General features: G+C 72.4%; 45 protein-coding genes (1 of these 45 only partly in view). 24 read left to right on the forward strand and 21 right to left on the reverse strand.

The features are described from left to right. Together ABZS69_RS27960 and ABZS69_RS27965 are read right to left on the reverse strand one after the other, a co-directional pair. Window positions 1-367 carry the 5' portion of an NUDIX hydrolase gene (locus tag ABZS69_RS27960; protein ID WP_355377723.1) on the reverse strand. The gene continues 86 nt to the left of window position 1, outside the view, so only the first 367 of its 453 coding nucleotides appear in the window; its start codon is at window positions 365-367; its stop codon lies beyond the left edge, outside the window. Beyond that, window positions 364-1,374: a substrate-binding domain-containing protein gene (locus tag ABZS69_RS27965; protein ID WP_355377725.1), complete on the reverse strand. Its 1,011-nt coding sequence runs from the start codon at window positions 1,372-1,374 to the stop codon at window positions 364-366. Before ABZS69_RS27965 ends, ABZS69_RS27960 begins: the two co-directional genes overlap by 4 nt. A 184-nt stretch (window positions 1,375-1,558) precedes the next feature. Here ABZS69_RS27965 and ABZS69_RS27970 point away from each other — a divergent pair, with 184 nt between their 5' ends. From ABZS69_RS27970 to ABZS69_RS27990, 5 genes are all read left to right on the forward strand, one after another. After that, the gene (locus tag ABZS69_RS27970; RefSeq protein ID WP_355377727.1) at window positions 1,559-1,705 is read left to right on the forward strand and encodes a hypothetical protein; all 147 of its coding nucleotides are present in this window, start codon (window positions 1,559-1,561) and stop codon (window positions 1,703-1,705) included. Beyond that, entirely contained in the window at window positions 1,702-2,640 is a 939-nt protein-coding gene (locus tag ABZS69_RS27975) for a PmoA family protein (RefSeq protein WP_355377728.1), read from the forward strand. The genes ABZS69_RS27970 and ABZS69_RS27975 overlap by 4 nt, the downstream gene beginning before the upstream one ends. A gap of 10 nt (window positions 2,641-2,650) precedes the next feature. Further along, window positions 2,651-4,657: a beta-galactosidase gene (locus ABZS69_RS27980; protein ID WP_355377729.1), complete on the forward strand. Its 2,007-nt coding sequence runs from the start codon at window positions 2,651-2,653 to the stop codon at window positions 4,655-4,657. A gap of 321 nt (window positions 4,658-4,978) precedes the next feature. Next, on the forward strand, window positions 4,979-5,530 hold the full coding sequence (locus ABZS69_RS27985) for a hypothetical protein (protein ID WP_355377731.1): 552 nt from the start codon (window positions 4,979-4,981) through the stop codon (window positions 5,528-5,530). A gap of 97 nt (window positions 5,531-5,627) precedes the next feature. Next, complete coding sequence (locus ABZS69_RS27990) at window positions 5,628-6,533, forward strand: hypothetical protein (RefSeq protein WP_355377732.1); 906 nt, start codon at window positions 5,628-5,630, stop codon at window positions 6,531-6,533. Between the two features lie 8 nt (window positions 6,534-6,541). Here the strand turns inward: ABZS69_RS27990 and ABZS69_RS27995 are convergent, their stop codons facing one another. The 5 genes from ABZS69_RS27995 to ABZS69_RS28015 form a co-directional block, all read right to left on the reverse strand. Then, window positions 6,542-6,847: a hypothetical protein gene (locus tag ABZS69_RS27995; RefSeq protein WP_355377734.1), complete on the reverse strand. Its 306-nt coding sequence runs from the start codon at window positions 6,845-6,847 to the stop codon at window positions 6,542-6,544. 61 nt (window positions 6,848-6,908) lie between these two features. Then, window positions 6,909-7,379 carry a ribonuclease E activity regulator RraA gene (gene rraA, locus ABZS69_RS28000; protein ID WP_355377735.1) on the reverse strand — a complete coding sequence of 157 codons (471 nt, stop codon included), beginning with the start codon at window positions 7,377-7,379 and terminating at the stop codon, window positions 6,909-6,911. Between the two features lie 12 nt (window positions 7,380-7,391). Beyond that, the gene (locus ABZS69_RS28005) at window positions 7,392-8,549 is read right to left on the reverse strand and encodes an MFS transporter (protein WP_355377736.1); all 1,158 of its coding nucleotides are present in this window, start codon (window positions 8,547-8,549) and stop codon (window positions 7,392-7,394) included. Then, window positions 8,542-9,246: a GntR family transcriptional regulator gene (locus ABZS69_RS28010; RefSeq protein ID WP_355377737.1), complete on the reverse strand. Its 705-nt coding sequence runs from the start codon at window positions 9,244-9,246 to the stop codon at window positions 8,542-8,544. The genes ABZS69_RS28005 and ABZS69_RS28010 overlap by 8 nt, the downstream gene beginning before the upstream one ends. 268 nt (window positions 9,247-9,514) lie before the next feature. Next, window positions 9,515-9,892: a peptidase inhibitor family I36 protein gene (locus ABZS69_RS28015; RefSeq protein WP_355377739.1), complete on the reverse strand. Its 378-nt coding sequence runs from the start codon at window positions 9,890-9,892 to the stop codon at window positions 9,515-9,517. Between the two features lie 325 nt (window positions 9,893-10,217). Here ABZS69_RS28015 and ABZS69_RS28020 point away from each other — a divergent pair, with 325 nt between their 5' ends. From ABZS69_RS28020 to ABZS69_RS28045, 6 genes are all read left to right on the forward strand, one after another. Continuing rightward, complete coding sequence (locus ABZS69_RS28020; protein ID WP_355377740.1) at window positions 10,218-11,135, forward strand: DUF6282 family protein; 918 nt, start codon at window positions 10,218-10,220, stop codon at window positions 11,133-11,135. Then, window positions 11,132-11,899: an ABC transporter ATP-binding protein gene (locus tag ABZS69_RS28025; protein WP_355377742.1), complete on the forward strand. Its 768-nt coding sequence runs from the start codon at window positions 11,132-11,134 to the stop codon at window positions 11,897-11,899. The genes ABZS69_RS28020 and ABZS69_RS28025 overlap by 4 nt, the downstream gene beginning before the upstream one ends. Beyond that, window positions 11,896-12,711, forward strand: coding sequence for an ABC transporter permease (locus ABZS69_RS28030; protein ID WP_355377744.1), 816 nt, complete (start codon window positions 11,896-11,898; stop codon window positions 12,709-12,711). The genes ABZS69_RS28025 and ABZS69_RS28030 overlap by 4 nt, the downstream gene beginning before the upstream one ends. Then, window positions 12,708-13,721 (forward strand): ABC transporter substrate-binding protein, encoded by a 1,014-nt coding sequence (locus tag ABZS69_RS28035; RefSeq protein ID WP_355377746.1) that lies wholly within the window; start codon window positions 12,708-12,710, stop codon window positions 13,719-13,721. The genes ABZS69_RS28030 and ABZS69_RS28035 overlap by 4 nt, the downstream gene beginning before the upstream one ends. 144 nt (window positions 13,722-13,865) lie before the next feature. Continuing rightward, window positions 13,866-15,335 carry a hypothetical protein gene (locus tag ABZS69_RS28040; RefSeq protein ID WP_355377748.1) on the forward strand — a complete coding sequence of 490 codons (1,470 nt, stop codon included), beginning with the start codon at window positions 13,866-13,868 and terminating at the stop codon, window positions 15,333-15,335. Window positions 15,336-15,357: 22 nt separating this feature from the next. Then, window positions 15,358-15,642 (forward strand): protealysin inhibitor emfourin, encoded by a 285-nt coding sequence (locus ABZS69_RS28045; RefSeq protein ID WP_355377749.1) that lies wholly within the window; start codon window positions 15,358-15,360, stop codon window positions 15,640-15,642. Here ABZS69_RS28045 and ABZS69_RS28050 read toward each other — a convergent pair. Then, complete coding sequence (locus ABZS69_RS28050) at window positions 15,570-17,942, reverse strand: LuxR C-terminal-related transcriptional regulator (RefSeq protein WP_355377750.1); 2,373 nt, start codon at window positions 17,940-17,942, stop codon at window positions 15,570-15,572. The genes ABZS69_RS28045 and ABZS69_RS28050 overlap by 73 nt on opposite strands. Before the next feature lie 135 nt (window positions 17,943-18,077). Here ABZS69_RS28050 and ABZS69_RS28055 point away from each other — a divergent pair, with 135 nt between their 5' ends. The 3 genes from ABZS69_RS28055 to ABZS69_RS28065 all read left to right on the forward strand — a co-directional run bounded on the left by ABZS69_RS28055 (window position 18,078) and on the right by ABZS69_RS28065 (window position 21,492). Continuing rightward, a complete protein-coding gene (locus ABZS69_RS28055) occupies window positions 18,078-19,067 on the forward strand; it encodes an NAD(P)-dependent alcohol dehydrogenase (RefSeq protein ID WP_355377751.1) in 990 nt (329 codons plus the stop codon). An 83-nt stretch (window positions 19,068-19,150) separates the two neighbouring features. Continuing rightward, complete coding sequence (locus ABZS69_RS28060) at window positions 19,151-19,687, forward strand: TetR/AcrR family transcriptional regulator (RefSeq protein WP_355377752.1); 537 nt, start codon at window positions 19,151-19,153, stop codon at window positions 19,685-19,687. Then, window positions 19,687-21,492, forward strand: coding sequence for an alpha/beta fold hydrolase (locus tag ABZS69_RS28065; protein ID WP_355377754.1), 1,806 nt, complete (start codon window positions 19,687-19,689; stop codon window positions 21,490-21,492). The genes ABZS69_RS28060 and ABZS69_RS28065 overlap by 1 nt, the downstream gene beginning before the upstream one ends. An 83-nt stretch (window positions 21,493-21,575) precedes the next feature. Here ABZS69_RS28065 and ABZS69_RS28070 read toward each other — a convergent pair whose 3' ends face one another. The 5 genes from ABZS69_RS28070 to ABZS69_RS28090 all read right to left on the reverse strand — a co-directional run bounded on the left by ABZS69_RS28070 (window position 21,576) and on the right by ABZS69_RS28090 (window position 34,140). Then, window positions 21,576-23,603: a hypothetical protein gene (locus tag ABZS69_RS28070; protein ID WP_355377756.1), complete on the reverse strand. Its 2,028-nt coding sequence runs from the start codon at window positions 23,601-23,603 to the stop codon at window positions 21,576-21,578. Further along, window positions 23,600-27,262, reverse strand: coding sequence for a DUF5682 family protein (locus ABZS69_RS28075; RefSeq protein ID WP_355377757.1), 3,663 nt, complete (start codon window positions 27,260-27,262; stop codon window positions 23,600-23,602). The genes ABZS69_RS28070 and ABZS69_RS28075 overlap by 4 nt, the downstream gene beginning before the upstream one ends. After that, a complete protein-coding gene (locus ABZS69_RS28080) occupies window positions 27,259-28,389 on the reverse strand; it encodes an AAA family ATPase (protein WP_355377759.1) in 1,131 nt (376 codons plus the stop codon). Before ABZS69_RS28080 ends, ABZS69_RS28075 begins: the two co-directional genes overlap by 4 nt. A 73-nt stretch (window positions 28,390-28,462) precedes the next feature. Next, the gene (locus ABZS69_RS28085) at window positions 28,463-33,277 is read right to left on the reverse strand and encodes a DNA-binding protein (protein ID WP_355377761.1); all 4,815 of its coding nucleotides are present in this window, start codon (window positions 33,275-33,277) and stop codon (window positions 28,463-28,465) included. Continuing rightward, window positions 33,274-34,140 carry a DUF4132 domain-containing protein gene (locus ABZS69_RS28090; protein WP_355377763.1) on the reverse strand — a complete coding sequence of 289 codons (867 nt, stop codon included), beginning with the start codon at window positions 34,138-34,140 and terminating at the stop codon, window positions 33,274-33,276. The genes ABZS69_RS28085 and ABZS69_RS28090 overlap by 4 nt, the downstream gene beginning before the upstream one ends. Window positions 34,141-34,721: 581 nt before the next feature. Between ABZS69_RS28090 and ABZS69_RS28095 the strand changes: the two genes are divergently transcribed. From ABZS69_RS28095 to ABZS69_RS28110, 4 genes are all read left to right on the forward strand, one after another. Beyond that, complete coding sequence (locus ABZS69_RS28095; RefSeq protein ID WP_355377765.1) at window positions 34,722-35,381, forward strand: recombinase family protein; 660 nt, start codon at window positions 34,722-34,724, stop codon at window positions 35,379-35,381. Between the two features lie 113 nt (window positions 35,382-35,494). Next, window positions 35,495-36,382 carry a phosphotransferase gene (locus tag ABZS69_RS28100; RefSeq protein ID WP_355377767.1) on the forward strand — a complete coding sequence of 296 codons (888 nt, stop codon included), beginning with the start codon at window positions 35,495-35,497 and terminating at the stop codon, window positions 36,380-36,382. 230 nt (window positions 36,383-36,612) lie between these two features. Then, window positions 36,613-37,104 carry a hypothetical protein gene (locus tag ABZS69_RS28105; RefSeq protein ID WP_355377769.1) on the forward strand — a complete coding sequence of 164 codons (492 nt, stop codon included), beginning with the start codon at window positions 36,613-36,615 and terminating at the stop codon, window positions 37,102-37,104. Between the two features lie 255 nt (window positions 37,105-37,359). Then, the gene (locus ABZS69_RS28110; RefSeq protein ID WP_355377771.1) at window positions 37,360-37,641 is read left to right on the forward strand and encodes a hypothetical protein; all 282 of its coding nucleotides are present in this window, start codon (window positions 37,360-37,362) and stop codon (window positions 37,639-37,641) included. A 14-nt stretch (window positions 37,642-37,655) separates the two neighbouring features. Here the strand turns inward: ABZS69_RS28110 and ABZS69_RS28115 are convergent, their stop codons facing one another. Continuing rightward, the gene (locus ABZS69_RS28115) at window positions 37,656-37,895 is read right to left on the reverse strand and encodes a hypothetical protein (RefSeq protein WP_355377773.1); all 240 of its coding nucleotides are present in this window, start codon (window positions 37,893-37,895) and stop codon (window positions 37,656-37,658) included. A gap of 104 nt (window positions 37,896-37,999) precedes the next feature. Between ABZS69_RS28115 and ABZS69_RS28120 the strand changes: the two genes are divergently transcribed. Further along, window positions 38,000-38,602 carry a hypothetical protein gene (locus ABZS69_RS28120; RefSeq protein WP_355377775.1) on the forward strand — a complete coding sequence of 201 codons (603 nt, stop codon included), beginning with the start codon at window positions 38,000-38,002 and terminating at the stop codon, window positions 38,600-38,602. After that, a complete protein-coding gene (locus ABZS69_RS28125; protein WP_355377777.1) occupies window positions 38,599-39,180 on the forward strand; it encodes a DUF6262 family protein in 582 nt (193 codons plus the stop codon). The genes ABZS69_RS28120 and ABZS69_RS28125 overlap by 4 nt, the downstream gene beginning before the upstream one ends. Window positions 39,181-39,294: 114 nt before the next feature. Here ABZS69_RS28125 and ABZS69_RS28130 read toward each other — a convergent pair whose 3' ends face one another. The 4 genes from ABZS69_RS28130 to ABZS69_RS28145 all read right to left on the reverse strand — a co-directional run bounded on the left by ABZS69_RS28130 (window position 39,295) and on the right by ABZS69_RS28145 (window position 45,126). Beyond that, a complete protein-coding gene (locus tag ABZS69_RS28130) occupies window positions 39,295-42,489 on the reverse strand; it encodes a BTAD domain-containing putative transcriptional regulator (protein ID WP_355377779.1) in 3,195 nt (1,064 codons plus the stop codon). A gap of 216 nt (window positions 42,490-42,705) precedes the next feature. Continuing rightward, window positions 42,706-42,897, reverse strand: coding sequence for a hypothetical protein (locus ABZS69_RS28135; RefSeq protein WP_355377780.1), 192 nt, complete (start codon window positions 42,895-42,897; stop codon window positions 42,706-42,708). 201 nt (window positions 42,898-43,098) lie between these two features. Continuing rightward, window positions 43,099-43,764 carry a DUF4097 family beta strand repeat-containing protein gene (locus ABZS69_RS28140; RefSeq protein ID WP_355377802.1) on the reverse strand — a complete coding sequence of 222 codons (666 nt, stop codon included), beginning with the start codon at window positions 43,762-43,764 and terminating at the stop codon, window positions 43,099-43,101. Between the two features lie 513 nt (window positions 43,765-44,277). Further along, window positions 44,278-45,126 (reverse strand): enoyl-CoA hydratase/isomerase family protein, encoded by an 849-nt coding sequence (locus ABZS69_RS28145; protein WP_355377782.1) that lies wholly within the window; start codon window positions 45,124-45,126, stop codon window positions 44,278-44,280. 213 nt (window positions 45,127-45,339) lie between these two features. Here ABZS69_RS28145 and ABZS69_RS28150 point away from each other — a divergent pair, with 213 nt between their 5' ends. Together ABZS69_RS28150 and ABZS69_RS28155 are read left to right on the forward strand one after the other, a co-directional pair. Continuing rightward, window positions 45,340-45,630 carry an ATP-binding protein gene (locus ABZS69_RS28150; protein WP_355377784.1) on the forward strand — a complete coding sequence of 97 codons (291 nt, stop codon included), beginning with the start codon at window positions 45,340-45,342 and terminating at the stop codon, window positions 45,628-45,630. 98 nt (window positions 45,631-45,728) lie between these two features. Then, window positions 45,729-47,183 carry a PucR family transcriptional regulator ligand-binding domain-containing protein gene (locus tag ABZS69_RS28155; protein ID WP_355377786.1) on the forward strand — a complete coding sequence of 485 codons (1,455 nt, stop codon included), beginning with the start codon at window positions 45,729-45,731 and terminating at the stop codon, window positions 47,181-47,183. 22 nt (window positions 47,184-47,205) lie between these two features. Here ABZS69_RS28155 and ABZS69_RS28160 read toward each other — a convergent pair whose 3' ends face one another. The 3 genes from ABZS69_RS28160 to ABZS69_RS28170 all read right to left on the reverse strand — a co-directional run bounded on the left by ABZS69_RS28160 (window position 47,206) and on the right by ABZS69_RS28170 (window position 50,266). After that, on the reverse strand, window positions 47,206-48,684 hold the full coding sequence (locus ABZS69_RS28160) for an SDR family oxidoreductase (RefSeq protein WP_355377788.1): 1,479 nt from the start codon (window positions 48,682-48,684) through the stop codon (window positions 47,206-47,208). A gap of 151 nt (window positions 48,685-48,835) precedes the next feature. Then, window positions 48,836-49,036: a ferredoxin gene (locus tag ABZS69_RS28165; protein WP_355377789.1), complete on the reverse strand. Its 201-nt coding sequence runs from the start codon at window positions 49,034-49,036 to the stop codon at window positions 48,836-48,838. Between the two features lie 15 nt (window positions 49,037-49,051). Then, window positions 49,052-50,266, reverse strand: a complete 1,215-nt coding sequence (locus ABZS69_RS28170; RefSeq protein WP_355377791.1) for a cytochrome P450 — start codon at window positions 50,264-50,266, stop codon at window positions 49,052-49,054. A 175-nt stretch (window positions 50,267-50,441) separates the two neighbouring features. Between ABZS69_RS28170 and ABZS69_RS28175 the strand changes: the two genes are divergently transcribed. Both ABZS69_RS28175 and ABZS69_RS28180 read left to right on the forward strand, forming a co-directional pair. Continuing rightward, a complete protein-coding gene (locus ABZS69_RS28175) occupies window positions 50,442-51,008 on the forward strand; it encodes a helix-turn-helix domain-containing protein (protein WP_355377794.1) in 567 nt (188 codons plus the stop codon). A 62-nt stretch (window positions 51,009-51,070) separates the two neighbouring features. Beyond that, entirely contained in the window at window positions 51,071-51,937 is an 867-nt protein-coding gene (locus ABZS69_RS28180) for an alpha/beta hydrolase (protein WP_355377796.1), read from the forward strand. The last annotated feature ends 156 nt before the right edge of the window (window positions 51,938-52,093 follow it).

The raw sequence follows: 52,093 nt of genomic DNA on the forward strand, positions 1-52,093 counted from the left end.
CGTCGAGGGGCACCCACGCGGCCCGGTCCGTGCTGCCGCCGACCTCGTGGCGCAGGGTGCCGCCGGTGACGCGGCCCTCGTAGACGATGCGCAGGCCGTGGAAGTCCGCCTCGCGGCCCTCGCCCCGGGGGTAACGGCGGCGCAGGGTGCTCATGCCCAGCAGGGTCTCGATCGCCACCGTGTGGCCGGTCTCCTCCTCGACCTCGCGGATCGCGGCGTCGACGGGGTCCTCGGCGTGGTCGAGGCCGCCGCCGGGGAGAGTCCAGAGGCGCTCGCCGGAGGGGCCGACCCAGCGCGCGAGGAGGATCTTGCCGTCCTCGACGCAGATCGCGTACGCGGACACGCGCAGCTCCGCTGTGACGATCATGACGCGGGACGCGTGGTGCTGCTGCGGACGATGAGGCTGGTGGCGAGCTCTATGCGCGTCCCGACCGGGCCCCGCGGATGGGTCAGCTCCTCCGAGATGAGGCGGACCGCCTCGTTGGCCATGTCGTCGAGCGGCTGGCGGACCGTGGTGAGCGGCGGCGACATCATCTCGCACCACGTGGAGTCGTCGAAGCCGACCACGGACAGCTCGTCCGGCACCCGGATCCCGCGCTCGGTGGCCGCCTGGTAGACGCCCGCCGCCTGCATGTCGGAGCCGGCGAAGATGGCCGTGGGCCGGTCGGGGCGGTCGAGGAGCTCGGCCCCGAACTCCTTGCCGCCGGAGATCAGGAAGTCGCCGTAACGGGTCAGCCCGGAGTCGGGGTCGATCCCGAACGTGCGGTGCGCCGCCAGGTAGCCCTCGTACCGGTCGAGCGTGCACTGCGTGTCGAGCGGCCCGCCGATGAAGCCGATCCTGGTGTGCCCCAGCTCCAGCAGGTGGGTGGTGGCCATGACGCCGCCCGACCAGTTCGTGGCGCCGACGGTGGAGATGCGCGGATCGCGTTTGCCCACCGGGTCGAGCAGCACCAGGGGCACGTGCAGGAGCTCCTCGATGGCCGCGATCTCCTCCTGGTTGGCCCGCGACAGCACCAGCACGATGCCGTCGGTGCTGCGCTTGCGCACGATCCCGATCCAGCGCCGCAGGTCGAAGTCGGCCCGCGCGGACGAGGTCACCACGAGCGAGAACCCCCACCGCGCGGCCGCCTGCTCCGCCCCCCTGATGAGCACCTGGGCCCACGGGGAGCCGAGCCCGTCTATGAGCAGGTCGACGAGGCCGGCCCGGGGCGTGCTCGGCGGGCGCGGGGCCTCGTATCCGAAGGCCCTGACCGCTTCCAGCACCTTGTCCCTGGTGGCGGCGGAGACGTGCTTCTTGCCGCTCAGGACTTTGGAGACCGTCGGCACGGACACTCCGGCGGCGGCGGCGACGTCCGCCAGCGTTGCTCGAGCCACAGGACCTCCGAGTTGCAACTTTCGGAAACACCTCAAAGCGGCAGGTTGCCCGCTGACCTGGTGCAGACTGCTACCCGATCAGTGCTGTTGACATCGCCGCAGGCCCGAGCCTACCGTAACCCTTCGGCAATGTCACGGTAATCTTTCGGAAAGTATGCCAGAAACTTTCCGACGCGAGGGGTGTATGAACCGGGTCGAGGAGTGCGCCGGGGCGGAGGTGGTCCAGCTGTACGCCTCCGATAAGGTCGCGGCCGGCCCCGTGTACGAGATCACCGGCTCCGAACGGCGGCTGACCGCCGTGTCCGTCGAGCCCGGAAAGGACGAGCGATGACCGAGCCGACCGGGGGCCTGCGCCTCACCGACGAGCGCGGGCGCGGCCTGACGCTCACCCACGACGGCGTGGACCTCTTCCGGTACGTCTACGGCCCGTGGGACCGGCAGCTGGAGTCTCCGCGCCCGTACTTCCACCCGCTGCGCACCCTCTCGGGGCGCCTCGTGTCGCTCTACCGCCCCTGGGACCACGTCTGGCACAAGGGCATCGCCTGGTCGCTGCCCAACGTGGGCGCCCAGAACTTCTGGGGCGGCGTCACGTACGTGCGCGGGCGCGGCTACGTGCAGGAGGACAACAACGGCGCCATCGTCCACACCGGCTTCGACGCGATCGACGCCGGGGACGACCGCGTGACCGTGCGCGAGTCGCTGACCTGGGTGGCCAGCACCGGCGAGCCCTGGTTCACCGAGCGGCGGACCTTCGGCGCGCTCGTCGAGCGCGACTCCTGGACGCTGGCCTACGCCACCGAGTTCACCAACGTCTCCGGCGCCGCCGTCCCGATCGGCAGCCCCACGACCGAGGGGCGGCCCAACGCCGGGTACGGCGGGCTGTTCTGGCGCGGGCCCCGGTCGTTCAGCGACGGGCGCGTCTACATGGAGGGGCGCCAGGGCGGCGACGAGCTGATGGGCGAGCGCGGCCGGTGGCTCGCCTACGCCGGCGACCACGACGAGGACGACGCGGCCTCCACGCTCGTGTTCGTGGACGACTCCGGCGCCGAGCAGGTCCAGTGGTTCGTGCGCAGCGGGATGTACGCCTGTGTCTGCCCCGCCCCGTTCTTCGACGTCGTACGCCCGGTGGAGCCGGGGGCGTCGCTGTCCTTCCGGTACGCGGTCACCTTCGCCGACGGCGACACCGGCCCGGACGGCGCGGCCCGCGTGGCCGCGGCGACCGCCGGGATCACGTCGAGGATCCTCCCCTCTCTACAGGAGCAGTGAAATGTCGCGCTTGGATGCTTTCAGGAACCGAATCGGCGGCTTCGCCTACGGCGGCGACTACAACCCGGAGCAGTGGGACCCCGCCGTGTGGCGGGAGGACGTCCGGCTCATGCGTGAGGCCGGCGTCAACATCGTCTCCCTCGGCGTCTTCGCGTGGGCGTCCCTGGAGCCGGAGCCGGGCAAGTACGAGTTCGGCTGGCTGGACGAGATCATGGACCTCCTCCACGAGAACGGCGTCAGCGTCAACCTGGCCACCCCGACGGCGGCCCCGCCCGTCTGGCTCACGCACCTGCACCCCGAGGTGTTCCCGGTCATGGCCGACGGGGAGCGGTTCGGGTTCGGCAACCGGCTGCACTACGACCCGTCGTCGCCCATCTACCGCGAGTACGCGGCGAACATCACCACCAAGCTCGCCGAGCGCTACTCCTTCCACCCGGCGCTGGCGATGTGGCACATCTCCAACGAGTACGGGCCCACGGCGTACAACGAGGCATCCTCGGTCAACTTCCGGCGCTGGCTGCAGCGCCGCTACGGCGACCTGGAGACCCTGAACGAGGCGTGGTACACCCGCTTCTGGAGCCAGGGCTACACCGACTGGGACCAGATCGAGGTGCCGCACATCCCGCGCACCTGGATGAACCCCGCCCGCCGCCTCGACTTCAAGCGCTTCACCTCGGACGCGCTCCTCGAGTGCTACGTCGCCGAGCGGGACATCGTCCGCTCCTTCCGCGACGACCTCCCGGTCCTGACGAACTTCATGCGCTTCTTCAAGCACGCCGACTACTGGAAGTGGGCGCCCGAGGAGGACGCGGTCGCGCTCGACATCTACCCCAACCCCGCCGACGCCGACTCGTACGTCTCGGCGGCCTTCCAGTACGACCTGTTCCGCTCGCTCAAGGGCGGCCAGCCGTGGCTGCTCATGGAGCAGGCGGCCAGCGCGGTCAGCCAGTGGCAGCTCAACATCGTCAAGGAGCCCGGCCGGATGCGGCTCGGCTCGCTGCAGGCGGTGTCGCGGGCGGCGGACTCGGTGATGTTCTTCCAGTGGCGGGCGAGTCGCGGCGGGCAGGAGCGCTTCCACTCGGCGATGCTGCCGCACTCCGGGCCGGACTCGCGCACCTTCCGGGAGATCGTGGACCTGGGGCGGGAGATGAAGCTGCTCGCTCCCGTGGCCGGGACGACCTCGCGTGCCGAGATCGCCGTCCTGTTCGACTGGGACGGCTGGTGGGGGCTGGAGGAGACCGCGGGGCTGCCGCGCCAGGACTTCAGCTACCCGGACACGGTCATGCGGCACTACACGCCGCTGTGGTCGAACCAGTTCCCGGTGGACGTCGTGTCCGCGTCGTCCTCGCTGGACGGGTACAAGGTGCTGGTGGTGCCGAATGCGTACCTGATCGACGACGAGGGCGTGCGGCGGATCATCGAGTTCGCCGAGAACGGCGGGACCGTCGTTATGTCGTTCTTCTCCGGCGTGGTCGACGGGTGCAACCGGGTGCGGCCCGACGGCTACCCGGGCGCGTTCCGGCAGCTCATCGGGGCCAAGGTGGACGAATACTGGCCCGCGCGGCCGCACGAGGTCTTCTCCGTGGAGTTCCCCGACGGGCGGCGGACGACCTCGACGTGGTGGCGCGACGACCTGCACCTGGAGACCGGCACGGCCCTGGCCACCTACGGCGACGGCCTGCTGGCCGGGCGGGCCGCCGTGGTGGAGAACCGCTTCGGCGCGGGGCGCGTCGTGTACTTCGCCACGCTCCTGGACCAGGAGGCCTTCGACGCCGAGCTGCTCGCGGCCGTGTCGGCGGCGGGCGTCCGGTCGCCGTTCCCTGACGCGCCCGCGCACGTGGAGTGCTCCGTGCGGGGGGACGACGAGCACGAGTACGTGTTCCTGCTCAACCACAGCGGCGAGCTGGGCGCGTCGGTCCCGTTCGAGGGGGAGGGGACGGACCTGCTCACCGGGCGGGCGGTGTCGGGTGCGGTGGAGCTGGCGCCGCTGGGCGCCGCGGTGATCCGACGCGCCTGACGCTTCTCTCGTACGTCCCGGCGCGCCTGACCTGCCGGGACGTTCCTGACTGAAGGCTTTACCCCAAACGTAGATCTATGCCCGTTTCATGGGGTTTCGTTTGCCTTTGTCCGTTTCGATGGGTAGCTTGGTACTCGTTACCGGCGAGTGACCTGGACCTTACCAACCACTCGGCGGACTCCGGATCCATCTCCCCGGATCCAACGCTCCACGTAGTTCCCATGAGGCGTCATCGCCCTGCTGCGTGATCCACGAGCGTGTGCCCTGTCGCCTAACAAAGGACCCCGCCTGCTCATGTCTGCTCGCCTGCACTCTATCGCCATGCTCACCGCTACTGTGCTGACCGCTGTGGCCGTCGGCTCTCCTGCGGCGCACGCTGACGCCGAGGCCGGCAGCACGATCAGCCAGACGGCCGTGCTCCAGGGCTCGACCACCGCGTCCTACTTCTGGGACGACTCCTCCGGCCGCGCCGGTGACACCGGCCTGCCCGCCGCCGGCAAGCCCATGCAGAAGGGTCTGGTCGCCAGCCCGAGCTGGCCGCTCATGACCGAGGGCTACGTCGTCTACAAGGGCAAGAAGCTTCCGTTCTTCGTCGGCGACCGCGGTCCCGGCAACCCCTCCAACACCGGTGTGATGCTCGACCTGGACGCCAAGACGTTCGCCGAGCTGACCGGCGGCAAGTTCAACCCGAACACCCTGGCCGTGGACGGCGTCGCCGGCGCGGGCCACATCAAGGTCGACTACGTCGTGACCAAGTGGGGCGGCGGCGTCGGCAAGAAGAACTTCCCGGTCGCCTACTCCACCGGCGCCTGGGCCGAGCGTGACAGCCGCCCCGTCGTCCAGCCGGTGTCGGTCAAGCTCCCCGCGAACTGAGCTCGCGTTCCCCCAAAGGGCACCCCTGACCAGGGGTGCCCTTTTCGCGTGCCGGTATCGTGCTGCCGACGATCTACCCGCACGTGGAAGGGACCAGATGAGCTCCCGGCCGCTTTACCGCGACCCCATGCACGACGGCGCCACCGACCCCACCCTGATCTGGAACCGGGCCGAGCGCGCCTGGTGGCTCGTCTACACCAGCCGCCGCGCGAGCGCCCCGGACCTGGGGGACGTGAGCTGGGTGCACGGCACCGACCTCGGCGTCGCGTCGTCGGCGGACGGGGGCGTGACCTGGCTCTACCGGGGGACGATCGACGGGCTCGACACCGAGTGGGGGCGGCACACGTACTGGGCGCCGGAGATCGTCGACGACGGCGAGACGTACCACATGTACGTCAGCGTCATCCGCGGCGTCCCCAGCGCGTGGCCGGGGCACGAGCGCCACCTCCGCCACTACACCAGCCCCGACCTCGTACGCTGGACCTTCCGGTCCACCCTCGGCCTGTCCTCCCCGTACGTGATCGACGCCTGCGTGGCCCCGCTGCCCGGCGGCGGCCACCGGCTCTGGTACAAGGACGAGGCCGACGGCTCGCACACCTGGGCCGCCGACAGCCCCGACCTTTACCATTGGCAGGTCCGCGGGCCCGCCGTGACGATCTCCGCGCACGAGGGCCCCAACGTGTTCACGCTCGGAGGCCGGCACTGGATGATCGTCGACGAGTGGCACGGCCAGCGGGTGCTGACCTCGGACGACCTCGACGTCTGGGAGCCGCGGGGCCTCATCCTCGACGAGCCGGGCACGCGCCCCGACGACGACGGGTTCGGCCACCACGCGGACGTCGTGGTGACGGGGGAGGAGGCGGTGATCTTCTACTTCACCCACCCCGGCGGCGGCCGCCGCTCGTCGGTCCAGGCCGCCCGGCTGCGGGTGCGGGACGGCGAGCTGACCTGCGACAGGAACGAACCCCTCACCGGCCCCCTCCTGCCCGTCGAAGGTCCCTGACCCGGGTCTCAGCGGCTTCGCTCCCACCGGTACGACCAGACGAGCCCCAGCACGGCGGCCGCGCACCACGCGACGGCGAGGAGCTTCGAGGCCGCGATGGACGCCAGGCACAGCGCCCCCATCGAGGCGCCGGCGGCCATGCCGGACCTGCGGTTGGGGGCGTCGGCGTCACGCTCGGGGCGCGGCACCGGTGGCGGGGGCAGCGGCTCCCACAACTGCCCGCAGCCACTGCACCGCCACGGCCCGCCGCCGGCGCCAGGAGCGACGCAACGGTGCGCCTCGATGGCGGCCGACGTCTCCGCGTCCAAGGTCATGAGGGAAAGGCTCGACCATGGCGGCCGATCGGCGCAAGATCCCTCACCCCGCAGGAACGCGCTACCCGCGCGTGACCAGGATCCCGTCGTCGTCGCTGAACAGCTCGGCGCCGGGGCGGAAGGCGGCGCCGCCGAAGGTGACGGGCACGTCGCGCTCGCCCCCGCCGTTCTTGGCGCTCTTGCGGGGGTTGGAGCCGATGGCCTTGACGCCCAGGTCGAGCTCGCGCAGGGCGGCGACGTCGCGTACGGCGCCGTTGATGACCACGCCCGCCCAGCCGTTGGCGACCGCCATGCCGGCGATGACGTCACCCATGAGGGCGGCGTGCAGGGAGCCCCCGCCGTCCACCACCAGGACCCGGCCCGCACCGGGCTCGGACAGGACGGACTTGAGCAGGACGTTGTCCTCGTGGCACCGGACGGTGACGACGGTGCCGCTGAAGGCGCGGCGCCCGCCGTACTGGCGCAGCTGCAGGTCGCAGGAGTCGAGCTCGTCGCCGCGCTCGTCGTACAGGTCTGCGGTGACAACGGTCATGGTGGAACCTTCCTAGGGATCGACGGGAAGCCGCCGGGCGGCCACACCGGCCCAGCCGAGGCTGAGCGCGGTGACGAGGAGCACGCCGCCGGCGCCGAGCCCGGCGGCGACGAGACCGGCCGCGCCGGGGATGACCAGCTGGCCGGTACGGTTGCCGACCAGGCGCAGGGACATGGCCCGGCCGCGCATCCCGGCGGGGGCGGACTCGGCCAGCCACGACATGGTCAGCGGCTGCCCCACGCCCAGCCCGAACCCCGCCACCAGCAGCAGGGCGGCCAGCGCCCAGAGCGGCATGGGCACGGGCGTCAGCACCATGGCGACGGCCGCGGCGAGGGTGCTGGCGACCAGCAGCCTGCGCCGGCCGACGAGGCGGGCGAGGTGGCCGAGGAAGAAGCGCGAGGCCATGGAGGCCACGCCGCGAACGGTCAGCAGCAGGCCCACGGCGCTCGCGGTCAGGCCCTGCTCGGTGCCGAGCGCGGGCAGGTACGCCAGCGTGATGTCCACCGCGGCCAGCACCACGCAGCTGGTCAGCAGGGCGTGCGCGAGGCCGGGCAGGCGCAGCAGCGAGCGCAGGTCCCCGCCCTCGGCCCGGCTCCGGCCGGCCTGGCCGCTCGCCGGGAGCAGCACGGACAGCGCCAGGACGAGCACGCCCAGGCCGCAGGACCAGGCGAAGATGCTGCCGGTGTCGGGGATGGAGCCGTCGCCGCCGAGCACGGCGATCAGGAGCGGGCCGGCGGCCTGGCCGAGGGACGCGGCAAAGGTGTAGTGGCCGAAGGCGGTGTCGTGGCGGCCGTGCTCGGTGGTGTTGGCGACCAGCGCCTGCTGGGCGATGACGCTGCCCAGATGGCCGGTGCCGAGCAGGACCCCGGCCGCGACCAGGCCGGCGACGGTGTGGCCGAACATGGTGAACGCGACGGCGGAGGCGATGAGCAGGAGCGCGCCCGCCACGGCCATGCGGCGCTCGCCGAACCGGTCGGCGGCGTGGCCGGCGGGCAGGGCCAGCAGCAGCGGCGCGATGGCGAAGCTGGCGCCGAGCACGCCGAGCCAGGCCGTGGGCACGTCGAGCTCGATCGCGCGGTACGACATGGTGGGCCGCAGCACGAAGGTGATCACCTGGGTGCCGGTGGAGTGGGCGAGCAGGACCGCGTGCCGATGCCAGGCTTCAGGCATCTACCCCGTCCTGGTCCGCCGGGTTCGGGTGTTTGCGCAGCCGCCAGGCGGCCTGGGCGCCGAGGCTGGTGTCGATGTGCTCGCGCATGACGGCGGCGGCGGAGTCGGCGTCGCCGGCGATCACGTACTCCAGCAGGGCCTCGTGCTCGGCGGCCTTGCGGTCGCGGGCCGCCTGGCCGCGCTCGACCTCCAGGGCGAGGCGGCGGTAGCGGTCGGCCTTGTCCCACAGGCTGTCGAGGGTCCGGATGAGCAGGTCGTTGTGGGAGGCGGAGTAGAGGGCGGCGTGGAACTTGCGGTGGGCGACCAACTGCTCGTAGGCGGGGTTGCCGGGCAGGGGTTCGAGGCCCTCGTGGGCGGCGCGCATGGCGGCGATGTCGGCCTTGGTACGGCGCTCGGCCGCCAGCGCGACCGCCAGGGGGTCGAGGGAGCGGCGTAGTTCGAGCAGGTCGCGGGCCTCCTCGGCGGCCAGGGCCGCGACGCGGGCGTCGCGGTGGGCGTCGAGCTCGACCAACCCTTCGCTCTTGAGCCGGCGCAGCGCCTCGCGCAGGGGTGTGGTGCTGATGCCGATGTCGCGGGCCAGCTGCGCCTGCGCGATGACGGAGCCGGGGGCCAGCTTCCCGGACAGGATCAGCTCCTTGACGCGCAGGTAGGCGTAGTCCGCCTTCGTCGTGTAGAGCTCGGCCGCTGATTCGCCCATCGCCGTCCCGTCTTGTCGCTGACGGTTATAACCTACACGGTCGGCAAATGTCGGCCTTTGGCACCCCCGTGCGTTCCCGGATAGCCGACGTTATAGGCGACAGGGGCTGCCGATCCGGCGGGAGGTGGGCGGTGGGTGCGGCGACAGCGGGCGCTGTCGGCGGCGGGGCCAGGCCGCCGGTCGGTGACCGCCGTGCCGGCCTGGCCCCAGGTGAGTCGCGGGCCCGTCGCGCCGCGTGCGTCCGGGGCTCGTGACCCGGCTCAGGGCCTCAGCAGCGGGGCGCCACGGCGTCGATCTTGCCGCCGAAGTCGTTCTTGTACACCTTGCGGTAGTCGCCGTCCCGGACGACGCGCGTCTCCTTGCGGTCGGGGACGCTGATCCAGTTGATGAAGCATCCGTCGGCGTGCGCCATGAACGAGCCCACGTTGTCGTGCAGGGCCGGTGGGACGTCCACGTAACCGTTGCCCGGGTTCCAGCACCACGACGAGCCGGAGTAGTCCCGCCCGGAGTAGAGGCAGATGTCGCCCGCCCTGGCCGATCCGGCGGTGGCCGGAGCCGCCGTGGCCGGGGCGGCGCAAGCCAGGATGGCGAGGGCGACGCTGCCGGTAACCGATGCGATGCGCATGCCGCGTGTCGTCGACTTCATTACGGGTTCTCCTCGTGTCGGTGCAGCCTGGAGGGGCTTCCAGGCCAGCTCCATCACAGGGTGTAACAGATCCGACACGCAGCGCGCCCGCCTGGCGGTTACAAGATCTGGACCCGTGGTCGGCAAGGTGTGGCGGTCATGTCATAGCGAGACGGTCGGTCCGGGGTGTCGATTCGCAGGTGGCGCAAATCAAGTGCACAAAATCGTTGACAATCGCGTGATCGCCGACAGCAAGGAAGCACGTCTGGGCAGACTCTTGACGGTTGTCGTCGATATTGTAAACAATCTGTTTCCCAAGATGACGAACGACGTTGGGGGACCACGTATGGCGGACCATCCCAAGCCTTCCGCCCGAGCCCGTGGGCTCGTCGCGGGCGCCTACGACATCCACATCCACGTGGCACCCGATGTGATGCGCAGGCGGATAGACGACCTCACCCTGGCGGGGCGCTTCGCGGAGGTGGGGCTGGCCGGGTTCGTGCTCAAGTCGCACTACGTCCCCACGGCGGAGCGGGCCGCGGTGGTGCGGGCGGCGGTGCCCGGGTTCGGCGCGGTCGGGGCGATCACCCTGAACGCGTCCGTGGGCGGCCTGAACCCCGTCGCCGTCGAGATCGCCGCCCGCGGGGGCGCGCAGGTGGTGTGGCTGCCCACGGTGGACAGCGCCAACCAGCGGGCCTGCGCCGCCACCGACCCCGAGGGGGCCACGCCGCCCATGTGGGCCCGGCTGCAGGACGAGCTGCGGGCGGCGGGGATGGCGGCCGAGCCGGTGGACGTCGTGGGGCCCGGCGGCGTGCTGGAGCGGACCCGGCAGGTGCTGCGGGTCGTCGCCGGACACGACATGACGCTCGCCACCGGCCACCTGAGCGCGGACGAGATCGACGCCGTGGTGGACGCGGCCGCGGAGGAGGGCGTCCGCCGCATCGTGATCACGCACCCGGAGTTCACCTCGCAGCGGGTCGCGATCGACCGGCAGCGGGCGCTCGCGGCCAAGGGCGCCCTGCTCGAACGCTGCTTCACCACGCCCCACTCCGGCAAGGTCTCCTGGGAGACCTGGTTCGAGCACATCGACGCCGTGGGCCCCGCGCACTCGGTGCTCTCCAGCGACCTCGGCCAGCCGTTCAACCCGCCCGTGGAGGACGGCCTGGCCCTGCTGGCCGACCGGCTGCTCGCCGAGGGCTTCACCGAGGAGGACGTCCGGACCATGGCGGTCGGCAACCCCCGGCGGCTGGCGGGTGCCGAATGAGCGCCCCGGTGATCAAGGCGAGCGGGCTCGGCAAGCAGTTCGCCAAGGGTGACGTCGGCATCGTGGCCCTGCGCGACTTCGACCTGGAGATCGCGGAGGGCAGCTTCGTCACCGTGCTCGGCCGCAGCGGCTGCGGCAAATCGACGATGCTCAACCTGCTCGCCGGGCTCACCGCGCCGACCGCGGGCTCGGTCGCGTACCGGGGCGAGCCGATCTCCGGCCCGCGTACGGAGCTGGGCTACCTCACCCAGTCCGACACGCTGATGCCGTGGCGGGACGTGCACCGCAACGTCGAGCTCCCCCTGGAGATCGGCGGCGTGCCCGCCCGGCTCCGCAGGGAACGCGCGGCGGAGCTGATCAAGAGGGTCGGCCTCGACGGGTTCGAACGGCACTACCCGCGCGAGTTGTCCGGCGGGATGCGCCGCCGGGTCAGCCTGGCCAGGATGCTCGCCGGCGACCCGGAGACGCTGCTCATGGACGAGCCGTTCGGCGCGCTCGACGCCCAGCTGCGCGGCGACCTGCAGGCGGAGCTGCTGCGGCTGTGGGGGGAGAGCGGGCAGACGGTGGTGTTCGTGACCCACGACATCGAGGAGGCGCTGTTGCTCGGCGACAGGGTCGTCGTGCTCGGCCGGATCGGCCGCATCGTGCTCGACCGGCCGATCGACCTGCCCAGACCCAGAGACGCCGACGAGCTACGCGTGGACCCCGACTTCGTCGCCCTGCACCGCGAGCTGACCGGGGCCCTGCGGGAGGGAGCGCGATGACCGCCATCCACACCGTGAACCTCGACCGGAGCTGGTGGAGCAGGCACGGCGGCGCCGTGACCGTGTGGTCGCTGCGGGCGCTGTTGGTGGCGGCGCTGCTGGTCGGGTGGGAGCTGGCCGCGGACCGGTGGTTCGACATCACCTTCACCAGCCGGCCGAGCGACATCTGGACCCGCCTCGTGCAGTGGCAGCAGGACGGGACACTGTGGTCCAACACCTGGATCACCGTCCAGGAGATCGTCTACGGCTTCGTGGTCGGCGCCGTGGCCGGCGCGGTGACCGGCTTCCTGCTCGCCTCGGCGCCCGCCCTCTACCGGGTGCTCGACCCGTTCGTCATGGCCCTGTACGCGATCCCCAAGGTGGCCCTGGCCCCGCTGTTCATCGTCTGGTTCGGCATCGGCATGCACATGAAGGTGCTGCTGGCCGCCGCGACGGTGTTCTTCCTCGTCTTCCTCAACACGGCCGCGGGCGTGCGCGAGGTCGACCGCGGCCTGATCGACGCCGTACGCCTGATGGGCGGCGGACGGAGAGACATCATGATCAAGGTGGTCGTGCCGTCGTCCATGACCGGGCTGCTCACCGGGCTCAAGGTGGCCATCCCGTACGCGCTCATCGGAGCGGTGATCGGTGAGCTGGTGGCCTCCAACCGCGGGCTCGGCTACCTGATCAACGACGCCGCCGCGCAGTTCGACACCGCGGGGGTGTTCGCCACGCTGGCGGTCCTGAGCGTGATCGCGGCCCTGCTCAACCTCGTCGTCGGGCTGCTCGACCGCCGGGCCGGGCGCTGGAAGCCGATGGGGGCCGACCGGTGAGGCGCGCCGTCCTGCCGATCCTGGCCGCCCTCGTCCTGGCCGTGACCGGCTGCGCGCAACGCAGCTCGACGACGCCGCCCGGCGTGCTGAACGTCGGCCAGATCAGCAACTCGATCGCGTTCTTCCCGCTCTTCGTGGCCGAGCAGAAGGGATACTTCGCCCAGGCCGGGGTCAAGCTCGGCGAGCGGCCCAGGCTCGGCACCGGCGCCAAGGTCGCGGCGGCCCTCAAGTCGGGCAGCATCGACCTGGGAGCGGGCGTGCTGACCGACGCGCTCAACCTCGCCCGGATCGACGACAAGGGCCGGCTGGTGGCCAACCTGGTGGACCGCTACTACGTCGACGTGGTGGTCGGCTCGTCCTTCGCCGGCGCCGCCGCCACCGACCCGCTCGACCGGCGCATCCACGCCCTGCGCGGCAAGAAGATCGGCATCACCGGGCCGGGCAGCGGGACCGAGGCGCTGGTCACCTACCTGTTCGCCAAGGTCGGCATGAGCTCCGCCACCGACTGCGAGCTGGTCAACCTCGGCAGCACCGCGGCCTCGGCGCTGGGCGCGCTCAAGGCGGGGCGGGTGGACGCCCTCGCCTTCTTCCAGCCGATCGCCCAGCAGGCGGCCGCCGCCGGCATCGGCACCCGTTACATCTCGCCCGCCGCCGGTGACGTGCCCGGACTCGAACGGACCGCGCACGGCGTCGTCTTCACCACCCAGCGGATCATCGACAAGAAGCCCAAGGAGGTCGCCGCCTTCCAGAGCGCGCTCGAACGCGCCCAGCGCTTCATCCACGAGGCCGATCCCGCCGAGATCACCCGGCTGCTGACCGTCTACCTCAAGGGCATCGACCCGAAGGCGCTGACCGAGCTGCCGGGTCTCATGCGTGCCGAGATCCCGGAGAGCATCGGCTTCACGCGGGCCTCCTTCGACACGGCCATCGCCTTCCACCGCGCGACCGGGCTGGTCAAGCACCTTCCCGCGTACGAGAAGATCGTGCCGCCCACGCTGCGGACACCATAGCCGGGCGGCGGCGGGAGCGGCTGTGAAATGTCCGATCGAACCTTTTATGTCCCATGTGCACGTGATTATCCGACTCCGGGCAGGACTCGAAAGGCGCGTCAAAATTGTCGCCGCGCCCGAGAGCACGGGGGAGTGAACAGTCAGATGATCATTCAGGAAATCAGGGAGAAGAGCGTCCCCGGGTACCGCGAGGTCGCGGGAACGGCCGTAACGGACACGACGAAGCAGCTGCTCCAGCCGCCGTTCACGGTGGAACCTGCACCCACGCAGCGCACGGCCCCGGCGCCGGTCCCCGTTCCGATCCCGCCGATCGTCGGGCCCCGGATCCTCATCTACAAGCAGGACCCTACCGTCGCCGAGCTGGGCGTCCGGCCGATCTTCATCCCCAGCCCGGTGCTCAACGGGCCCACCGACGCCCGGCTCACCACCGAGCTGTCGGGCACCACGCCGGTGGCGCGGAGCGTCAACGGCGACTTCATCTTCGTCCCCAACTCGCCGGAGTTCGACTGCGCGCACGCGTACGCGGTCGTCCGGGAGACGCTGACGATGTACGAGCGCCACAACGGCGGCACGCCCATCCCGTTCGCGTGGAACACCGGCGGCAACCTCGACCGGCTCACCGTCTTCCCGCGCGCCGCCGTCGGGGCCAACGCCTTCTACAGCAGGGCGGCCAAGGCGCTGAAGTTCCTCTTCTTCACCCCGACCGGCACCACGCAGCAGGTCTTCACCTGCCGCTCGCTGGACATCGTCGCGCACGAGGCCGGTCACGCGATCCTCGACGGGCTCAAGCCCGGCTGGCTCGCCGCGGACAACCCGCCGCAGACGGGCGGCCTGCACGAGTCGTTCGGCGACCTGACCGCCGTCTTCCTGACGCTGGCGCAGCCGGACCAGGCCGAGGCGCTCGTCGCGCTCACCAAGGCCAACCTGCACGCCAAGTCGTTCCTGTCGGCCCTGGCCGAGCAGTTCGGGCAGGCGCTCGGCCGCCCGTTCGGCCTGCGCAACGCCGACAACGACCTCAAGCTGAGCGAGGTCAGCAACGAGGTGCACGCGATCTCGCAGGTGTTCACCGGCGGCGTCTACGACGTGCTCGCCGACATCTACGCGTTCGAGCGCACCAGGCAGGGCGCGACCAAGAGCCCCACCGTGATCCTCATGGAGGTCGCGAACAACCTGTGCCACCTGCTGTTCCAGGCGATCGTGAAGGCGCCCGCGACCAAGGCCACCTACACCGACGTCGTCAACCAGATGCTGCAGGTCTCGGCCGCCCAGGGCGACCCCAACATCTACCGCACCTTCATCCGCAACCGCTTCGCCTTCCGCGAGGTGGTGACGTCGCCGACGCCGTTCTCCGAGATGCTCTCCGGCGAGATGGACCTGATGAACGCCGACTACACCGGCGACGGCAAGACCGCGAAGGACATCACCAACGTCAAGCCCGCCGACACCTCGTCGGCCAGCCTGCGCGCCGTGCAGGACCGCTCGACCTGCTGCGGCACGATGCAGATGCCGGAGTTCCAGGTGATCGCCCATGACAAGCTGACGACCAAGGGCGAGCTGACGGACGACGACATCCTCGCCTCGCAACTGAGCGTCCTCAAGAAGGCGTTCAAGTAACTACGAGCCCGGCGAGTCAGACATGCGTGTGAAGATCGAGAGAACCGGCGGCTTCGCCGGCATCGAGGAGACCGTCACCGAGTACGACACCGACGACCTCCCCGAGCAGGAGGCCGCCAAGGTGTACGAGGCGCTGTCGGCGATCGACGCCGCCACGGCTGAGGGCGGGTCCGGGGAGATCGGCGCCGACCTGATGATCTACCGGATCACCGTCGGCGACGGTCCCGGACGGGTCTACACGGTGTCCGACGACCCGGAGTCGAAGACGGCGGACCCGCTGGCCGCGCTGCTGCGTGGGTCCGCCTGACCGGACGACGCCATCCAGGCCGCGATCTGCGTCCGCGAGTTGAAGCCGAGCTTGTTCAGGATGTTGCGGACGTGGCTGTCGACGGTGTGCTCGGAGATGAACAGCCGGGCCGCGATCCGCTTGTTGCTCAGCCCGTCGGCGACCAGCCTGGCGACCTCCGCCTCCCGCTTCCCGAGCGGCCCCGCGTCGGCGGGGGCGGGGGCGGAGCGGGCGGGGGGAGCCGGCTCGCCGAGCGCCAGCCTGATCGCGGCGTCCCGGCTCAGGAGCCGGCCGGCCTCGTACCCGGCCGCGAACCCGGTCGCGCCGAGCGCCGCCGTCACCGACTCCTCGGCCCGGCCGACCATCCGGGTCAGGTACGGCTGGAGGCTCGCGCCGGCGCCCGCGCGCACCGTCTCCGCCGCTCCGAGCAGCCGCGCCGCGACCTGCGCCTGTCCGGAGGCCGCCGCGTGGCAGCCCAGGGCGTCGAGCAGGCAGTACTGCGCCACCCGGTCGTCGATCCGGTGGGCGATCGGCAGCGCCTCCGCGAGCAGCGGCTTCGACTCGTCGAGCGCGCCGGCCATCAGCAGGGCCGAGCCGAGGTTCAGCAGCATCATGCCGAGGCTGTAGAGGTCGCCGAGCTCCCGGCTGATCCGCACGCCCTGCGAAGCCGCGGCCCTGACGTCGTCGAGATCGCCGTCGGCCAGGCCGTTCAGCGCTCGCGACTGCAGCGCCATGAGCGTGGCAGGCAGGTCGTCGAGGTCCGCCGCGACGGCGTGGGCCTCCTCGGACAGGCGCCTGGTGGAGGGGTGATCGCCGGCCATGTTCGCGGCGATCGCGGCGAGGGAGAGCGACTGCGACAGCAGGCTGCGCAGGTCCGCCTCCCGGGCGGCCGTCACCGCCCGTTCGAGCGCGGGGCGGGCGGCGGCCGGATCTGACTGCAGCACGGCCAGGAACCCGCGCAGGTAGTACGCCCACGCCCCGGTCCTGGGGTCGCCGACGCCGGGCGCGAGCAGCTCGTCGAGCCATCGGACGCCCTCGCTCGTGGCCCGCGTCATCCAGTACCAGCCGAGGGAGCAGGCGAGGGCGAGCCCGCCGGACCGGTCCCCCTGGGCCAGGCAGCGCCTGAGGACCGACCGGATGTTGTCGATCTCCAGGTCCATCCACGCCAGCCACTCGACGAGCCGGAACCGGGACTCGGCCGCGGACCGCCGGCACCGCGACCGGAAGTAGCCGGAGCAGCGCCGCTCGACGGCCTCCTCCTCGCCGGCCGCGCGCAGCTTGAGCCAGGCGTACTCGCGCATCGTCTCGTGCAGCCGGTAGCAGGCCAGGGCGCCGGCGTCCTCCTTCGTCACCAGGGACTTCTCGACGAGCGACGACATCAGGTCCAGCGCCAGCCCGGCCGGCACGTCGTCCCACGCGCAGACCGACTCGACGTCCTCGACGGTGAACCTGCCGGCGAACACGGACAGCCGCCTCAGCAGCGCCTGCTCGCCCGCCGTCAGCAGGTCGTGGCTCCAGTCGATGGTGGTGCGCAGCGTCCGATGGCGCGGCAGCGCGGCCCGTACCCCGCCGGTGAGCAGGCCGAACCGGTCGGACAGCCGGTCGAGGATCTGCTCGGCGGTGAGGACCCGCGTCCTGACGGCGGCCAGCTCGATCGCCAGCGGCAGGCCGTCGAGCCGGTGGCACAGATCGGCCACGGCCGCCTGGTTCGCGGCCGTCAGCTCGAAGGCGCCCGATCCGGCCGCGGCCCGTTCCACGAAGAGCGTGACCGCCTCGTTCTGCCGGACCTGCGCGAGGGGCCCGGCCACGGGCAACCGGAGCGGCGGCACGGGCACCACGTGCTCGCCCGGCGCCGACAGCGGCTCCCGGCTGGTGGCCAGCACGCTCACGCCCGGCGCGGCTTTCATGATCTCGGTCACGAGCCGGGAGGCCGCTTCGAGCAGGTGCTCGCAGTTGTCCAGCACGATCAGCAGCCGCTTGTCGCGCAGGTGGGCCAGCAGCCGGGCCAGGGGATCGGCCGCCGCCTGGTCGCGCAGGTCCAGGGTCGCCAGCACGGTGTCGCCGACCCGCGCCGGATCCCGGACCTCGGCCAGCTCGACCAGCCACGCGCCGCCGGGGAACCCGCGCCCGAGGTCGGACGCCATCCGCACCGCGAGGCGCGTCTTGCCCACGCCGCCCGGCCCGACGAGGCTGACCAGCCGGGCCCCGGTGAGCTTCTTCCTGACTTCTGCCAGCTCGTGGCGGCGGCCGATGAAGCTGGTCGCTTCGGCCGGCAGGTTGCCCGAGCGGCGCGGCGGTCTGGCCATCGTTGATCTGGACACTACTCCCGGCGGCGGATCGATTGGCCCCCCAAATCACGAATTTCCGTGATATCGGCGCTCGGTGGCGGCTGCCTACGCTGACCAGCGACGCGGCCGCGCGGCGCGTCCGGCCGGCAACTCGTCCAAGGGGGCACCATGAAGGCAATCCGCTATGACCGGTACGGCTCGCCCGACGTCCTCGAACTCCACGACGTCGACCCGCCCGCCGTCGGCGACGACGACGTCCTCGTCTGTGTGAAGGCGGCCGCCGTCAACCCGCTCGACTTCCACTTCATGAGGGGCACGCCGTACGTGGTCCGCTCGATGAGCGGCCTGTCACGGCCCAAGCCCATCGGCATGGGCGCCGACCTGGCGGGGTGCGTCGAAGCGGTGGGCAGGAACGTCACCAGGCTCCGGCCGGGGGACGAGGTGTTCGGCGGCCGGGCGATGACGGAGGCGCGCAGCGCGGCGTTCGCCGAGTACGCCTGCTTCCACCAGGACGCGATGCTCCTGAAGAAGCCGGTCAACCTGACCTTCGAGGAGGCCGCCGCCATTCCGGTGGCCGGGCTCAGCGCCCTGCAGGCGCTGCGGGACAAGGCGCGCGTGCGGGCCGGGCAGCGGGTCCTCGTCAACGGCGCCGGGGGCGGCGTGGGCACGTTCGCGGTCCAGCTCGCCAAGGCGTACGGGGCCGAGGTCACCGGCGTGTGCAGCACCGGGAACGTGGAGATGGTCCGCTCGATCGGCGCCGACCACGTCGTGGACTACACCCGGGACGACGTCACCCGGGCCGGGCGGCGCTACGACGCGATGATCGACATGGTCGGAAACCACCCGCTGTCCGCGATCAGGCGCGTGCTGGCCCCGAAGGGGGTGCTGGTGGCCGTCGGGGGGCCGGTCAAGGGGCTGTGGCTGGGGCCCTTCACCGGTCCGCTCAAGCTGATGGCGCTCTCCATGGTCGTGAGCCAGCGGCTGGCGCCCATCCTGTCGCGGACGAGCAGCGAGGATCTCGAAGTCCTGCGGGACTTCGCCGAAGCCGGGAAGATCACGCCGGTCATCGACCGGACGTATCCGCTCAAGGAACTGCCCGAAGCCGTCCGCTACCTAGAGAAGGGCCACGCCCGGGGGAAGGTCGTCATCACCATATAGTTGGAAAAATAGGTAGACCGGTCTATATTTTCCGCATGGCAGGAACCAAAGGCGCGCAAACCAGTGCACGGCTGGTGGAATCGATGCTCGAACTGATCCAGGCCCGCGGTTACAGCGGCACGGGTCTCAACACCGTGGTGGAGCACGCCCGCGCCCCCAAGGGATCGTTGTACTTCCATTTCCCCGAGGGGAAGGAGGCGCTCGGCGAGAAGGCCGTCGCGCTCGCGGCCGAGCGCTTCCGCGCCCTCGTGGCCGACTCGGCGAGGGAGCCGGGGAGCCCGGGCGACGTGGTCCGCCGCGTGATCGACGTGCTGGGCGGCCTGCTCACCGACAGCGACTTCCAGCTCGGCTGCCCGGTCTCGGTGGTCACGCTGGAGATGGGCGCGCAGAGCGAGCGGCTGCGGGAGGCGTGCGCGGACGCGTTCGGCTCCTGGATCGACCCCATGGCCGAGTACCTCGTCGCCCAGGGCCGTCCGGCCGCCGCCGCGCGCACGCTGGCGACGGCCGTGGTCAGCACGGTCGAGGGGGCGATGATCATGTCACGTGCCCAGCGGTCGGTGGAGCCGCTGCGCTGCGCCGCCGACGTCATCGCCGTGCTCCTGGCCGGGGAGGCGCTGTGATGAGCCGGCACGCCCTGGTGTTCGGGGCGACGGGGCTCATCGGCCGGCACCTGATCCTTGCGCTCGGCCAGGCCGGCGTACGGGTGAGCACGGCCAACCGGAGCCCCGAGTCGTACCGGCGGCTCGTCCTGTGGCTGGAGCGGCACGGGCACGGCCAGGCTCCGGCCGACCTCCGCGCCGACTTCGAGACGCCGTCGCTGATCCACGGCGACGCCACGGACGTCACCGAGATCTACAACTGCGCCGGCGCCTACCGGTTCGGGATGCCGGCGGACGAGGCCCGCCACGCCAACGTCGACAGCGTGCGCGCGATCGTCGCCTTCGCGGCGCGCCTGCCGAACCTGAGCCGCCTCGTGCACGTCTCCGGGTACCGGGTGGGCGGGCAGGACCCGGAGCCCTGGAGCGAGGCGCGGCGGCGGGAGACGTACGAGGCTCTGGGCGCGTACGAGGCGTCCAAGGTCGAGGCGGACGCGGTGCTCCAGGCCACCGCGGACCAGTTGGGCGTCCCCTGGTCCGTGGTCAACCCGTCCAGCGTGATCGGTGACAGCGTCACCGGCGAGTCGGACCAGCAACTGGGCCTCGCGGCGAACGTGAAGGAGATCTGGCAGGGCACCATGCCGGCGCTGCCGGGGAACGCCGCGACCTTCGTCCCCGTGGTCACGGTCGACCACCTCGCCCGGTTCATGACCCTGCTCCCGCTGGACGAGGCCGCCGAACGGGCCGCGTACTGGGTGCTCGACGACGCCACGCCCGCGCTGCCCGACCTGCTCGCCCGCGTCGCGGAGCACTATCGGGTCAGGGCGCCGGGCGCGCGGATCCCCGTGCCCGTCCTGAGGGTCCTGCCCCGATGGCTCACCAAGGCCGATCCGGAGACCCTGACGTTCCTGTCGGCCGACCGCTACCCCACGGGCCCGGCGGACGCCTTCGCCGCCCGGCACGGCCTCGCCATGCCGGACGTCACCGCGTCCATCCTCCGCTGGGCCGACCACCTGGCGGCCCACCGGTTCGGGGACGCTCCCGCCGGCCGGCGGCGGTTCACCGCGCCCGGCGGCGTCCGCACCTTCGAACTCGGCGACCCGGACGCGCCCACCGTGGTGCTGCCCGGCCTGCCGGTGAACGCCGACACCTGGGCGCCGGTCGCCGCGGCGCTGGGCCAGGCCCGCGCCGTGGACCTGCCCGGACTGGGGATGAGCGCCGGACGGCGCGGCGACTGGTCCCGCTGGCCGGCCGCGCTCGTGGCCGAGACCGGCGCCCGCCACCTGGTGGGCCACTCCGTGGGCGCGGCGGCCGCCCTGGAGGCCGCGCTCGCCCACCCCGGCCTGGTGGACCGGCTCACGCTGGTGTCGCCGTTCTTCCTCCAGCCGCCCGCCGGTGCCGCCGCGCGGTGGGCCGCGCTCAGCCGGTGGTATCTGCGCAGGGTCGGCCCCGAGGCCCTGGCGGAGCGGCTCACCGGGGACGTGACGTACGCGAAGGCGCTCGGGTCCAGCGTCGCGGACCTGCGCCGCGGCCCCGTCGCCGCCAACGTCGCCCGGCTGCTGGCCGAGGCCGGGCGGGAGAGGTGGCGCGAGGACCTGCGGGCCAGGCTGCGGCGGTACGAGGGGAGCGTGCACGTCGTCGTGGGAGCCGACGACCCGCTCACGGAGGAGGGGCGCAGGCTGCTGGACGCGCTGCCACGGGCCACGGTGACGGTCGTCGCCGGCGCGGGCCACCACCTCCAGCTGACCCACCCGGACGAGGTCGCCGGGGCCATCCGCGAGTGGACCGCCCTCGTCCCGGCTCCCTCGGACGGGATCATGCCGTCGTAGGTGGCCGGGGCGTCGCGACGAGGTCGGTCCCGCCCGTGGAAGCCCCGCTGCCCCCCGCGAAGCGCGCCTCGCGGGGGGCGTCATCAGAGGGCGTCGTCGAGCTGCCAGGAGGCCTGGATCATGGCCCGTTCCGTGGCGGCGAGGTGGGTGGAGGCCGCGACCCACGCCCACGCGTACCGATCCGGCCCCGTGTCCGCCAACCGCCCGAAGACGTCGCGGCTGCGGCGGTCGGCCTCGGCGGTGAGCTCGGTGACCAGGTCGGCGGCGGCCTGGAACCCGGCGCTGCGCAGCTGGGCGTACGACTCGCCGTTGCGCGCCGACTCGGCCACCGCCCGCCGCCCGCCGGACACGGCCAGCTCGACCAGCCGGCGTACCCGCCACAGCGGCGCGCCGGCCACCGGGTCCACCTCGTCGCCGTCCGGGGGCGGCAGGCAGGCGTCCTGGGGTGGCAGGTGGGCTCCCTGGAGGCGGTCGTACCCGAGGTCGGCGTGCCCCTGCCATTCGGGGGGCAGGCGCAGCGTCGCCTCGGTGCCCGGGACCGGGCCGACCGCCAGCGGCAGCAGCGTCGCCACCCGGTCGGGCTCAACCCGGCCGACCACTCGCACGGCCAGCCCAGGACGGGAGGCGAGGCGCCGCAGGTTCTCGACGTGGGCCAGGTCCGGATGGTGGCTCGCCGGTACGAGCCGGATCAGCGGACCGTAGCCGGGGCTGTCGAGAAGAGTCCCGTCGGAGCGGGGGAGCAGCTCCCTGGCCAGTACGTGGTCGCCGGCCGCGCCGACGATGACCAGGTCGCGGCCGACCGGTTCGCGGGCTCGTTCCTCCGTGTCCGACTCGCTCCAGGCGTGACCGGAGAGCCGGGTGCCCGCCGCCTCCGCCAGCGGCCTGGCGAACAGGGCCGCCATCGGGCCATCCGTCCACGGCATGCCGGAGACGGGCGTGGCCCGTACGCCCTTGCCCGCCCCGAGACGCCCGTCCGGGGAGACGGTGGCGCCGACGATCAGCAGCCCGGCGCGGGCCAGCTGGGAATGGTTCAGCATGGCGGGGCCGATGGCGACGGGCGCGGTGGCGGCCCCACGGGCACGGGCCGATCCGCCCGGTTTGACGTCGGCCACCGAGTACCAGCGGCCGTCGTCCGCCACCAGGTGCGTCACCACGCCGCCGTACCCGGTGGCGCTGATCACCGGCTCCCTGAACACCCCGTACACCTTCAGGCTCCCACCCGGCTCGTAGTTGCGCCGTACGGTGCCTGCCAGGGCCGGGTCGGGGTCCGCCCCGGCCAGCCGGCCCGCGGTGAGCAGCAGCTCGCGCAGGGCGGAGACCAGGTCGGCGAGCCGGTGGCCGTCGTGGCGGGCGCGGGCGGACCGCAGCCCCCGCACCACGCGCAGCGCGGCGGCCTCCGCGCCCGGCAGCCCCGCCAGGCGGGCGGTGTGCGCGGCCCGCAGCAACTCGGCCTGGGGGACGGCGCCGGCGGCGGGCACCCCGGCCGAGAGCACGGCCGCGGCGGCGGCCCACAGCCCGGTCGCGGCGGCCACCTGCGCCGCCGTGGGGACTGCGGCTCCGACGGACCCGGCCACCTGCGCCGCCGTGGGGCCCGCCGCTTCAACGGACCCGGCCCCTTCCCCGTCGGCTTCGTCGCCCGGTGCCGGTCCGGCCGTCGCCGCGTCACCGGGTCCGGCTTGACCAGGCGGTGCCCCGTCGGGCACGGGCTCGCCCGGCGTGGTTCCGTCAGGGGTGGCCGCCTGTGCGTCGGCGGCGGGCGGATGGGGGAGCGCGTCCGCGATCGGGCAGGCGCCTAGCACGGCGGCGCGATGCAGGCAACGCGGCGCCAGCAGGCAACTGCACCGCACCTGGTCACCGTCGTCGATCACGCCGGAGGGCGCCGGCGAGAGCGTGACGACCGCGTCCTCACCGCAGGTGACCTGGACGCCCTCGCCGCCGGCGGTGACGGGCAGGGCGGCGTACTGTTCGATCGCGGCGTCCAGCTTCTTGCGCAGCCGCGAGGTCAGGCCCTCGACGGCGGCGGCGACCACGTCCGGCGTCACCGGCGGCAGCGGCCCGCCTGCAGAACCGGACGGGACCGTTTCGGGAGTGGTTGACGTGGAGGGGTTCACCGGTGTTCTCCGCGGAGGCGGTCGCCCACCCATCGGGCGAGGGCGAGCGGGCTGAGCGCGGCGACGGGCATCCCGGCCGCGACGAGTTGCTGGGCGATGGGGATCGAGTAGCGAGGGACGCCCTGGTCGTCCAGCGCGGCGCAGCCCAGCAGGTGCACGCCGGAACCGGCCAGCGCGCGTACCTCCCCGAGCAGGCCGCCGATCGGGTAACCCTCCTCGAAGTCGCTGACAACCACGACGAGCGTGCGGCTCGGGACCGTGACCAGCGTACGGGCCTGGGCGAGCCCGGCGGCGATGTGCGTGCCGCCGCCGACCCGTACCTCCAGCAGGAGGGACAGCGGGTCGTCGACCCGGTCGGTCAGGTCGATCACCTGCGTGGAGAACGACAGGAAGTGCGTGGACAGCGTCGGCACCCCCGCCAGCACGGCGGCCGTCAGCGCCGACCAGACCACCGACGCCTCCATGGAGCCGGACACGTCGACCACGAGGATCAGCCGCCAGTCGGCCTCCCGGCGGGACCGCGTGCTGAACACCGGCCGTTCGGGCACCACCACGAGCCTCCCGTCGTCCAGGCGGCGCGTGTACGGCAGGTTGGCGCGCAGGGTGCGCGGAAGGTCCAGCCTGCCGCCGGGGCGGCGGGTCGGGCGCGGCGTGGCGACCCCGGTCATGGCGGGCCGCAGGCGGGTGGCGAGCTCGCGGGTCAGCTCGTCCACCAGGCGGCGTACGAGCGGGCGCAGCTTGGCCACCTGCTGCTCCGGCAGGCCGCCCGCCAGGGACAGCACCGAGGTCAGCAGCTCCACCGACGGGCGGACGGAGGCGGGGTCGAGCTCGGTCAGCACGTCGGGGCGTCCGGCGTCGGCGGCGCGGGCCAGGACCTCCTCGCGCACCTCGGCGCCGAACAGCGACTCCAGCTCCTCCGACCACTCACGTGCCGTGGGGAACGGCGCCTCCCGGCCGCCCGCGTCCCCTGGAGCGGGTTCGAAGTCGTTGGCGCCTTCGCCGCGGCCCGCCCCGTACAGCTCGTCCAGGGCGCGGGCGTACGAGCGGGCGTCCGCCGGCAGCCGTTCGGACTCCCGGCCGAGCAGCAACCGCCACCGGTCCGCCGGCCGCAGCCTCCGCCTGATGTCGGCGACCTCGGCCTGAGCGGGGATCCGCGCTTCGTCCGCGGATGCTTCCTGCGGGGTGGACGGGTCGGTCGTCAGGGCCGGGATGGGCAGCCGGAGCGCTCGCAGGGCGTCCAGACCGGCCGTGTCGGCGGCGGTCCAGAGGGCGAGCAGCGACGGCGGAGCCTCCAGGGCCACGTCGAGCCGGTCGCCGAGCCGTTCCGACACGACCGCCAGCAGCCGGGTGCGCCCGGCCGGGCTGAGCGTGTCGAACCCGCCGCGCAATGCCGGCAGCCGGTCCAGGAACTCCTTGTCCGTGAGCCCGTCCACCCGGTTCATGAGCGGGTCGAGCGCCGCGGGGGCCGACTGGAGCAGCGGGCCGGCGGCCGTGAGCACTCCGGTCAGCAGCCTGCTCAGCCGCAGGCGGCCGTCGGGGCCGGTCGCGGTGTCGACCCAGCCGGCCGCCCGGTCGCCGAGCGAGGCGGAGCCGTCCAGGTCCAGCAGCACCCGGGCGGCCAGGGCCGCGCCCTGCATGAGGGGCGAGGCCGTACGCGCGAGCACCGCCAGGGCGTCGTCCATCCGCAGGCCCAGGCGCTCCTCTCCGGCCCGGGAGGCGAGGGCGACCAGGGCGACCGCGTCCTCCGGCTGGTCGCTGCCCGCCAGTCCGGGCAGGGCGCGTACCGCGGCCTCCAGGAGGGTGCCGGACAGCTCGGCGGCGTGCTCGCGACCCTCCGGCGTGGTGCCGGGCAGGTGCCGGCGGCGCAGGGCCTCCAGCAGGTCGAGGGCCTGGAGCAGCTCGGCGAGCGTGGCGGTGGCCGGCAGCGCGACGGCGGCGTCGGCGAGGCGGTCGGCCACCAGGTCGGGCAGGTCGCAGCCGGCGGCGGTACGCAGGCCGTCGAGGATGAGCGCGCAGGTCGGGCCGCCGTCCGCAGATTCGCGGCGGTACGTCTCGCGCAGCGTCCCGGCCGCGGCCTGGGCGAGGGTCACACCGCGTACGCCCGCCAGGTCCAGCAGGGCCGGGACCGCGGGGGTCCAGGCCAGCCGCCACCGGGTGGTGAGCGCGGCGCCGTCGCCCGTTCCCATCACCTGGATCGGCTCGCCGTAGGTGACGCCGCAGGCGAGCAGGCGCCTCAGGGCGACCTCGCGGCGGGCGTCGAGGTCGGAGCGGAGCGGATCGAGCCGTACTTCCCGGGGCTCCGGGTTGTCGGGACACGGCAGGCGCAGGGCGGCGAGATCGGCCTCCACGGCGGGCCCGAGCCCGGAACGCGGCGTGCCGGGCGAGGTCCTGCCCCGCTCGGTGCCCACGAACACGGTGTCCAGCGCCCGTGCCAGGGCCCGTCCCCGGCCGAGGGGTTCGCCCTGGCCGAGCACGGTCGTCACCGCCTCCAGCAGCTCGCCGCGTCCGGGCGCGGGCAGCCCGCGCAGGCGGGCCAGGTCGCAGGCGAGCCGCAGCGTCTCGACGGCCTCGCCGGTCCCCGCTGTGTGCCCGGCCGAGCGCAGCTCCCGGCACAGGCCCGTGATGGCGCGCGCGGCCCCGTCCCGGACCTTCTCGGGATCGCCCCCGGCCTCGAACACCGCCTGCTGCCAGCGCGGGTCCCTGATGCCGGCCGGGTAGCCGGACCGGGAGTCCAGCAGGTCGAACGCGTACGGCACGAGCGAGGTCACGGGCGCTGGCGACCCCGGTGGCGGGGCGGCGGCCTCGGGCGAGGCGGTCTCGTCGGCGGGCACGGGGAGCGCGGGGGCGTGGAAGGAGCCGATCACCGCCGCGACGCGACGACCATCGGCCGCGGCGGTGGCGAGGACGCGGCGCATGTGGGCTTCGCGGGCCAGGTCCATCGCGGGCACCCCGCCCGCGGCCTCGGCGTCGCGGCGCAGGGCCCAGCCGACGCCGAGGGCGGCGCGGCGGACGGCCTCGGGTTCGCAGCCGGGGGCGAGGACCTCGACGGCGCGGTCCCACATGTCGTCGCCCTCGCGGCCGGTGCTGGCCAGCCCGTCGGCGAACGAGACGCCCCGCGGGTCCGCGTCGGCACTGGAGGAGCCGCCGGAAGGTGTGTGCACGGGGGCCTGCGCGGCGGCGTGCCAGCCGGGGTCGGACAGCGGGAGGTCGCAGCAGACCACCTCGGCCCCGCGCTTCCAGGCCCACCGGATGGCCACCAGCTCGGGCGAGAAGTCGGCGAACGGGTAGAACCCGAGCCCGCTGTCGTCGCCCCGCGCCCCCGCGAGCGCCACCGGGGCGTGGGTCCCCGGGTCGGCCAGGTGTACGAGCCAGGGCTGGAAGTCCGCCGGCAGCTCTACGCAGACCACCTCGGGGTCGGCGGCGTCCAGCAGCGCGGGCAGCACCGCGGCCAGGGCGGGGCTGTGGTGCCGCACCCCCAGCAGGTACGGCCGCGACGAGGCCGCCAGCGCGGCGACCGCCTCCCGCGGATCCAGTCCCGGCGCAGCCGCCGGGTCGGGTGCCGCGCCCGGTATGGCCGCCGGATCGGGTGCCGCGCCCGCCACGGCCCCCGGGTCGGGAGCCGTGGCCGGGGTGGACGGTGTGGGGTTCTGGGAGGTCAACGGAGGTTCTCCCGCAGGTCCCACAGCCGGCGCCACATCGCCGACCCGTCCTCCGCGCGCCTGCGCACCGGCCCGTCCCAATAGCCCAGCAGCCGCCCGTGGTCCGCCGGGTCGTCCTTGCGCACGACCCCCAGCAGGTGGCCGGGCACCAGGTCCAGCACGTCGCCGGTGGGCAGGTACGCCACCGCCACCCCCAGCGAGGCCGCCACCTGCACGGCCTCGGCCGTGGACATGACGGTGCCGGGGCGTTCGACGTCCCAGCCCTCGGCGGAGCGGCCGGAGCGCAGGTCGCGGAAGACGGTGACCAGCGCGTCGAGCACCGCGTCGTCCACCCCGAAGCTCGCTCCGGCGCGCTCGACGACGGCTGTGGCCTGGCGGCGCACCAGCGAGACCTCGGCGTCGGCGTCGGAGATGGGGCCGACGGTCTCGAAGTTGAAGCGCCGCTTGAGGGCCGCCGACATCTCCGAGACGCCCCGGTCGCGCAGGTTGGCCGTGGCGATGACGGTGAACCCGGGCGCCGCCGGGACCTGCCCGTCCTCGCTCCCGGCCAGCTCGGGTACGCTGACCCGCCGGTCGGACAGGATCGACACGAGGGCGTCCTGGACCTCGGGCAGGCAGCGGGTGATCTCCTCCACGCGGGCGACCCGGCCCGAGCGCATGGCGGTGAGCACGGGCGAGTCGACGAGCGCCGTCCGGCTGGGGCCCTGGGCGAGGAGCAGGGCGTAGTTCCAGCCGTAGCGGAAGGCGTCCTCGGTCGTGCCGGCGGTGCCCTGGACGGTGAGCGCGCTGGTGCCGCACACGGCGGCGGCCAGCAGCTCCGAGAGCATCGACTTGGCGGTGCCGGGCTCGCCCACCAGCAGCAGGCCGCGCTCGCCGGCGAGGGTGACGACGCAGCGTTCGACGAGGGCGCGTTCGCCGACGAACTTGGGCGCGATCTTCATCCGGCCGTCCAGCGGCTCGTCGCCGCTGCCGCAGATGAAGGTCACGACCGCGCGCGGGGTCAGCGCCCAGCCGGGCGGGCGGGGGCCGGAGTCGTGGGCGGCCAGGAAGGCGAGCTCGGCGGCGTGGCGCTCCTCGGCGGGCAGCACCTGCCGGGCCGAGGGAGCGCGATCTTCGGTCAAGGTCATGAGAAGAGAGGTCCTCTGGGTGATCGGTGAATGGATGGGCGCGCCCCGGGGAGGGGGCGCGCCCCGGGCAGGGTCAGCGGCGGCGTCCGCGCTTCACCTTCAGCTCCTCGAACCGCGGCGCGTCCCCGTCCCGCACCCGTCCCCAGGCCCTGGCGTACAGGTCGGCGGCGGGTTCGATGGGCACGAGCGGCACGCCGGAGTGCCCCGTCAGGTCGAACAGCGGCAGCTTCCACTGCTCCAGCGGCAGCCGCGGCGCGCTCTGCGCCGTCCACCCGCCGGGCAGGAACAGCGAGCGGCCCGCCCGCTGGCGCGTGGCCCGCACGACCAGGTCGGTATCGGCCAGCTCGGCGTGGGCCGACTTGAGCCGGGCCGGCTTCCAGCCGGTCCACCGGGCCACGTTGCGGTCGGTCGGGTCGGGCATGGCCAGCAGCATCAGGTACGCGGCGGCGGCGTCCTCGCCCAGCCCGTACTCCTTGGCCACCTCGACGACCAGGGAGGGCACGGACCGGCCGGGATCCTGCGGCCACCACGTGCCGTCGGCGCCGCGCTCCCCGGCGAGCGGGTCGCCGGGATCGGCCAGCAGGACCTCGAAGCGCGGGTCGCGGATGGTCGCCAGTGCGAGCATGACCGGGAACGGCTCCTCCGACCCGATGAGGGCCCGCAGGTACGGGTCGTCACCGGCCGCGTCCAGGAGGGACACGCGCACGGCCGGCGCGGGCCGGTCGTCCGCGGTGGCCATCAGGACGGCGCCGTACCTTTCGTACCCCTCGCCGGTCTCGGTGGGCACGCCGGCCGCCTTGCGGAAGGCGGGCAGGTCGACGTACCGGCCGAGGTCGAGCAGCAGGTCGGGGCCGGCCAGCCGGGCGCGCACGGCGGCCAGCGCGCCGGGCAGCGCGGCCCGGACCGGGTCGCCCGCGGGCAGCCGGTGCGCGAGCCAGCGCGACATGAGGATGGTCGTGTGGAGGGTGTCGGCCGTGAAGCCGGTGGCGTTCGGGTCGGCGGGCCTGGCGCGGTCGCCCTGGATGGTCCAGACCAGGTCGCGGCCGAGCTCCGGCTCGCCGGCCGGGTCGATGAGGGCGCGCAGCGCACGGCCGGTGTCCCAGCCGGTCCTGACCGTGCGGGACGCCTCGCCGAGCAGCCATTCGGGGACGGCCGTCTGAGGGCCGACCTTGTCGTTCCAGACGGCCGCCGCGGCGGCGACGTCGGGGCCGTCGCTCCAGAGCCGGGCGGGCTCCAGGGGCAGCAGCGCGGCGAGGACCGCCCGCCGGACCTCGGCGCCGACCTTGCGCAGCTCGTCGCGGGCGGTGCCGGCGTCGGTCACCTTCACGCCGATCAGGGTGCGGGTCTCCTTGGTGAGGAAGGAGTGCTCGTACCCGTCGACGGACGGCAGGCCCGCCACGATCAGCCGGGCCGTCGTCAGGGAGACGCCGGTGAGCCGGGAGAACTCCTCGGCCGCCTCCGGCCGCCAGGGCGCGGGACCGCGTTCGGCCAGCTCGGCGCGGAACGACTCCAGCCACCCCTGCGCACGATCCACGCCGACCGGGCCGGAGGCGCTCAGCGTGTACGGCTGAGGCGCTTCGAACCGCCCGGAGGGGTCGTGGAACAGCGCGGTCCACCGGGTCCCGCCCTCGCCGACGTGTTCGACGAAGGCCAGGAAAGCGCCGCCGTCCAGCGGCAGGCCCCCGAGCCAGTTCCCGTCGCGCCAGCTGCCGTCGGGCTTCTTCACATACCGCTCGGGCAGGTGCGCGGTGACGCGCCGCCACCGGGACGGGTCGGCCGACGTGGGCAGCCCGGCCTCGGCCAGGGCGTGGAGCAGCCGCTCCTGCGCGACACGGTGCTCCTCGGGGACGGCCGCCGATCCGGTGCGGTAGGCCACCGCGGCCAGGTGGTCGAGCAGCGGCTCCCACTCCAGGCTGGCGAACGGCAGCTCCGGCCGGTCGAGGTGGACGTGGCCCACCCCGGCCGGGGCCTGCTCCGCCAGCGCCCGGATCGTCTGGATCTGCTGGAAGGCCCCGTCGACCTGGTTGCGCCAGTAGTAGGAGGTGGAGACCGCCAGCCCGCTGAGCGCCTCCTGAAGCTCGTGGTCCGTGGGGCCCACGGGCGCCTGCCGACGGTGTCCGCCGGCCAGGGACTCGGTGAGCCTGGTGGCGACGGCGTCCAGCGCGGCCTGCTGCGCGGCGGCGAACCGGACGATCCCGGCGATGCCCGCCACCAGCCCGTCGTGGCTGACCTGGGGCAGCAGCTCCCGGATGCGCGCCGGCAGGTCCTCCTCAAGGGCCCCGGCCAGCAGCCGCGCGGCGGTGTCCGGGTCGAGCCCGCGCAGGGCGGCGGACCCCTCGGGGTCCCTCGGCCGCAGGCAGTGCCAGTAGCGCAGCGGCGGCAGGATGATCGTGCCCTCCCCGAACACGCCGGGCGCGGCGTCGGTCTTGGCCGTGGCGGTGACCACGCCGTCGGCGTCGGCGAGCTCGACCCGGTAGCTCCCCTTCAGGACGGTCATGTGCCGGTCGGCGCCGGGGAAGGTCAGGATGCGCACCGGTGAGCGGTCTCCGCGCGGGAGGGTGACCGCGCGGCCGGAGGTGTCCTCGCCGCGCAGCGAGCCGTCGGGCAGCCGCGTCACCCGCCAGCCGAACAGCCCGCCCGCGGGCACGCCCGCCGGGGTCGCCTCCTCGGACGGGGCGGGCAGCACCCAGCCCCGCTCGAACGTCGAACCCGCGGGGACGTCGGTGAGGAAGGCGGGCATGCTCTTCCTGCCGTGCTGCCCGCTCGCCGGGTCGTATTCGTGCCATCCGAGGGTGTCGTGGTCGGACCCGTCCCAGGTCCACACCCAGTAGGAGGTGCCGTCGCTGATCACGGACCGTTCGAGGGGCACGGTGGTGTCGCCGGGGTGCAGCACGCCGTACCCGGTGGTGCGCCCGCCGCCGGGCAGCGGCAGGGTGACCGGGTCGTCGCCGCGGTACCAGTCCAGGCGCGTGCCCCGGGTGCTGCCGCCCTGGGTGTCGATGGCGTGGACGCGGTCGGCGGAGGTGTGCCAGTAGCCGCGGAAGGCGTTGTCGGCGGCGCGGGACGGCCAGTAGACGAGCAGGTCGCCGTCGACGTAGTGGTAGCCGATGTCGCCCCACGTGTCGTTGGGCGGGACGCGCAGGTCGTGGGTGAGCACGGTGCCCTCGTGGTCGAGCACGCGGACCTGCTGGGAGCCCCCCGCGATCAGGTACGGCCAGGCGTCGGCGACCACGATGTCGTCGACGTCCTTCCTCGGTACGAGGGTCGCGGCCGCCTCCTCCCAGGCCGGCCAGCCCAGCTCGTCGAAGATCCCGGCCCGCAGCGTACGGGCGAGCACGGGCGAGATGTTGGCCGCGGCGGCCTGGCGTACCTCGTCCTCGGCCAGGACCAGGGCCTCGCCCGGCAGCCAGGACAGCCGCCGCAGCGCGTCGGGCAGCTCGGGCAGCCCCGCGGACGTCGACTGCGCGGCGACCTTGCGCACCCACCCGGCCAGCATCGGCCGGCCGCCGTCGGAGGCGGCCAGCATGCGGACGGCGCGTAGCCCGTCGCCGTCGCCGGAGAAGGAGTAGGCCGCGCGCTCGAACGGCTTCGCGAACCTGCCGTCGGCGGCCAGCGCGGTCAGGTCGCGCTGACCCTCGCCCTGCGACCAGTGCTCCAGCCGCAGCGAGTCGCCCTGGCCGGGGTCGGCCACCGGCAGGCCGAGCGCGAGGAACAGGTCGAGCAGATCGACGTCGTACGGGTCCGTCAGCCCGGTCGCGGCGCCGGCGAGCTCGGCACGCAGCCGGCCGGCGGCCCGTTCGACGAGCGAGTAGAGGATCGGCAGCCGCGGCGGCAGGCCCCAGGCGGCGTTGCGGGCGGCGAGGAAGCGCCGGAGCCAGCCCGACACGCCGTCCTCCGGCACCTTGCCCGAGACCAGCTCGTCGATGGCGCCCGCGGCCTCGAGGACGTCCAGCCACACGCCGGACAGCTCGCCGTCGTGACCCTGCGGCATGACGGCGAGCAGCGTCGCGCGCACCTCGGGGTCCTGCCTGCCGAGCGTCCCGATCGCCGTGCGATGGGCCTTCCACCAGCCGGTGGCGGCCCGCAGTGTGGCGGGCAGGGCGAGCAGCTCGCGCAGGTACGACTGCTCGGCCGCGTCGGCGTCCATGCCGGCCGCCCTGGCCAGGCGGCGCAGGTCGGTGGCCATCTGGGCCGAGGGCGGCAGCCCGCCCGCCGTGCGCCGCAGGCACAGCAGGGAGAAGCGGCGCAGCGCCTCGTCGGCGGACACCCGGCCGGCCAGCTCCTTGGCGTAGCCGGACAGCACCTTGACCGGCAGCGCCCCCGCCAGCCCGAACTCCAGGAACACCTCGTCGAGCCGGTCCTCGTCGACCTCCAGCCCGTGCTCGGCCTCCGCCTTGCGCGCGCTGGAGAACATCTGGGCGGCGTAGGTGGCGTTCTCCACGCCGGTGAACACCCGCCCGGCCTGTTCGTAGAACGTGGGCAGGAAGTGCGGCACGGACGCGGCGAGCCGGCGGGCCAGCTCGTGGTAGCCGTCGAGCGCGTTCTTCGGCTTGGACTTGGCCTGACGGGCGACGCGCTCCAGCTCCGGCACGACGGCGAGCGCGTGATGCCCGTCGTCGGGGTGGTGCACCAGCACCCATTCTGGGAACCCGAGCGAACGCCGTAAACCGAGCCCGACCACCTCGGGCTCCCCGTCGGCCGCCAGGCCCAGGAACCCGGCCGCCAGATCCTCGGCCGCGCCCAGCTCGCCGGCGACCAGGCGCACGACCACCCGGTCGTCGAGTCCGGGGTGCCGGTAGCGGCGGGCGGTCATCGGCACGGCGCCCTCGCCCGCGCCCTCGGTGCCCGGCGGCAGGATCGCCCCCGCCTTCAGCATGTCCTCGCTCATGCGTCCTTGCCCTCCTCGACCTTGCGCCCCGCGTACAGCGCCGCGGCCATCCGCATGCCCTCCGACCACGCGACCGGGCCGACCTCCCGCAACGGCAGCGACTTGCCGTCGAGGTCGTGCCAGGTCAGGCCGCCCGTGGTGACCTCGTCCTCCCAGTACGGCTCCCCGATCCAGACGCTCGCCTCGGTGATGGCGCCGGCGTCGCGGACCCGGCAGGTGGCGTAGCCGCCGGTGACCCGGTAGCCGAGCCCAGTGGCCCGCGCGGCCAGGCCGAAGCGGGAGTCGTACGTCCCGCCGGAGAACTCCGTCACGGTCGTCGCCCGGCCGTCCATGCCGTCGGGCTTGCGCCAGGTGGCGCGGTGGATCTGCTCGACCTTCTGGACCACGCCCAGCTCGGCGGCGAACTCCCGCAGGTCGTCGAGGTCGGGCAGCAGCACCGGGTGGGGCAGCGTCACCGTGGACGGCGACAGCCGTACGGTCTCGCCGTCGAGGTTGACCAGCCGCAGCTCGCCGGTCTCGGTGGCGTCGCGCAGGAAGCCCACCTCGTCGGGGTCGTCGCCGACCACGGCCAGGTCGCGCAGCGCCGACTGCCACGCCTCGTCCGGCCACACCCGGGCCAGCAGCCCGGTCGGCACGGGCAGGGACGACACCATCCACAGGTCCACCTGCGCCACGCACGCCGCGGCGTGGCGGTCGAGCCACTCGGCGAGGCGGCGCAGCCGGTCCACCTCGGGGTGATCACGCAGCGCCTTCGGCAGCGATTTCAGCTGCCGTCCCGCCGCCCGGCCGGAGGTGGCTCGCGCCGCCACCCGGCCCTCCATGAGGGCGACCTCGTACCCGTCGCCCGCTGCCAGCCAACCCAACGGTCCCCGCCTTCCAGACGCCCGAATCCGGGCATGAAACATCCAATGAGCAGGGGTTTCCAGCCCCCTGCCGCTGTCGATGCGCCGAACCTAGCGGCCCCGACCGACAAATGCGGGCGGGTCAGGCGAATTATGTCGGACCTGGTCATCGGGTAGATGACCTGTCTGGTGGGAGTACGAGGTTGTCAGGGCACGAGTCGGTGCCTCATGATCGTCGCGACAGGCGACTGCGCGGGGGTGCTGGTGATGGTTCGAGCCGGACAGGCACGCAGGCGGCGGTTCGCGAACGCGTGATCATCGTGGATGACGACGCCGACCTGAGGAGGCAGTTTCGCCCTCAGCTGCTCCACCTTGTGCTGCCCATCCTTGAAGGTCACCGAGGGGTATCCAAGGCCCTCATGGGACAGCGGGGCGTTGCGGACGGGAGCACCATTCCGGGCACGTTGATCTCATCGTCCAGCCGCAGCAAAGCAACATCGCGTTCTTCCTGGGCAGTCCAGCACACCCACGCCCGGCAGCGCCGTACGTCGGCATCCTGGGGGCGGCCCACGCGCACGTCGATCTTGGGCCAGGGGGCACAGGTGCGCGACGACTACCTCCGCGTGGAGGCACACGCCTGCCCGATGACCTCCTGCGCCGCCTCGGCCGGCTCGCCCTGCCGGACCGGCAAAGGCAAGGTCGCCGTCCAGTACCACACCGCCCGCTTCCGTCCCGTGCCCGCGCTCGCCAAGACCACCCCGCCCGTCCGCAAGCCGGGCACGCTCTGGATCGAACTGCCCCGCCCCGCCGCGGCCGGCACCGAATCAGCCGGGCACGTCCGGATCGGCTACGCCCGCGCCTCCACCACCCGCCCCGAACTCGACAAGGCCGTCGCCCTGGCCCGCGAGCTCCGCTCGGCGGGGGTGGCGGTCACGCTCGTGGTGCATGAGCACAAGCGGCTCGGCCGCGGCCTCGACCTCGCTGCCCTGGCCGAGCAGCTGCGCACCGGGAGTTTCCTCACTGGCGAGCTGCAGGGCTCCCACGATCCGTCCGGGGTGGTGTTCACCGTGCTGGCCGCGCTGTCGGGGATGGAACGCGAGTACATCCGTGACCGCACCCAGGAGTGCCACGAGTCCGCCCGCAACCGCCTCGTCATCACCACGGGCAAGAAGAAGGGCCGCCACCCCTCGGCGGCCACCGTCCTGCGCATGCTTCGCGATCACGACGAGGCCTCCGCGACATCCGCGGCCGCCGCAGGGTGATCAGGGCTTCGGGGGACCTGGCCGCGCCGAGTTCGCATGCACTTGCCACCGTGTCCCGATGCGGGGCACCGCAAGGTGACCGCCTGATCGCGGTCTGACGTAAGGCTACGGATATGGATAGCAAGTCCCCGACGACACTAGATCACGACATCGTCTCAGCGATCAATCGACGTACCGGTGCGGATTTGAGGATCGTCGGCCGCGCTCTGCACGGGAGGCTCGGCGGCGCAATCTACGCCGAGTGGCCGGACGGCCGACAGGCCGTGGTGACTCGATTTCTGGGCTCACTCGCCGAAGCCAAGCGCACGGCCGAGGTGCTTGCCTATGTCCGTGACCGCGGGCTACCGGTGCCCAGGCACGACCTTGTGGTCGACCTGAATGACAGTGTGATGTTCGTGCAGGAGCGGCTTCCCAGTGCACCACCCCGGCGCCTGACCCCGATGAGAATAGACGCGATGGTGGAGATCAACGACCGTTTCGCCGGCGCTCTCGCCGCGCGCCCCGGTGCGCCGCTGCGGCTGCTGTGCCCTGATTGCGGCAGCGATCCATGCCCTCGCCACGAGGTGCTGGCGACGCACAGTCCGCGCAGCCGTCGCGTCCTGGATGAGATTCTTCGCATCGGCCGACGAGAGCCCCGCGAAATGGTCGGCGATGATCTGGTGCATGTCGATCTCACAGCGGCAAATGTCCTCTTCGATGAGAACGACCGCGCTACCGGGGTCGTCGACTGGAATCTCGGCGCAAGCCGCGGCGATCGACTCTTCGCCCTCATCCAAACCCGGATCGATCGGGAGTGGTTCGTCCAGTCGCCGGACGCCGACCCCGTGGAGAATGCGGCGGCAGCCCACCTGGACGAGATTCTCGTCGACCGAATCGCCCCCGCTACCCTACGGATGTACTGGGCACACTGGATGCTGCGCCAACTGTGCTGGGCGGTCCGGTCTGCTCCATCCAACGTGGTTGACTGGCATCTCGACCTGGCCGAATCCCGGCTGGTGTGAAGGTGGTCGGTCGGCCCCATGTCGAAGGATCCACATCGGCCTAATTCTCTCGCCGGACCCGGGAGTTCCTGCGCTCCCTGCGCTCCGTGGCCCGCACGGCGTCCGCCTGGCGATGCTGTCCAGTCCGCTGAAGCCGTAAGGGATCGACGCGGAACATAGTTGGGCCTGCAGTCGCACCACTCGACCTGACTGGATGGCGAGGCCGGGGCAGGGGTGGCATGCTGAGGCCGGTGAGGGTGATCAAAATAGCGGTCGCGGTCTTGGCGGTCGCGGCGCTGTTCTTCACCCCGGCCTACGGGTACGCAACGGTGGATCTGACAATGTGCAAGATACGCGTGACGCAGCAGCATCCTGTGCTGGAGCGGGACGTGACCCCGTTGCTGACCCGGTTGTTCCCCGCGGACTCGGTAACAGCCGTCGACCGTGAGGATAACTGCCAGTTCGAACCGGACCCTGACTTGACTCCCTCACCGAGCGCCAGCGTGGTCGTAACAGTGGCGGGTGTCCAGCACGTGCGGGATGCGCTGGCGGTGATGCACCGGGACGGCTGGCGATTTGATGAGCCCTTCGAGGAACTCGATCCGTTCGGCCAGATTCCGGAGCTGACGAAGAAGTTCTCGCACGGCACCGTCGATGTGGTCGTTGAGGTGATGCCGGACGACGCCCCTGTGTCCGGCGGTCCCGGGGTGCCCAGCTGGGAATTCGAGTTCAGCTATTTATGAGCCTCGAAAGCTCGGTGTGCTGTTGGGTCCCTTTCTCGGCGCTCCGCGCCGCGCACCAGCCGCCGCAGCGAGCTCCGGACATGTCCGCCCGGGGCGAACCTGCCCGTAGTCGCGACGGTGCCAGAACGACGGCCGTAACAACCACGAGTTCATCGGAGGCGACGAATGACAGCGAAGAGCACTCCCAGTCACCGGCTCTCGATCAGGTGGCGGCAGCACCGTGGGCGGATCGCCGTGGCCGGGGCGGGTTCTTGCATGATGCTCCTGCTCCTGCTCTTCGGCTGTGGCGAGGTCGTGCTGTCCGGTTTATGCGGCGGTGGCACTTGTGCTGTTGGGTGGTACGTCGATCTTTTGAAGGTGACGCTCGTTCTGCCTCCCTTCGCCGCTTTGCTCTTCGCCTGCTTCTGCTTGTTCTCCCGGACGGGAATGGTCGGCTGGCAGTTCCGGGTCCAGGTTCTGGCCTTCTCAGTGGTCGTGATCGTATGGGTCGTCGCGTTGAAAATTCTCAGATACGTCGAGGATCTCGCCCTCTTCTGACAATGTCTTGGCCGTCAGCGGCGGCCGCCCGCAGGACGTGGTGAAGGCGGATGGTCACGACGCGCCGACGTGCTCGGGGGCGCGCCGGCGAGCCGCGCCCGCCATGTCCATGTGGGCTGATCCCAACTCATGACTGGCTTGATCATCGCTGCCTGGCGCTCGAACTCCTGCGACGTCAGGTCGCGGTTGGAGTGAGCGGTCACCATCATGACGGAGGCGTCCATGATGCCCACCTCCGGGACGATCGACTTCACGATCCTGCGGCAGACGTGGCTGCGCGAAATCGCTGCCCGGCGAAGGGCTCGACGACCAGGGCGACCCCGTGCCCCATGACCGGGCGGAGATCACCGTGTACGGAGTGAGGCACTCCTACGCACAACGGCACGCCGACGCCGGCGTGCCGGTGGACCATCTGCGCGAATTGCTGGATCACCGCGAAATCGGCACCACGATGGGCTACTTCAAGGTCTCCGTGGAGCGCAAACGCCACGCCGTCGAGACGGTCGCCCGGCTGACCATCGACCGGCATGGCAACCCCCGCGGCTACAGCGACGCGCTGGCCCATGAGGGCCAGACCGTCGCCGTCGCCTACGGCGGATACAGCGAACCCAGCAATGTCAAAGCCGGCGGACAGCACTGCCGTATCCGCTTCCAGCGCGCCGGCTGCGACTTCTATCGCCCTGACCCTTCCTATCTGCCGGCGCTGGAACAGCAGGTTGCCGAGCTGCGGGCCGACAAGGAAGCAGCCCTCGCCATGGGCGCGGCCGACTGGGTCATCCGCAACTTCGACGACCAAATCACCGCTTATGCCAAGACGCTGAACCAGATGCGGCGCACCCTGGACGAGCTGCCCGAACAGGAGAGGGCAGCCGTTGAAGACGCGGCCCGAGAACTACGCAAGGCGCGCTCAGCCGCCGCCTTTATCTCGGTGGACGGGCTGACGATCCGGGGGCGCACGTGAACGGAGCTGACTCCTCCCGCGACGCGCGCGTGGCCCGCCTCCGCCAGGCCCGCCAGGCGGACAGCGCCGCCAAGGCGGCCCGCACGAAAGGAGCCGTCCGCGATCTCCTTAACGCCGGGCAACGCATCTCCTTCGCCGGGGTGGCACGAAAAGCCGACGTGTCGACCTGGTTCGTCTACAACACCGCCGCTCTCAGAGCCGCGATCCGGCAGGCGATGAGTGAGCAGGCCCAGCATGGTGTGCAAGCAGCCGCGGTCCCCCGGCCCGCGCGAGCCACCCCTGCCAGCCTGCACACCGACCTTGCGACAGCACGCGAAGAAATCCAGGAACTGAAACGAGAGCGCGATGCCTTGAAGCACCGCCTTCGGTTTGCTCTGGGCGCGGAAATCGACAATGCGGTCCAGCCTGGACTCGTCCAGAGAGTGCAGGACCTGGAACGTCACACGCAGGCCTTGACCCGAGACCTCGCCGAGGCGCGTACCCAAGCTGCGCGCCTCACCGAACAACAGCAGGAATCTGACGAGACCATCGCCTCACTCCGGCTCGCCCTGCGCGAGGCGATGCGTACCGTCCCATGAGCTCCCCGACCCTGCCCCGACCGCAGCGCAGGTCAGCGGCTCCAGCACCGCCCACTGGGCGTCGGTCAGGTCGTGCCGCCTCGTCACCGGCTCAGCCCACCGTCCAGCGCGCGGTCAAATGTCCGGCGATTCCTGGTCGACTTCGGCGAGGAACCGCTCGGAGCGGCGCGCGAAGAGGTGGGCCCCGCGTTCGTCCGATCGGGTGCGGGCTGCTTCGGCGGCGGCTCGCACGACGTCGACGGGTTCGCCGCGGACCTGCAGCAGGCGCGCGCGCAGCAACAGCAGGAGCCCTTCGGCGAAACGTTGGCCGTAGGCCGTGACGGCCTGGTCGGCTCGGTCGAGGGCGGTTGCGGCCGCGTCGGGCATGTCGGCGGCCAGCCACATCTCGGCGATCAGCCCGTAGTGGTACGCGACGCCCCATCGCGGCGGGTCGAGGAGGGTCGCGGCCAGGAGTTGTTCGGCCTCTGCCGCCTTACCGGCCGGGTCGTCGCCGGTGAGTGCACACGCCCAGAGCCAGTCCAGCCAGATGTAGTGCTCCTGCGCGACGCCGGAGCGCTCGGCGCCGGCCGCGATCCACCGCTCGGCCGCCCACATCACCCATGGCGCGTCACCGGCCATCGAGGCCGCCATGGTGTGGTAATAGGCCCAGACCGACATCGCATACAGGTCTTCGTCGGCTTGGTACGCCTTGTCGATCGCGGACCGTGCCGTCTCGACATCGCCGTGCAACGCGGTGATCACGGCCAGCCACCCGATCCATTCGTTCGGCACCTTCCACGGTCCGAGGTCGCCGGCACGGTGGTGTGCGCCGGTGCGGCCTTGCGCGCTGAGGTAACGGTACGCCTCGCCGATGTTGCCGATGTCCCACTGGTACAGGCCCCAGGCCTGCCGACCGTACGCCTGGATGATCGGGTCGGCGGACGCCTGTCCTTGCTCGTACAGTCGGCGAGCCCACCTCCCACGGTCCTTCTCGATCGAGGTGTAGGCCCCGACCAGCCGGGTGAACAGGAAGTCGACGGCCTCCGTCTCGTGGCCGAGCATGCGGGCCAGGTACTCGGCCCGCTCCAGCAGGTCGAACGTCGAGCCGCCGTATCCCGCGTACCTCCTGGCGACAAGGGTGAGCAGTGACAGGACCGACAGCTCCAGGTCCCGCAGGCCGGCCGTGCGCGCGATCTGGGCGGCCGATTCCAGGTGCCGACCGGCGGCCGCGAACGCGAGCTTGGTCGCCGCACGGCGGCCGGCGCGGGCCAGTGCCTGCGCGGTGCGAGCCGGGTCGGCGAGCGGACCGGCGGCCCAGAGGTGGTAGGCGAGGCGTTCGGCGACAGACTCGTCGTCCACATGGGTGCGTTCGAGGGCGTCGGCAACGCGCAGATGCAGCCGGACGGCCTGCTGCCGCGTCGTGGTCTCGGTGACCGATTCGCGGACCAGGTCGTGCGCGAACCGTAGCGAGTGCGGGCTTTCCGGCTTGGTTTCCAGCAGACCGAGCGCCTGCAGCGGTTCGAGGCGTTCGAGGCAGTCCGCGACGTCGACGCCGGCTGCGCCGGCGAGCAGGGCGAGGTCCACGTCGCGGCCGATCAGCGCGGCGACATGCAGCAGGTCGCGAGCGCTGTCGTCGAGACCGGCCATCCGGTCGCGGACCACGTCTCGTACGGTGGCCGGTACCCCGGCCGGCACCGCCGCCTCGCCGTCGCGCAGCGAGCCGCCGTCGCTCAGGAGCCGGGACAGCTCCCGGACGAAGAACGGATTGCCGGTCGTACGGGTGTGGATGCCGCGGGCGACATCAGCGCCCGGCTCCTGGCCGATTTCGCGGCGGATGAGCTCGGTCACCTCGGTCAAGCCGAGCGGGCCGAGCCGGATCCTGCGGTGATCCGGCAGCCGACTGACCGCGGCCAGGACCCGCGACAGGTCAGAGCCGGGCACGGGTGCGCGGTCACGGAGCGCGCCGATGATCGCCGTGCCGGCGGGTAGCCGGGCCGCGAGGTGGCCGAACAGCTGGAGCGAGGCGGTGTCAGCCCATTGGAGATCATCGAGGATCAGCAGCGTGGGCCGTTGCGCCGAGGCCTGCCCGACTACGGTGACGACCTGTTCGAGCAGGCGGAACTGGGCGCCGCTGTCAGGAACCGTAGGCGCGGCCGCGGTGTCGTTTCGCGGTTCGAGGAGGCCGCCGAGATCACTGGCGAGCCATTTCTCCCGCGACGGCGCCGGCAGGCTGTCGAGGATCGGACGGAGCACCTGCTCCCACAGCCACATCGACGGCGTTCCATCACCTTCCAAGCAGGAACCCCAGACCACGAACGGGCCGAGCCGGCTCGCCTCGGCGGCGGTCTCCTGCAGCAGGCGGGTCTTGCCCACGCCCGGTTCGCCTTCGACGATGGCGAGCGCCGAGCGGCCGGTGAGTGCCGCCTCGATGGCCTGCCGCAGCACGCCGAGTTCCTCGCCCCGGCCGACCAGCCCGGACTCCTGCCTCGCCGGCGCGTCCTCACCCTCACGTGGTGTGCCTGTCACCATCGGCACGTGGTCGCCCTCACATGGCGCGCCCGTCACCACCAGCGCCGGCGGGGTCTGTGTCAGCACGCGCAGGTGCGCCTCCTGCAGCGCCGGGCCGGGGTCGATGCCGAGTTCCTCGGCGAGGCGGTCACGGATCGCATGGAACGCCGACAGCGCCTCCGCCTGTCGTCCCGCGGCGCCGAGTGTGGTGATGAGGCCGGCATGCACAGGTTCATGAAACGGTGCCATCGACGCCGCCAGCCGCAACGGCGGGATCAGTTGCTCCGGACGGCCCAACGACACGGCCAGGTCGGCCGCCGCCGCGCAGGCGGCGTGGAACTCGTCGTCGAGGGCGTTCAGGATCGACGTCGCGCTCGATCCGAAGGACAGTCCGTCCCCCGCGGGGCCCCGCCAGAGGCCGAGTGCCTTGACGTAGTGGTCGAGCGCCACTTCGCGAGCCTGCTGGGCCAGGGCGGCATGGGCGGCTTCGAGAAGCTTTCTGAACGCGACGAGGTCCAGCGTGTCGGAACCGGCGCTGAACACGTACGCGTTGCCTCGAAGGTGCAGGTAGGTACCGGCCGCGCGGGCGGGGACCGCGGGTTCGAGCACCCGCCGTAATGCCCCGACGTACTTCTGAATGAGGTTGAGCGCGCTGGTTGGGGTGTTGTCGGCCCAGATCAGGTCGATCAATTCCCTCGTGCTGATCGGATGGCCCACCCGCGCCAGCAGCAGGGCCAACAACTGCGCCTGCTGCCGGGGGCCCACGTCCAATTCGGCGCCATCGCGCCACAGCCGCAACGGGCCGAGTACCTGCAGCCGCACCGAACCGGTGTCAGAAGACGGGGCGGCAGGGGCCCGGCTCGGTGAGTTGGGCAGGACCACGCCGTTCGACCCCCGGATGGACGATGGATCATTCATTATGGGCCGCTGTCCCGGCCGGGTCCAGCCCGGTCCCACGGCCGCGACGGCCTCCATCGAGGCGACCGTCAGCCGGTCTCCTCCAGCGGAGCGCGCCCGACGGGATCGGGCGCCCGGACGTCACGGCGAGTGATCAGCCGCCCGAACCCGGACGCCGTGAAGAAACATAGCCTCCCGCCGCTCGGCGGCCACCGGCAGCATGGCGACCGTGTCGGCCGGCAGCGGTCCTTCCACATGCTGCGCCGCCGTCTTGAGCGTGTTCCGGACAGGGCTCGCGGCCGCGAGATCGGGGGTGGCCGCCATCAGGGTCATGCCGGCCGGTAGGGCCGTGCTGGTTAATGTAGTGATCTTTGTGAGGGTGACTCTCTGTCGGCGTGGTGACCGTTCGGTTTCCCTGGGTTCTCCGGACCACGAACCCGAGTGGAGGGCCTGGAACGGCCCCGGTCCGCATGGACCGACCGGGGCCGTTCGTCGTCGACGGGCTTGGTCTGCCTCTCCTTGGGAGGCTGCGGGTCACAGGCTGCGGGCGGTGATGTCGCCGTTGGAGGTGGTGGCGTGGATGTCGAGTTCGGCGGTGCCGTCGTTCTTGAGGGCGTTGGCGATGCGGCCGTAGGTGGTGCCGGCGTCCAGGGCGGCCGAGACGCCGGCGGCGGCGGCGATCGAGATGTTGCCGGACTGGGTGCGGAGCACGACCTTGCCGCCGGTGGCCTCGGCGATGCGGATGTCGCCCCGTGCGGTGCTGATCTCCGCCGGGCCGCCCAGGCGGCCGACCTCGACGTCGCCGTCGGTCGCGGTCAGGCGCAGGCTTGCGGTCTCGTCGAGCGTGATCTGGCGGTACGCGCCGTCGAAGGCGACGTCGCCGAGGCGGCCGACCGTCCGGAGTTCGGCGGCGGCCGTCTTCGCCTCGATGCGGGAGCCGGCGGGCAGCTTGACGGTCACGTCGATGGATCCGGACGGGCCGAGGTGCTGGTTCTTCGCCACAGCGGTCTCGATCCGCAGGACGCCGTCGGCGTATGCGACCGAGGTCTCCTCGGCCGCCTTCACGTCGCGGCTCTTGGAGGCGTTCGTGGGCCGGACCTCGACCGTGGTGTCGGCCTGGTCGGCGGCGATGAACTGGACGCGTCCCGCGGGGATGTCAAGGACGGCGGCGATCGGGGCGGGGGTGTCGAACTTCTGCATCATGTGCTCCTTGTGCGGTGTTCTTTCGATGCCCCTACGATCGCCGACCGCTCTGATACCGGGCCGTCGCCGTCCTGACACCGTCGCTGACATGCAGCGCAGGATGGCCCGGGTCGGGCCTCTTGCGTTCAGGGCAAGGTCGGTACCTGGCCCTCGCCAGTGGTGCCGGGGTGGCCGACCATCACCGGCATCACGTACCGAACCCACGCCGTCTTCTTCTTCGCCATGCCGCGATGATGCTTGGGAGCTCCTGGGGCAGGTTCGGATGCCTCGGCATGGAGAGGGCCTCCCGTGCGCGTCCAGCACGGGAGGTGCCGCCGGGGTTCTCGCGTGCCGCCCCCGGATCGGCGTCACGCGACGCGCCGCATGCGGACACCTCTGGACACGGCCGGGAGAAGGGACGCAGGCCAGGTCTCTGGGCAACGTCCTCAGGTGGTTGAGCAATGATCACCGACGGCGCAGATACACGTTCCAACGGAAACCAGCGGCAGTGGGGCGATCTTGAAGGGCCGTCTACTCCTCGTCGGAGCCGGGGCGGTACGGGAACCGCGTCACCCAATGCGGGAGGTCGCGTTCGACGTCACTGCGCTGCTGAAGTCCCGCCTCGAACAGGTGCCTCGCGATGTGCTGCTGGGCCGGGCGGTTCACCGCGGCCCAGAAGGCATTCATCTGGTCCTGGTACTCGGCCTCGGATCGCTGCGTGGCGAGGTTGACGAAGTGCTTGATGTCCCTGATCGTCTGCAGGTCGAAGGAGGCGACGCGGGACGCGAACGCGTCGACGAAGCCGTCCAGGTCGTCGTCGGGCAGGGCCCGATTCACGTACCCGTACATTTCGGCGAGTGCTCCGTCGTAGTCGAGCCCGCCGAAGAGGATCTCGAAGGTCCGGCCCCGCCCGACCAGACCGGGCAGACGTGAGGCGGGTCCGCCACCCGGGATGGCGGCCATGCCGATCTCGAACTGACCGACGACGGCCCTCTCGCGGCTGGCGAAGCGGATGTCGGTGGCGAGGAGGAATTCGCTCCCCGCACCGCGTGCCCTGCCCCTGATGGAGGAGACGGTCGCCACGGGGAGGGAGCTGAGACGGGCCAGCAGCGCCGTCCACGGGTGGACCTCCTCCGGATGGGCCAGGGCGTGCTCCACCTCGTCACTGTCGGACAGGTCGTAGTGGGCCAGGTAGAAGTCGGGATCGGCGCTGTCGAAGACGACGACCGCGAGACTCTCACTCGCCTCGGCGCGCGCGAACAGGGCATTCAACTCGCTCGTCATCGTCGCGTCGACGAGATTGACGGGAGGATTGTCGAACGTCACCCGCCACCAGGCGGCTGAGTGCTCGGTCAGGCTGAACCGGGTCGGTGAGTCCATGGACCTGACGCTAGGGTCTGACGACCGAATGGCGGCTCAGCCTCGCCCGGCAGAGAATTCAGCGTTGCCTATTCATTCTCAAAGGTCGCGGACCGGTGGCCGTTCCCCCGCCCGCAGGCGTCCGGACGGTGACCGGGCCCCGCTCCGGCGCCTCGTCCCGCATCGGGGAAGAGCGCACGGTCTCGATCGGCCTCCGACGAACTGTCGCAACGCGTGGCGTTCGTGCTGATCGGCACCTCCGGATTCGGGCCGGCGGCGCTGACCCTGCTGGCCGCCCACCTGATCCGGCACGCGTCGCTCGTCTTCGAGCGTTTCTACCGGCTGGACCACAGCCGCATGGACCACAGCCCCGAGGACGGCGCGCGCCGTGGTGGGGCGGGCCTCGGCCTGGCCATCGTGCGGGCGGTGGTGACCGCGCACGGCGGCGACGTCACTGCGACCGCCGTCCCCGGCGAGGGAACCACGTTCCGGGTACGCCTGCCGCTGCAGGTCGGGTGTCCGTGAACGGCGCGACAGCTTCAGGGGCACGGACGCAGGGTCGAAGCGTTCTCGGGGTCGGCGACGCTCGGGGCAGCACTGAAGACCCGCCGTATCCTTTGTGGGTGACCACAAAGGTGTCGGTGGAGGACCTGCTGCGCTCTCCCGCTCTCCAGCTGCGGCTGCTGGCCGGTGAGGCGGGGCTGGGGCGCTCGGTGTCGTGGGCGCACGTCAGCGAGCTCGACGACCCCACGCCCTGGCTGCTGGGCGCGGAGGTCATCATGACCACGGGGATCGCGATCCCGCGCCAGGCCGCCAGGCAGCGCGCCTACCTGGAACGGCTCGACGACGCGGGCGTGTCCGCGCTCGCCCTGTCGGCGCAGTTGCACGTGCCGCCGCTGCACGACGCGTTCTTCCAGGCCGCCGAGGAGCGGGGGATGCCCGTGCTGGAGGTGCCGCTGGCCGTGCCGTTCATCGCCATCGCCCAGGAGGTGGCCGCGGCCGTGCAGGAGGACGCCAGGCAGCGACTGGGCGCGCAGCTGCAGGTGTTCGGGGCGCTGCGCTGGCTGGCGGCCGAGGACCTCGACTCCGCCACGCTGTTCAAGCGGCTCGAACGGCTGTCCGGCTACGAGGTCTACCTGTGCACCCCGCAGGGGCGGCCGCTGCTGCCGGGGGTGCCGGTGCCCGACGTCTCGGTGCTGCCCTCCGAGCCGGAGGCGCCGCCCACCATTCCGGGGGGTTTCGTGCTGCCCGTGCCCGCGCCGGGCGGCCCGGCGGGTTTCCTCGTCGCCTTCGAGCGCCAGGGGGCCAGGCCCGCCGGCCTGGCCGTGGTGCAGCACATCGCCACGGTGGCCGCCCTGCAGGTGGCCATGGCCCGCAACGAGCGCGAGACGCTGCGCCGCCAGGGCGCCGAGACCCTGTCCGAGCTGCTCCAGGACGTCCTCGACCCGGCTTCGGCCCGGCGGCGCCTGGTCAGGATGGGCCTGCCCGTGGACGCGGAGCTGGCCCTCCTTGTGATCAGGAACGTGCCCGACGAGGCCATCCAGCGCGCGATCGACGACCAGCCGCACCTCATGCTCCGCCGGGGCGACGACCGCTACGTGCTCGGCCCGCCCGCCCTCGGCCCGGCGATCGCCGCGCTGCCGGGCGTCGCGGCGGGTATGAGCAGGTCGTTCCCGCCCGGGGAGTCCCTGCAGATCCCCAAGCGGGAGGCGGTCTGGGCGGCCTCATCGGCGGCTGAGTCGGGGCGCGCGCTGATCCACTACGGCGATGACACCACCGGCCGGTGGCTGCCCGACGACCCGGGGGCGCTCACCGCGCTGGTCGAGAACGTGCTCGGCAAGGCGCTCGCCTACGACTCCGCGCACGGTTCGCAGCTCCTGGCGTCCGTGCGCACCTGGATGGAGCGCGACCGGCGCACCGAGGACGCCGCGGCCGCGCTGCACATCCACCCCAACACGCTGGCGTACCGGCTGCGCAGGTTCGCCGAGCTGACGGGGCGCGACCTGACGTCCACGGCCGCGTTCGCCGAGGTCTGGCTGGCCCTGCGGGCCGGCCGCCAGCTCGGGCTCATGGACTGATCCCGGGCGGGCGCCGGCCACCTCATCCCGGGGTTCCCCGGCTGAGCTGCCGGGCCCGCGCCGCGGCCGCCACGTTGACGGGCATGCGCCCGAAGACCAGGCCGTGGAAGGGGTAGATCGCCCACCAGTAGAGGTGGCCGAGCAGACCGCGCGGGTGGAAGATCGCCCGCTGGCGGTAGTAGGTGCGGCCGTCGGAACGGGAGACGCCGAGCTCCAGCCAGGCCAGGCCCGGCAGCCGCATCTCGGCGCGCAGGCGCAGCAGGCGGCCGGGCAGCACCTCCTCCACCCGCCAGAAGTCAACGGCGTCCCCCACCCTCAGCCGGTGCTCGTCGCGCCGCCCGCGGCGCAGTCCCACGCCGCCGAACAGCCTGTCCAGCAGGCCGCGCAGGCGCCAGGCGACCGGCAGGGAGTACCAGCCGTTGCGGCCGCCGATGCCCTCGATCACCTGCCACAACGCCTCCGGGCCCGCGGCCACCCGGATCGCGCGGCAGTCGGTGTAGAGGCTGCCGCCCGCCCAGTCGGGGTCGGTCGGCAGCGGATCGCTGGGGGCGCCCGGCGTGGCGGCCGACGACCAGCGGGTGGCCACGTCCGCCTCCTTGATCTTCTTGAGCGCCAGCGACACGGCCTCGCGGAAACCGATCAGCCCCTCCTGGGGGTCGGGCACGTACCGGGCGATGTCGTGCTCGCCGCAGACCGCCTCGTTGCGCAGCGACTCGACCAGCGGGCGCGCGATCCCCGAGGGGACCGGGGTGACCAGGCCCACCCACAGGCTCGACAACCTCGGGGTCAGCACCCACACCGGAATGATCAGGCGGTGGGGCAGGCCGGCCACGGACGCGTACCCCTGCATCATCTCGCCGTAGGTCAGCACGTCCGGGCCGCCGACGTCGAACCCGCGGTTGACCTCGCCGGGCACCTCCGCCCAGGCGGTGAGGTACCGCAGCACGTCCCGCACGGCGATGGGCTGCGTACGGCTGCGCACCCAGCGGGGCGTCGTCATGACCGGCAGCCGTTCGGTGAGGTGGCGCAGCATCTCGAACGACGCCGAACCCGAGCCGATGATCACCGCGGCCCGCAGCACCACCGCGGGCACGCCCGACCCGAGGAAGATCTCACCCACCTCGGCCCTGGAGCGCAGGTGCGGCGAGAGCCGTTCGCCCGGGACCAGCCCGCCGAGGTAGACGATGCGGCGCACCCCGGCCTCCTCGGCCGCCGCCGCGAAGGTCCGGGCCGCCCTGCGGTCGTTCTCGGCGAACTGCCCCGACCCGCCCATCGCGTGGATCAGGTAGTAGGCCACGTCGACGCCCTCAAGGGCCGCCCGCGTCCGTCCGGGATCGGTGGCGTCGGCCTCGGTCACCTGCGTCCGCGCCACCCACGGCAGATCCCGCAGCCTGCCGGGCGAGCGCGCCATGCAGCGGACCTCGTGCCCGGCCGCGAGCAGCTCGGGGACCAGCCGGCCGCCGATGTAGCCGGTCGCCCCGGTGACCAGGCAACGCGCCATCTCCGTGCCTCCACAGCCGGTGACCCTCTTATGCCTGTTCCATCCGGCGTCGCGGGAAATCGGGAATCAGCGCAAAGATGACTTTGCCCGGCCTGTGCCTCGCGCGTCGAGCCCCTCTGACCGCGCCCGCCCGGGCGGGCGCGGTCAGGTTTCAGGCGTCCTCGACCACCTGGATGGCGGCCGCCGGGCAGACGGCGGCGGCCTCACGTACGGCGGCGTGCCGGTCCGCGGCGGGTTCGGCCTCCAGCAGGATGACGATGCCGTCGTCCTCGCGCTGGTCGAACACCTCCGGCGCGATCAGCACGCACTGGCCCGCGCCGCAGCACTTGTCCTCGTCCACGATGACTTTCATCCGAGTCTCCTCCCGCTACCAGCGAACCGGGACCTGACTCAGGCCGCCGACCACGAGGCCCTCCACCCGGTGCAGCTCCTCCACCGGCACGGCCAGCTCCAGGGTGGGCAGCTTGCGCAGCAGCACCTCCAGGACGACCTGCAGCTCGGTGCGGGCCAGGGACTGGCCCAGGCAGGAGTGGGCGCCGGAGCCGAAGGCCAGGTGCGGGTTCGGGCTGCGGGTCAGGTCCATCTCGGGGGCCGCCTCGAAGACGCTCTCGTCGCGGTTGGCGGCGGCCATGCTGCAGATCACCGTCGTGCCGCGGGGCAGCACCGTGCCGCTGACCTCGGTCTCCTCCTTCAGGTAGCGGGGCAGGCCGAAGCCGGAGTTGGCGTCGAAGCGCAGCACCTCCTCCACCGCCGTACGCACCAGCGACGGGTCGGCCAGCAGCCGCTCCCAGTGGGCGCGGTCGGCCAGCAGCATCCCCACCATCTTGCCGATCATGTTCGCGGTGGTCTCGTGCCCGGCGACGAGCAGCCCCATCCCGGTGGCCAGCAGCTCGACGTCGGTCAGGCCCTCGCCCTCGGCCGCGCTCGCCGCGATCAGCTCGCTGAGCAGGTCGTCGCCCGGCTCGGCCCGCTTGGCGGCCACGTGCTCGGACATGTACTGGATGAACTCGGCCTGAGAGGCGTCGGTCTCCGCCTGGGTGAACTTGGTCAGGTTGAGCAGGCTGTCCGACCAGTGGGCGAAGCGGTCCCGGTCGGAAGCGGGCACGCCGAGCAGGTCGCAGATCACGTACACGGGCAGCGGGAAGCCCAGGGACGCCTTGAGGTCACCCGGCGCGCCGCGCTCGACCATGTCGTCGATGAGCTGCTCGGCCATCGCCTCCATGGCGGGCCGCAGAGACGACATGCGCTTGGCGGTGAAGTACTTGCCGACCAGGCGCCGCCAGCGCTGGTGCGGCTCGCCGCTGTCCGGGATGACCGCCGCCATCTCGCTGCTGAACAGCCCGCCGTCCTCGTTGGCCGACAGCCGGGCCGCGTCGGGCGCGTTCAGCAGGCGGCTGAAGCGCGGGTCGGCCAGCACCTGCTTGACGTCCTCGTACCGGGTGAGCAGCGTGGCCTCGTCGCCGCTGGGCAGCGTCACCCGCGCGACCGGGCACTTCCCCCGCAGCTCCGCCCACTCGGCGGGCGGCTCCAGCGCCGCCTCACTTGGGATCGGGTAGCTCAGGACCTGCTCGCTCTGCGTCATGCGGTCTCTCCTCCGAAGGGTCTTTTCGCTGGTCAGGTGATGGGTGTCACCGCAGGCAGCAACCGGACTGTATCGTCCGGTTTAACCGTAGCCGCGCCTCCTGTGCGTGTCGAGCAGGCGCGACGGCCGTGGTCAGCGATACCGGACGATATCGTCCGGTTGATACCGTACTCCCATGCCCAACACGCGTCGACCCAACAGAGGCCCCAGCGCCGCCGCCGAGAACCGGGCGGCGCTGATCGCGGCGGCCCGCGAGCTGTTCGCCACCGACGGCTTCGACGCGCCGCTCACCTCGATCGCGAAGGCGGCCGGTGTCGGCCAGGGCAGCCTCTACCGGCACTTCCCCGACCGGGTCAGCCTCGCGCTGGCCGTGTTCGACGACGGCATCAGGGCGCTGGAGGCGCTGGCCGCCGACCCCGCCGCCACGCTCGACGACGTGCTGGAGCTGATGACCGAGCAGGCCATCGCCTCGACGGCGTTCATCGCGATGGTCAGCGCCACGGATCCGCGCATCATGCGCCTGCGCTACCAGGTGGAGGCGCTGCTGGAGGGCCCGCTGGCCAGGGCGTGGGAGGCCGGTCTCGTACGCGAGCAGGTCACCACCGAGGACCTGGTGACGGCCCTCGGCATGATCGCGGGGCTGCTCGCCAAGATCCCGGCGGACATGCGGCGCGAGACCGCCGACCGGGCGTGGCTGCTGCTCCGCAAGGGTTTGGAGCCTTCTGCGGCTCCAGGCCGATGAGTTTCGCCGCTCCCGGCGGTCTGGACTCTCAGAAGACGAGGAAGACGAGAAGGAGCGACCACATGACCGAGCTCAAGACCCACACCCTCGAGGTCCCCGGCTGCGTTCTGCACTACGACGTGCGGGAGGCCGCCGCGGGCACCGGGCCGATCCTGCTGATGATCGGCTCGCCGATGGGCGCCGACGGGTTCGTCACCCTGGCCGGGCACTTCCAGGATCGTACGCTGGTGACCTACGACCCGCGCGGCATCGGGCGGAGCACCCGCACCGACGGCGCCGCCGAGTCGACGCCCGACCTGCACGCCGACGACCTGCACCGGCTGATCGGCGCGCTCGGCGGCGGGCCGGTGGACATCTTCGCCAGCAGCGGCGGCGCCGTGAACGGGCTGGCGCTGGTCGCCCGGCATCCGGAGCAGGTGCGCACGCTCGTGGCCCACGAACCTCCGGCCGCCCAGACCCTCCCGGATCGGGAGCAGGCGCTGGCCGCGGTGGTGGACATCCGCGACACGTACGAGCGGGAGGGCGTCGGACCGGCGATGATGAAGTTCTTCGCGATCACCGGCCTGCGGGGAGAGGTCCCGGCCGACTTCGCCGATCAGCCCACGCAGGACCCCGCCGACTTCGGCCTGCCCACGCAGGACGACGGCTCCCGCGACGACCCGCTGCTCGGGCAGAACCTCATGACCTGCACGCACCACGTGCACGACTTCGACGCCCTGCGCGCCGCCTCGACCCGCATCGTCGTGGGCGTCGGGGCCGAATCGGAGGGCGAGCTGGCCCACCGCGCGGGCGTGGCGGTCGCCGAACGGCTCGGCACGAAGCCCGTCACCTTCCCCAGCCACCACGGCGGCTTCCTCGGTGACGAGTTCGGCATGCGGGGCGACCCGGACGCCTTCGCCGTCACCCTGCGCCAGACCCTGGCCGAGTAACCGACCTTGGTCCGGCCGCCCACGTGCGTGCGGCGTGACCCGCTAGCCCCGTTTTCCGCACATGAAGTTGTTTGAAGATCGCTGGGTTGCTGTGGTGATCGTCATCACGGTATGACCTGGCTGGTGAGACAGCGTGCGCAGTGGGGCCAGGCCAGT

The organism is Nonomuraea sp. NPDC005650 (assembly GCF_040605375.1).
GTDB lineage: Bacteria > Actinomycetota > Actinomycetes > Streptosporangiales > Streptosporangiaceae > Nonomuraea.

What these genes read in the sequence shown, in the direction of transcription:
- ABZS69_RS27970 (WP_355377727.1), top strand. Translation starts at nt 1,559, where the DNA reads ATGAACCGGGTCGAGGAGTGCGCCGGGGCGGAGGTGGTCCAGCTGTAC.
- ABZS69_RS27975 (WP_355377728.1), top strand. Translation starts at nt 1,702, where the DNA reads ATGACCGAGCCGACCGGGGGCCTGCGCCTCACCGACGAGCGCGGGCGC.
- ABZS69_RS27985 (WP_355377731.1), top strand. Translation starts at nt 4,979, where the DNA reads ATGCTCACCGCTACTGTGCTGACCGCTGTGGCCGTCGGCTCTCCTGCG.
- ABZS69_RS27990 (WP_355377732.1), top strand. Translation starts at nt 5,628, where the DNA reads ATGAGCTCCCGGCCGCTTTACCGCGACCCCATGCACGACGGCGCCACC.
- ABZS69_RS27995 (WP_355377734.1), bottom strand. Translation starts at nt 6,847, where the DNA reads ATGACCTTGGACGCGGAGACGTCGGCCGCCATCGAGGCGCACCGTTGC.
- rraA (WP_355377735.1), bottom strand. Translation starts at nt 7,379, where the DNA reads ATGACCGTTGTCACCGCAGACCTGTACGACGAGCGCGGCGACGAGCTC.
- ABZS69_RS28005 (WP_355377736.1), bottom strand. Translation starts at nt 8,549, where the DNA reads ATGCCTGAAGCCTGGCATCGGCACGCGGTCCTGCTCGCCCACTCCACC.
- ABZS69_RS28010 (WP_355377737.1), bottom strand. Translation starts at nt 9,246, where the DNA reads ATGGGCGAATCAGCGGCCGAGCTCTACACGACGAAGGCGGACTACGCC.
- ABZS69_RS28015 (WP_355377739.1), bottom strand. Translation starts at nt 9,892, where the DNA reads ATGAAGTCGACGACACGCGGCATGCGCATCGCATCGGTTACCGGCAGC.
- ABZS69_RS28020 (WP_355377740.1), top strand. Translation starts at nt 10,218, where the DNA reads ATGGCGGACCATCCCAAGCCTTCCGCCCGAGCCCGTGGGCTCGTCGCG.
- ABZS69_RS28025 (WP_355377742.1), top strand. Translation starts at nt 11,132, where the DNA reads ATGAGCGCCCCGGTGATCAAGGCGAGCGGGCTCGGCAAGCAGTTCGCC.
- ABZS69_RS28030 (WP_355377744.1), top strand. Translation starts at nt 11,896, where the DNA reads ATGACCGCCATCCACACCGTGAACCTCGACCGGAGCTGGTGGAGCAGG.
- ABZS69_RS28040 (WP_355377748.1), top strand. Translation starts at nt 13,866, where the DNA reads ATGATCATTCAGGAAATCAGGGAGAAGAGCGTCCCCGGGTACCGCGAG.
- ABZS69_RS28045 (WP_355377749.1), top strand. Translation starts at nt 15,358, where the DNA reads ATGCGTGTGAAGATCGAGAGAACCGGCGGCTTCGCCGGCATCGAGGAG.
- ABZS69_RS28055 (WP_355377751.1), top strand. Translation starts at nt 18,078, where the DNA reads ATGAAGGCAATCCGCTATGACCGGTACGGCTCGCCCGACGTCCTCGAA.
- ABZS69_RS28060 (WP_355377752.1), top strand. Translation starts at nt 19,151, where the DNA reads ATGCTCGAACTGATCCAGGCCCGCGGTTACAGCGGCACGGGTCTCAAC.
- ABZS69_RS28065 (WP_355377754.1), top strand. Translation starts at nt 19,687, where the DNA reads ATGAGCCGGCACGCCCTGGTGTTCGGGGCGACGGGGCTCATCGGCCGG.
- ABZS69_RS28080 (WP_355377759.1), bottom strand. Translation starts at nt 28,389, where the DNA reads ATGACCTTGACCGAAGATCGCGCTCCCTCGGCCCGGCAGGTGCTGCCC.
- ABZS69_RS28085 (WP_355377761.1), bottom strand. Translation starts at nt 33,277, where the DNA reads ATGAGCGAGGACATGCTGAAGGCGGGGGCGATCCTGCCGCCGGGCACC.
- ABZS69_RS28100 (WP_355377767.1), top strand. Translation starts at nt 35,495, where the DNA reads ATGGATAGCAAGTCCCCGACGACACTAGATCACGACATCGTCTCAGCG.
- ABZS69_RS28110 (WP_355377771.1), top strand. Translation starts at nt 37,360, where the DNA reads ATGATGCTCCTGCTCCTGCTCTTCGGCTGTGGCGAGGTCGTGCTGTCC.
- ABZS69_RS28135 (WP_355377780.1), bottom strand. Translation starts at nt 42,897, where the DNA reads ATGACCCTGATGGCGGCCACCCCCGATCTCGCGGCCGCGAGCCCTGTC.
- ABZS69_RS28140 (WP_355377802.1), bottom strand. Translation starts at nt 43,764, where the DNA reads ATGCAGAAGTTCGACACCCCCGCCCCGATCGCCGCCGTCCTTGACATC.
- ABZS69_RS28145 (WP_355377782.1), bottom strand. Translation starts at nt 45,126, where the DNA reads ATGGACTCACCGACCCGGTTCAGCCTGACCGAGCACTCAGCCGCCTGG.
- ABZS69_RS28160 (WP_355377788.1), bottom strand. Translation starts at nt 48,684, where the DNA reads ATGGCGCGTTGCCTGGTCACCGGGGCGACCGGCTACATCGGCGGCCGG.
- ABZS69_RS28165 (WP_355377789.1), bottom strand. Translation starts at nt 49,036, where the DNA reads ATGAAAGTCATCGTGGACGAGGACAAGTGCTGCGGCGCGGGCCAGTGC.
- ABZS69_RS28170 (WP_355377791.1), bottom strand. Translation starts at nt 50,266, where the DNA reads ATGACGCAGAGCGAGCAGGTCCTGAGCTACCCGATCCCAAGTGAGGCG.
- ABZS69_RS28175 (WP_355377794.1), top strand. Translation starts at nt 50,442, where the DNA reads ATGCCCAACACGCGTCGACCCAACAGAGGCCCCAGCGCCGCCGCCGAG.
- ABZS69_RS28180 (WP_355377796.1), top strand. Translation starts at nt 51,071, where the DNA reads ATGACCGAGCTCAAGACCCACACCCTCGAGGTCCCCGGCTGCGTTCTG.